39 protein-coding genes and 2 pseudogenes are annotated in these 49348 nt (G+C 58.9%); 22 read left to right on the plus strand and 19 right to left on the minus strand.

Annotation, left to right across the window (positions count from 1 at the left end; genetic code table 11):
• Window positions 1-110 precede the first annotated feature (110 nt).
• From NHU87_RS26300 to NHU87_RS26345, 10 genes are all read left to right on the plus strand, one after another.
• Window positions 111-989, plus strand: coding sequence for an amino acid ABC transporter permease (locus tag NHU87_RS26300; RefSeq protein ID WP_253553874.1), 879 nt, complete (start codon window positions 111-113; stop codon window positions 987-989).
• A 10-nt stretch (window positions 990-999) separates the two neighbouring features.
• Window positions 1000-1764, plus strand: coding sequence for an amino acid ABC transporter ATP-binding protein (locus tag NHU87_RS26305; protein ID WP_052966337.1), 765 nt, complete (start codon window positions 1000-1002; stop codon window positions 1762-1764).
• Between the two features lie 53 nt (window positions 1765-1817).
• Window positions 1818-2642 (plus strand): ABC transporter substrate-binding protein, encoded by an 825-nt coding sequence (locus NHU87_RS26310; protein ID WP_253553876.1) that lies wholly within the window; start codon window positions 1818-1820, stop codon window positions 2640-2642.
• Between the two features lie 138 nt (window positions 2643-2780).
• Window positions 2781-3629, plus strand: coding sequence for a polysaccharide deacetylase family protein (locus NHU87_RS26315; protein WP_253553878.1), 849 nt, complete (start codon window positions 2781-2783; stop codon window positions 3627-3629).
• Window positions 3622-4509, plus strand: coding sequence for a polysaccharide deacetylase family protein (locus tag NHU87_RS26320; protein WP_253553880.1), 888 nt, complete (start codon window positions 3622-3624; stop codon window positions 4507-4509). The genes NHU87_RS26315 and NHU87_RS26320 overlap by 8 nt, the downstream gene beginning before the upstream one ends.
• On the plus strand, window positions 4506-5897 hold the full coding sequence (locus NHU87_RS26325) for an MmgE/PrpD family protein (protein ID WP_253553883.1): 1392 nt from the start codon (window positions 4506-4508) through the stop codon (window positions 5895-5897). The genes NHU87_RS26320 and NHU87_RS26325 overlap by 4 nt, the downstream gene beginning before the upstream one ends.
• A gap of 175 nt (window positions 5898-6072) precedes the next feature.
• Window positions 6073-7251, plus strand: coding sequence for an MFS transporter (locus NHU87_RS26330; RefSeq protein ID WP_253553886.1), 1179 nt, complete (start codon window positions 6073-6075; stop codon window positions 7249-7251).
• Window positions 7252-7409: 158 nt separating this feature from the next.
• Window positions 7410-8105 carry an HPP family protein gene (locus NHU87_RS26335; protein ID WP_253553889.1) on the plus strand — a complete coding sequence of 232 codons (696 nt, stop codon included), beginning with the start codon at window positions 7410-7412 and terminating at the stop codon, window positions 8103-8105.
• Window positions 8106-8360: 255 nt separating this feature from the next.
• Window positions 8361-9467 carry an enoyl-CoA hydratase/isomerase family protein gene (locus NHU87_RS26340; RefSeq protein WP_253553892.1) on the plus strand — a complete coding sequence of 369 codons (1107 nt, stop codon included), beginning with the start codon at window positions 8361-8363 and terminating at the stop codon, window positions 9465-9467.
• Between the two features lie 3 nt (window positions 9468-9470).
• The gene (locus NHU87_RS26345) at window positions 9471-10622 is read left to right on the plus strand and encodes an acyl-CoA dehydrogenase family protein (protein WP_253553895.1); all 1152 of its coding nucleotides are present in this window, start codon (window positions 9471-9473) and stop codon (window positions 10620-10622) included.
• Window positions 10623-10745: 123 nt separating this feature from the next.
• Here the strand turns inward: NHU87_RS26345 and NHU87_RS26350 are convergent, their stop codons facing one another.
• The 7 genes from NHU87_RS26350 to pssA all read right to left on the minus strand — a co-directional run bounded on the left by NHU87_RS26350 (window position 10746) and on the right by pssA (window position 19351).
• The gene (locus NHU87_RS26350) at window positions 10746-11519 is read right to left on the minus strand and encodes an enoyl-CoA hydratase (RefSeq protein WP_253553897.1); all 774 of its coding nucleotides are present in this window, start codon (window positions 11517-11519) and stop codon (window positions 10746-10748) included.
• A gap of 130 nt (window positions 11520-11649) precedes the next feature.
• On the minus strand, window positions 11650-12777 hold the full coding sequence (locus NHU87_RS26355; RefSeq protein ID WP_007900180.1) for an acyl-CoA dehydrogenase: 1128 nt from the start codon (window positions 12775-12777) through the stop codon (window positions 11650-11652).
• A gap of 140 nt (window positions 12778-12917) precedes the next feature.
• Window positions 12918-14111, minus strand: a complete 1194-nt coding sequence (locus NHU87_RS26360; RefSeq protein WP_253553898.1) for an acetyl-CoA C-acyltransferase — start codon at window positions 14109-14111, stop codon at window positions 12918-12920.
• Between the two features lie 11 nt (window positions 14112-14122).
• A complete protein-coding gene (locus NHU87_RS26365) occupies window positions 14123-14884 on the minus strand; it encodes an SDR family NAD(P)-dependent oxidoreductase (RefSeq protein WP_253553901.1) in 762 nt (253 codons plus the stop codon).
• Between the two features lie 16 nt (window positions 14885-14900).
• Window positions 14901-16565, minus strand: coding sequence for an AMP-binding protein (locus NHU87_RS26370; protein ID WP_253553903.1), 1665 nt, complete (start codon window positions 16563-16565; stop codon window positions 14901-14903).
• Between the two features lie 255 nt (window positions 16566-16820).
• Window positions 16821-17837 carry an AraC family transcriptional regulator gene (locus NHU87_RS26375; protein ID WP_253553905.1) on the minus strand — a complete coding sequence of 339 codons (1017 nt, stop codon included), beginning with the start codon at window positions 17835-17837 and terminating at the stop codon, window positions 16821-16823.
• Window positions 17838-18007: 170 nt separating this feature from the next.
• On the minus strand, window positions 18008-19351 hold the full coding sequence (pssA, locus tag NHU87_RS26380) for a CDP-diacylglycerol--serine O-phosphatidyltransferase (RefSeq protein ID WP_253553908.1): 1344 nt from the start codon (window positions 19349-19351) through the stop codon (window positions 18008-18010).
• Between the two features lie 240 nt (window positions 19352-19591).
• Here pssA and NHU87_RS26385 point away from each other — a divergent pair, with 240 nt between their 5' ends.
• The 3 genes from NHU87_RS26385 (at window position 19592) to NHU87_RS26395 (ending at window position 21713) form a co-directional block, all read left to right on the plus strand.
• Window positions 19592-20155, plus strand: coding sequence for a TetR/AcrR family transcriptional regulator (locus tag NHU87_RS26385; RefSeq protein ID WP_253553910.1), 564 nt, complete (start codon window positions 19592-19594; stop codon window positions 20153-20155).
• Between the two features lie 56 nt (window positions 20156-20211).
• On the plus strand, window positions 20212-20688 hold the full coding sequence (locus NHU87_RS26390) for a DUF1348 family protein (protein ID WP_253553912.1): 477 nt from the start codon (window positions 20212-20214) through the stop codon (window positions 20686-20688).
• Between the two features lie 245 nt (window positions 20689-20933).
• Entirely contained in the window at window positions 20934-21713 is a 780-nt protein-coding gene (locus NHU87_RS26395; RefSeq protein WP_253553914.1) for a TSUP family transporter, read from the plus strand.
• Here NHU87_RS26395 and nudC read toward each other — a convergent pair.
• Together nudC and NHU87_RS26405 are read right to left on the minus strand one after the other, a co-directional pair.
• On the minus strand, window positions 21681-22511 hold the full coding sequence (gene nudC, locus NHU87_RS26400) for an NAD(+) diphosphatase (protein WP_253553917.1): 831 nt from the start codon (window positions 22509-22511) through the stop codon (window positions 21681-21683). The two genes, NHU87_RS26395 and nudC, sit on opposite strands and share 33 nt — an antisense overlap.
• A 6-nt stretch (window positions 22512-22517) precedes the next feature.
• Window positions 22518-23330 (minus strand): crotonase/enoyl-CoA hydratase family protein, encoded by an 813-nt coding sequence (locus tag NHU87_RS26405; protein ID WP_253553919.1) that lies wholly within the window; start codon window positions 23328-23330, stop codon window positions 22518-22520.
• 330 nt (window positions 23331-23660) lie between these two features.
• Here NHU87_RS26405 and pncA point away from each other — a divergent pair, with 330 nt between their 5' ends.
• The gene (pncA, locus tag NHU87_RS26410) at window positions 23661-24290 is read left to right on the plus strand and encodes a bifunctional nicotinamidase/pyrazinamidase (RefSeq protein WP_253553921.1); all 630 of its coding nucleotides are present in this window, start codon (window positions 23661-23663) and stop codon (window positions 24288-24290) included.
• 205 nt (window positions 24291-24495) lie between these two features.
• Here the strand turns inward: pncA and NHU87_RS26415 are convergent, their stop codons facing one another.
• Entirely contained in the window at window positions 24496-25797 is a 1302-nt protein-coding gene (locus NHU87_RS26415; RefSeq protein ID WP_253553923.1) for an ATP-binding protein, read from the minus strand.
• A gap of 4 nt (window positions 25798-25801) precedes the next feature.
• Window positions 25802-26503 (minus strand): response regulator transcription factor, encoded by a 702-nt coding sequence (locus NHU87_RS26420; RefSeq protein ID WP_253553925.1) that lies wholly within the window; start codon window positions 26501-26503, stop codon window positions 25802-25804.
• Window positions 26504-26772: 269 nt separating this feature from the next.
• Between NHU87_RS26420 and NHU87_RS26425 the strand changes: the two genes are divergently transcribed.
• The 4 genes and pseudogenes from NHU87_RS26425 (at window position 26773) to NHU87_RS26440 (ending at window position 32105) form a co-directional block, all read left to right on the plus strand.
• Window positions 26773-27930 carry an efflux RND transporter periplasmic adaptor subunit gene (locus NHU87_RS26425; RefSeq protein ID WP_253553927.1) on the plus strand — a complete coding sequence of 386 codons (1158 nt, stop codon included), beginning with the start codon at window positions 26773-26775 and terminating at the stop codon, window positions 27928-27930.
• Window positions 27931-27944: 14 nt separating this feature from the next.
• Window positions 27945-31043 (plus strand): efflux RND transporter permease subunit, encoded by a 3099-nt coding sequence (locus tag NHU87_RS26430; RefSeq protein WP_253553929.1) that lies wholly within the window; start codon window positions 27945-27947, stop codon window positions 31041-31043.
• 185 nt (window positions 31044-31228) lie between these two features.
• Window positions 31229-31324: pseudogene (locus NHU87_RS26435) on the plus strand (DUF1345 domain-containing protein); the annotation flags it as partial.
• A 358-nt stretch (window positions 31325-31682) separates the two neighbouring features.
• Window positions 31683-32105, plus strand: a complete 423-nt coding sequence (locus NHU87_RS26440) for a hypothetical protein (RefSeq protein WP_253553931.1) — start codon at window positions 31683-31685, stop codon at window positions 32103-32105.
• A 69-nt stretch (window positions 32106-32174) separates the two neighbouring features.
• Here the strand turns inward: NHU87_RS26440 and NHU87_RS26445 are convergent, their stop codons facing one another.
• The 3 genes from NHU87_RS26445 to NHU87_RS26455 form a co-directional block, all read right to left on the minus strand.
• A complete protein-coding gene (locus NHU87_RS26445) occupies window positions 32175-34601 on the minus strand; it encodes an autotransporter outer membrane beta-barrel domain-containing protein (RefSeq protein ID WP_253553933.1) in 2427 nt (808 codons plus the stop codon).
• 250 nt (window positions 34602-34851) lie between these two features.
• Window positions 34852-36909, minus strand: coding sequence for a hypothetical protein (locus NHU87_RS26450; protein WP_253553935.1), 2058 nt, complete (start codon window positions 36907-36909; stop codon window positions 34852-34854).
• Window positions 36910-37133: 224 nt separating this feature from the next.
• Window positions 37134-37955: a hypothetical protein gene (locus NHU87_RS26455; protein WP_253553937.1), complete on the minus strand. Its 822-nt coding sequence runs from the start codon at window positions 37953-37955 to the stop codon at window positions 37134-37136.
• Between the two features lie 158 nt (window positions 37956-38113).
• Between NHU87_RS26455 and NHU87_RS26460 the strand changes: the two are divergent.
• Window positions 38114-38548 (plus strand): annotated as a pseudogene (locus NHU87_RS26460) (LacI family DNA-binding transcriptional regulator); the annotation flags it as partial.
• Between the two features lie 280 nt (window positions 38549-38828).
• On the opposite strand, the gene NHU87_RS26465 reads toward NHU87_RS26460, so the two are convergent.
• The 4 genes from NHU87_RS26465 to NHU87_RS26480 form a co-directional block, all read right to left on the minus strand.
• A complete protein-coding gene (locus NHU87_RS26465; RefSeq protein ID WP_253553939.1) occupies window positions 38829-40016 on the minus strand; it encodes a pyridoxal phosphate-dependent aminotransferase in 1188 nt (395 codons plus the stop codon).
• Between the two features lie 40 nt (window positions 40017-40056).
• Window positions 40057-41682 carry a methyl-accepting chemotaxis protein gene (locus NHU87_RS26470; protein WP_253553941.1) on the minus strand — a complete coding sequence of 542 codons (1626 nt, stop codon included), beginning with the start codon at window positions 41680-41682 and terminating at the stop codon, window positions 40057-40059.
• A gap of 333 nt (window positions 41683-42015) precedes the next feature.
• Window positions 42016-43164, minus strand: a complete 1149-nt coding sequence (locus NHU87_RS26475; protein WP_253553943.1) for a glycerate kinase — start codon at window positions 43162-43164, stop codon at window positions 42016-42018.
• Between the two features lie 298 nt (window positions 43165-43462).
• Window positions 43463-44593: a sugar diacid recognition domain-containing protein gene (locus NHU87_RS26480; protein ID WP_253553945.1), complete on the minus strand. Its 1131-nt coding sequence runs from the start codon at window positions 44591-44593 to the stop codon at window positions 43463-43465.
• Window positions 44594-44762: 169 nt separating this feature from the next.
• On the opposite strand from NHU87_RS26480, the gene NHU87_RS26485 reads away from it, so the two are divergent.
• Complete coding sequence (locus NHU87_RS26485) at window positions 44763-46073, plus strand: MFS transporter (RefSeq protein ID WP_253553946.1); 1311 nt, start codon at window positions 44763-44765, stop codon at window positions 46071-46073.
• Window positions 46074-46260: 187 nt separating this feature from the next.
• Here the strand turns inward: NHU87_RS26485 and NHU87_RS26490 are convergent, their stop codons facing one another.
• Window positions 46261-46611, minus strand: coding sequence for a DUF6124 family protein (locus tag NHU87_RS26490; protein ID WP_253553950.1), 351 nt, complete (start codon window positions 46609-46611; stop codon window positions 46261-46263).
• Between the two features lie 452 nt (window positions 46612-47063).
• Here NHU87_RS26490 and NHU87_RS26495 point away from each other — a divergent pair, with 452 nt between their 5' ends.
• Entirely contained in the window at window positions 47064-48077 is a 1014-nt protein-coding gene (locus tag NHU87_RS26495; RefSeq protein WP_253553972.1) for an aldo/keto reductase, read from the plus strand.
• Window positions 48078-48283: 206 nt separating this feature from the next.
• Window positions 48284-49171, plus strand: coding sequence for an EamA family transporter RarD (gene rarD, locus NHU87_RS26500; protein WP_253553974.1), 888 nt, complete (start codon window positions 48284-48286; stop codon window positions 49169-49171).
• Window positions 49172-49348: the final 177 nt, after the last annotated feature.

Raw genomic sequence — 49348 nt, forward strand, 5'->3', positions numbered from 1 at the left:
AGCTTGCTCGCGAAGGCGGTGGGTCAGTCAACACTGATTACAACTGCCCCACCGCCTTCGCGAGCAAGCTTCGCTCCTACAGGGATTAATACAGCGTACGGAGAAACAACATGAGCCAGACTCAGGCAGAACGACTCCAGGCGGAGCGCAAACTGGCGGAAAACCAGTTCGATATCACCCAGTACCAGCATGTGCCACGGCGTTACTACGGGCGGATTTTCTTCGCCACGGTGATCGTGATTGCGATTGTCGGTCTGGTGCGGGCCTTCGCCGAAGGCAAGATCGAATGGTCGTACATCGGCCAGTTCCTTACCTCCCAAGCAATCATGTGGGGCTTGCTCAACACCATCGTCATGGCGGTGCTGGCGATGGCGCTGGGCATTGTCTTCGGGGTGATCACGGCGATCATGCGCATGTCGGCCAATCCGATCCTGCGCTATGTGGCACTGATCTACACCTGGCTGTTTCGCGGTACGCCGCTGATTTTGCAGCTGCTGCTGTGGTTCAACCTGGCGCTGATTTTCCCCACCATCGGCATCCCCGGCCTATTTGAAATGGACACGGTGAGCCTGATGACGCCCTTCGTGGCCGCCCTCCTCGGCTTGAGCATCAACCAGGGCGCCTACACCGCCGAAGTGGTGCGTGCTGGCCTGCTTTCGGTGGACACCGGGCAGTACGAAGCCGCCAAGTCGATCGGCATGCCGCGCCTGCAAGCCCTGCGCCGGATCATCCTGCCCCAGGCCATGCGGATCATCATTCCGCCGGTGGGTAACGAGTTCATCGGCATGGTGAAAATGACTTCCCTGGCGAGTGTCATCCAGTACTCGGAACTGCTCTACAACGCCCAGAACATCTACTACGCCAACGCCCGCGTGATGGAGCTGCTGATCGTCGCCGGCATCTGGTACCTGGCCACCGTCACTGTTCTGTCCTTTGGCCAAAGCCGTCTGGAGCGTCGTTTCGCTCGCGGCGCCGGCAAGCGTTCTTGAGGAGTTCAACATGAGAAGCATCGTCAAGGCCGTGAGCCTGAACAAGTACTACGACCATTTCCACGCGCTCAAGGACATCAACATCGAGGTCGAGCAAGGCGAAGTGCTGTGCATCATCGGCCCGTCCGGCTCCGGCAAAAGCACTCTGCTGCGCTGCGTGAATCAGCTGGAAAAAATCGACAAGGGCGGCCTGTGGGTCGACGGTGAACTGGTGGGTTACCGCATCGCCGGCAACAAACTGCACGAACTCAACGAGTCGCAGATCGCCCGTCAGCGTCTGGCCACCGGCATGGTCTTCCAGCGCTTCAACCTGTTCCCGCACATGACTGTGCTGCAAAACATCATCGAAGGGCCCTGCCAGGTGCTCAAGCGTTCGCCCAAAGAAGCGCACGAAGAAGCCTTGGAATTGCTCGCTCGCGTCGGCCTGTCCGACAAGCGCAACAGCTACCCGATCGAACTGTCGGGCGGTCAGCAACAACGGGTGGCGATTGCCCGTGCGTTGGCCATGCGACCCAAGCTGATGCTGTTCGATGAACCCACTTCGGCACTTGACCCGGAACTGGTCGGTGAGGTGCTGTCGGTGATGCGCGATCTGGCGCAGACCGGCATGACCATGATCGTCGTCACCCATGAACTGGGCTTCGCTCGCGAGGTTTCCAACCGCATGGTGTTCATGGACGAGGGACAGATCGTGGAGGCTGGAAGCCCCGAAGAAATACTAATAAGTCCACAAAACCCACGCACCCAAAGCTTCATTTCTGCCGTTCGAACCTAAGCGCCAGCCTCGGAAACCAAGAGCTGCGTAACAACACTCATAAGAGAACGACCATGAAGAACTTCGTCATTCCAGCAGTACTCACTTCCGTTATGTCTTGCGGTTTCACTGTGGCCGCCGAATTGCCGGCCAGCATCAAGGACAAGGGCGAGGTCGTTGTAGCGATCATGCCAAACTACCCGCCGATGGATTTCAAGGACCCGGCCACCAACACCCTCACCGGTCTCGACGTTGACCTGGGCAACGCTCTGGCCGAACGTCTGGGCGTGAAGATCAAATGGCAGGAAACCGGTTTCGAGCAAATGATCAACGCGCTGACCACCGACCGCGTCGACATGGTGATGTCGGGCATGACCGACACCGCCGAGCGCCAGGCCAGTGTGACCTTCGTCGACTACTTCACCAGTGGTCCGCAGTTCTACACCTTGCAGAAAAACAAGGACACCAACGAGATCATTGATCTGTGCGGCAAGAAAGTTGGTACCAGCCGACGTACGACCTTCCCGGCGGAAATCGCCGAGTGGAGCAAGGCCAACTGTGAAGCTGCCGGTAAACCGGCCATCGTGGTGATCGGCACCGAAGGCTCGGCCGACGCCCGCGCGCAACTGCGCCAAAGCCGTATCGACGCGGCCATGCAGGGCAGCGAAACCCTGCCGTACCTCAAGACCCAGGAAAAGGACATGTACAAAACCGTGGGCCTGCCGATTTCCAAGCAGTTCACCGGGCTGGGCGTGAGCAAGAAAAAGCCTGAGCTGAGTGAAGCGGTGAACGTGGCGATGCAGAGCATGGTCGATGACGGCAGCTACCAGACCATCCTGAAGAAATGGGACCTGGAACTGGGCGCGATCAAGACCGTGACCATCAACGCCGGCAAGTAATGCTTGCCCCGTAGGAGCGAAGCTTGCTCGCGAAGAGGCCCTGCCAGCCAACACAGATGTTGAATGTGCCGGCCTCTTCGCGAGCACGCTTTGCTCCTACAGGGGCTGTGTTTTACCTATAAATAGCTGGAGCACCAAATGTCCTCCTCACCACAACCCACCTGGCCTGATCAGCACACAGCCTGCCTCGCCCTGGCCTTCGACCTCGATGGCCCGACCGGCGATGCGATGCTCAACGGTTCGATCTGGCGCAAGCCCGAGTATTTCGGTTTTGGTGGTTATGGCCCCTATCGGGCGCTGCCGCGGATTCTCGACGTGCTGGATGAGTTCCGGATCCCGACGACATTCTTCGTCCCGGCCTGGGTCGTGGAGAATTGGCCCAGACAGTGCCAGGCAATTGTCGAGCGCGGGCATGAGGTGGCGTACCACGGCTACAAACACGAATCCTTTTACGCCCTGACGCTCGATCAGCAAAAGGACGTGATGCACAAATCCCGTGAGGTGTTCTGGAAGCATCTACACATCCGCGCCGAAGGTTTTCGCACGCCATCCGGCGACTGGCGAGCCGAAACGCCGGCCATGCTGGTGGAAGCCGGCGTGACTTACTCCAGCAGCATGCGCGGTGATGACCGGCCGTATCTGGTCAACGTGCCGGGCTTCGATACGCCTCTGGTGGAAATCCCCGGTCGCTGGGAAATGGATGACTACGCCTCCCTCGCTTACACCCGCGCGCCGGACTTCCCCTCGGGACTCGACCGCACCGCCAGTTACGCGCTGACCCTCGACAACTGGTGCCGCGAGTTCGACGGTGCCATGGATGAAGGGCTGTGCCTGACCACCCTGTTCCATCCCAAGATCACCGGCAAACCGGGGCGCATCCTGTTGCTGGAAAAACTCTTCGAACACATGCGCCAACGCGACGATGTCTGGTTCGCCACCTGCCGCGACGTCGCCCACTGGTGGCTGAAGGAGCATCACCATGGCTGATTCCACTGTATGGCCCAACGGCTACCGCTGTGCCGTGGTGCTGACTGTCGATTACAACGACATTCACGGCATCCTCACCCAAGCGCCAGAAGTCGCCGGGCGCGACAAGACCTTGTCTGTGTGGCGCTATGGCACTCAGCGCGGTGTCGAACGTTTGCTCGGGTTGTTCGAAGAACTGGGCGTTTCCAGCAGTTGGTTCATTCCCGGCATCGTCGCCGAGGAAAACCCGCAGCACATCCGAGCAATCCAGGCCGGCGGGCATGAAATTGCCTGCGCCGGGTATCGCCATCAGAACTACGACAACCTGACGCTGGCCGAGCAAAGCGCCGAAGCCGCCAAAGGTTGCGCGGCCTTGAGCGCGCTGACCGGTCAGCGTCCAACAGGTTTTCGTATCCCGGCCGGTAACGGTGCGCCGGGTTTCATCGAGGCGTTAAGAGAGCATGGCATCCGCTGGGACTCGTCATGGCGCGGCGATGATTTGCCCTTCGCTCACCCGACCGCGCCCGAAGTGATCGAGCTGCCGTTGCACTACGAACTGGAAGACGAACCCTACTTCGCCTTCAACCTCAGCCCGGCGGTGCCACCGGCGCAATCGCGCATCGCCTCTTACAGCCACACGCTTGGCAACCTGCAAATGGACTTCGCCGGATTTCACCGATTCGGGCTGTGTTACGTGCTGCGGCTGCACCCGGAAATCATCGCCACGCCCGGACGGATCGGCCTGTTGCGCGAATTGCTGCAAAGCATTCAACAGCATGACGACGTGTGGATCGCCACCGGTGCCCAGGTCGCTCAGTGGTGGGCCGAATCGGCAACGCCCGTGACCGAGGATCACCCGGCGGCGGTGTACGAACGTCATTACCGGGATTACGGCGTATGAAAGATCAAGAGATCGCAGCCTTCGGCAGCGCCTACGATGGAGTGATACGGATGGAGCGATTGGCGCAGTTCTGCGTCGATACTCGCTTCGAAGATTTACCCCCCGCATTGGTGGCGCAAACCAAGCGGCACATCCTCGACACCTTCGGCGTGAGCCTGGCCGGGGCTGGCAGCGATGTGGCCAGACAGGCGCGTCAGGTTTTCGAGGGTGAAGCCGGCAGCACGTTGGTCTGGGGCACTGATCAGCGAGTCGGCGCAGCGCAGGCCGCCATGCTCAACGGCATTGCCGCGCATGCCCTGGAGCTGGACGACACTGGCGGGTGTGACCATTCCGGTGCGGTGGTGCTGCCGGCGGTGATGGCCGCAGTATCGATGTCTGAAAGACCGATAAGTGGCCGCGAGTTGATCACCACTGTAGTGATCGGCTACGAAATCGGCCGTCGGGTGCTCGAAGCCTGCGGCAGTTACTCGGCCCACAACGGCGCCGGTTGGCACTCCACCGCGACGTGCGGGGTGTTTGGTGCGGCAGCGGCCAGTGCGCGAATTCTCGGTCTGGATGCACAACAAACCCTCGCGGCGCTGGGCATTGCCGGGAGCTTCAGCGGTGGTCTTTGGGCCTTCATTCATGACGGCTCGCAAAGCAAAAAACTCCACAGCGGTCGGGCCGCCGAAGGTGGTTTGTTGGCGGCGCGGTTTGCTCAACAAGGCATCACCGGGCCGACAAAATTGTTCGATGATGTCTGGGGCGGTTTTCTCAAGACCCTCGCGGCGGATACCGCCGTGCCCGAGGCGCTGGATGCCGAACTGGGCCATGTGTGGAAACTCGCCCGCTGCTCGATCAAACCCTACGCGGCATGCCGGGGGACGCATTCGGCGATCGATGCCTTGGGCCTGTTGCTGGACCAATTGCAGGTCAGTGCGGATCAGGTCGAGAGCGTTCAGGTTTCGTTGTGCGGATTCCTTCAGGACATGTGTGGCGGTCAGGACTTCAGCACTTTGTCGGCGGCGCAGATGAGCTTGCGTTATGCCCTCGCCGCCCGACTGGTTCATGGGCATTGCCGGTTGGAAGCTTACGACGATGAACAGCGCCAACACCCGCGGATTGCTCACTGGATGTCGCGCATTCGCCTTGAAGTCGACCCGCTACTGTCGGAGGATGGCGAGCCTGTCGTCAGCGTGCAGACCGTGGATGGTCGGCAAGCGAGTTTGTGCGTCGAGGTGCCATTGGGTGCGCCGGGAAATCCGTTGAGTGATGGGGCGCTGGAGGAGAAGTTTTTCAGTCTGGCGGGGCGGGTTATGCCGCGGCAGCGGGCGGAAGGATTGATTGAGCAGTTGTGGATGCTTGAAGAACTGGAATCGGTTTGGGTACTTGAGCGGTGGCTGGCTTGAATATGGCGTTGCCTGATCCGGCCTCTTCGCGGGCAAGCCTCGCTCCTACAAGGTTCGCGTCGAGCCACAATTAAATGATCGGCACCAAACCTGTGGGAGCGGGCTTGCCCGCGATTGGCAGCAACTCGGTATCACGTCGATATCATAGAATCTGAATAAGGACATTTGCCCCACCGTGGCCACTTACACCCTCGTTATCCGCCGCTTGATGATCGTGTCGCTGACCATCGTCGTCAGCCGCGCCATTACCAGTCCGTTGCTCACCCTGTTTCTGAGCAACAAACTCGGCCTCGACCAACAGGACGTCGGCCTGTTGCTGGGCATCGCGGTGTTTATCGCCACCCTGCTCGCGCTTTATGGCGGCTACATCATCGACCGCCTCGAAAAACGTCGGTTGCTGATTCTGACCATGCTTTCCAGCGCCATCGGTTTCGTGTTGCTGACCTTCGCCGAAAACCTTTACCTGACCACCGCCACCCTGGTGATCACCGAAACCGCCTCGGCATTGTTCCTGATCGGGTCCAAGGCGATCCTCAGCGAAAACCTGCCCGTGGGCCAGCGCGCCAAAGCCTTTTCGCTGCGCTACACACTGACCAACATCGGCTACGCCACCGGCCCCATGCTCGGGGTGGTGATCGCCGGGGTGCAGCCAACAGCGCCGTTCCTGATCGCCGGCGGTATCGCGTTTTTCAGTATTTTCCTGATGAGCGGAATCCCCAAAGACCCAGCCCAGACACCCGCCATCGGCCAGCCCCAGAGTTTCCTCAAAACCCTGATCACCCTGAAGAACGATCGCACGCTGATCATGTTCACCTGCGGATGTCTGCTCAGCACCGTGGTACACGGTCGTTTCACCCTGTACCTGTCGCAATACCTGCTGGTCACCCAAGACACCAAACGCGCCCTGGAAACCATGGCTGCCCTGCTCGCCTGCAACGCCATCAGTGTGATCCTGCTGCAATACCAGATCGGCCGGTTCCTCAAGCGCGAACAACTGCGCTACTGGATTGCTGGCGGCACCAGCCTGTTCATCCTCGGGTTGATCGGTTTCAGCCTGGCGGACAGCCTTGTGAGCTGGTGCGTGGCGATGTTCATTTTCACCCTCGGCGAAATGATCATTTACCCGGCCGAATTCCTCTTCGTCGACACCCTGGCCCCGGAAGAACTGCGCGGTAGCTATTACGGCGCGCAGAATCTCGCGGCCCTCGGCGGCGCGCTGAGTCCGGTGATTTGTGGCTATCTGCTGTTGCACACACCCGCACCCACCATGTTCTATGCCCTGAGTGCGTTGACGGCGATGGGCGGTTTGCTGTGCTACATGAGCGGTCGGCGGGTGGCAATACTGCAAAAATAATGCACTGAAACTGCATTAATATGAATTTGTCAGCATCTGGAATGATCGGCACACTGTGCGCCGTTCCTCCCCCAATAGTTGGAACTCCTTCAAGGGCTTTCTGGGTATTCCAGCTAAGCCTTTTTTTTGCCTCGAATTCTCTACGGACCGTTTGTCTCATGCTCGCTCGCTGGTTACCTGCCGCCATCAATACCCGCCCTTCAGAATGGAGCCGCGCCGCCATCGGCATGGCCCTGGGGACGATGTTCAGCGTCTGGCTCTGCGGCCAAGTATTCGGCATCGACGTGGCGTTGCATCTGATCGGCCCGCTGGGCGCCTCGGCGGTGCTGTTGTTCGCCGTGTCCTCGGGCGCGCTTGCCCAGCCTTGGTCGATTCTTGGCGGTTACCTCTGCGCGGGGGTGGTCTCGCTGCTGGTCGCCCATGTGCTCGGACGCACGCTCGGCAGCGCCTGCCTCGCGGCGGGCATGGCGCTGATTCTGATGTGCTGGTTGCGTTGCCTGCACCCACCGGCCGGTGCCTTGGCGTTGCTTATGGTGGTGGCAGACCCGGCGACAATTGCCATGGAGTGGAAAGCTCTTGGCCCGGTGATGCTCAGCGCCTCGACGATGCTGCTCAGCGCACTGACGTACAACAATCTGACGCGCATTCGTTACCCAAAACGTCCCGCTGAGCCGGTGCCGATGATGCCCGTCCCCGACAGCCAGGCGATCACTGCCGCGGATCTGAAACTGGCCCTCGCCGACATGGAGGCCTTCTATGACATCACCCCCGAAGACCTCGAACAATTGATTCATGCCAGTGAGCTGCATGCCAAGCGGCGTAGCATCGGGGATGTATTTTCCAGCAAGGGTTGAAGATTAGAAGAAAGATCAAAAGATCGCAGCCTGCGGCAGCTCCTACGTTGACCGCGTCCACCGCGATTTTTCGGTATGAACACCAATCCCGTAGGAGCTGCCGAAGGCTGCGATCTTTTGATCTTGCTTCAAGGTAAAAACGCAAACTAACCCTGCACATATGCCGGTTGTACATCACAAATTTGCACTGATACGATCCAGCATCGCTCGCGCGCGAGCTTCTCTATAAAGAACAATAAAAGCAGGGAGTTAGTGATGACTGCTCAGGTTTCATCCCCGACAACACAGCCCATGGATGCCACGCAAAACGAAGTGTTGGCCGAGGTTCGCAATCACATCGGTCACCTGACCCTCAATCGCCCCGCCGGCCTCAACGCCATTACCCTGGAGATGGTTCGCAGCCTGCAACAGCAGCTCGATGCCTGGGCACAGGATTCGCAAGTACATGCGGTGGTGTTGCGCGGTGCTGGGGAGAAAGCGTTCTGTGCCGGCGGCGATATCCGCTCGCTGTACGACAGTTTTAAAAGCGGCGATACCCTGCACGAAGAGTTCTTCGTCGAGGAATACGCCCTCGACCTCGCCATCCATCACTATCGCAAACCGGTCCTGGCCTTGATGGACGGCTTTGTGCTGGGCGGTGGCATGGGGCTGGTGCAAGGCGCCGATTTGCGGGTGGTCACCGAGCGCAGCCGTCTGGCGATGCCGGAAGTGGCCATCGGTTATTTCCCGGACGTTGGCGGCAGCCACTTCCTGCCGCGCATCCCCGGTGAGCTGGGCATTTATCTCGGCGTCACTGGCGTGCAGATTCGCGCCGCCGATGCACTCTATTGCGGCCTGGCCGACTGGTATCTGGACAGCGCCAGCCTGGGCACGCTGGATGAGCAACTCGATCACCTCGAATGGCACGACACGCCGCTCAAGGACCTGCAAGGCATGCTGGCGAAACTCGCCGTGCAGCAACTGCCGGTTGCGCCCCTGGCGGCGTTGCGGCCGGCCATCGATCACTTCTTCGCCCTGCCCGATGTGCCGAGTATGGTGGAACAACTGCGTGAAGTGACCGTCGCCGACAGCCATGAGTGGGCCATGGCCACCGCCGACTTGCTGGAAAGCCGTTCACCGCTGGCCATGGGCGTGACCCTGGAAATGCTGCGGCGCGGTCGGCACCTGAGCCTGGAACAGTGCTTCGCCCTCGAACTGCACCTGGATCGCCAGTGGTTCGAACGCGGCGACCTGATCGAAGGCGTGCGCGCCTTGCTGATCGACAAAGACAAGAACCCACGCTGGAACCCGCCGACTCTGCAGGCGCTGGACGCCGAGCATGTGGCGAGCTTTTTCACCGGGTTCGAGCCAAGCTGGAGCTGAGTCATGCACGATATCGAATTGAGCGAAGAGCAAGTGATGATCCGCGACATGGCCCGGGATTTTGCCCGCGGCGAAATCGCGCCCCACGCACAAGCCTGGGAAAAGGCCGGCTGGATCGATGACGGTCTGGTGGCGAAGATGGGCGAACTGGGTCTGCTGGGCATGGTGGTGCCCGAGGAATGGGGCGGCACTTATGTCGACTACGTTGCCTACGCCTTGGCGGTGGAAGAGATTTCCGCCGGTGACGGCGCCACTGGTGCGCTGATGAGCATCCACAACTCCGTGGGTTGCGGGCCGGTGCTCAACTACGGCACCGAAGAGCAGAAACAGCAATGGCTACCGGACCTCGCCAGCGGCCAGGCCATCGGCTGCTTCGCCCTCACCGAACCCCAGGCCGGCTCCGAGGCCCACAACCTGCGCACCCGCGCCGAACTGCGCGACGGCCAGTGGGTGATCAACGGCGCCAAGCAATTCGTCAGCAACGGCAAACGGGCGAAGCTGGCGATTGTGTTCGCCGTGACCGATCCGGAACTGGGCAAGCGTGGCATCTCGGCGTTTCTGGTGCCGACCGAAACCGCGGGTTTCATCGTCGACCGCAGTGAACACAAGATGGGCATCCGTGCTTCCGATACCTGCGCCGTCACCCTGAACAATTGCACCGTTCCCGAGGCCAATCTGCTGGGCGAACGCGGTAAAGGCCTGGCCATCGCCCTCTCCAATCTCGAAGGCGGCCGCATCGGCATCGCCGCGCAAGCCTTGGGCATCGCCCGTGCCGCATTCGAAGCGGCGCTAGCCTACGCGCGGGATCGGGTGCAGTTCGACAAGCCGATCATCGAGCACCAAAGTATCGCCAACATGTTGGCCGACATGCACACCCGGTTGAACGCCGCGCGCTTGTTGATCCTGCATGCCGCTCGGTTGCGCAGCGCAGGCAAGCCGTGTCTGTCGGAGGCTTCACAGGCCAAGCTGTTTGCCTCGGAAATGGCCGAGAAGGTCTGCTCGTCGGCAATACAGATTCATGGCGGGTATGGGTATCTGGAAGACTATCCGGTGGAGCGCTACTACCGCGATGCGCGAATCACGCAGATTTATGAAGGGTCGAGCGAGATACAGCGGATGGTGATTGCCCGGGAGTTGAAAAATTATTTGGTGTGACCTTTAAAAGCATCGCGGGCAAGCCCGCTCCCACAGGTTTCTCGAGCGTATACAAAATTTGTGAACGCCGAAAACCACTGTGGGAGCGGGCTTGCCCGCGATGACGTCCGCGAGGACGCCGCATTACTTGCCGACGAACTCCGCCTCACGCTTGGCAATAAACGCCGCCATCCCTTCCTTCTGATCCTGCGTCGCAAACGCCGCATGGAACACCCGACGTTCAAATCGCACACCTTCCGACAGGCTGACTTCAAAGGCGCGGTTGACGCTTTCCTTGACCATCATCGCAATCGGCAGCGACTTCTTGGCAATCAGCGCCGCGACTTTCAATGCTTCTTCCAGTAGCTCATCCGCCGGCACGATGCGCGCCACAATGCCGCAACGCTCCGCTTCCACCGCATCGATCAAACGCCCGCTCAGGCACATTTCCATGGCCTTGGCCTTGCCCACTGCGCGAGTCAGGCGCTGGGTGCCGCCCATACCTGGCAGCACGCCGAGGTTGATTTCCGGCTGACCGAATTTGGCGTTGTCGCCCGCCAGAATGAAGTCGCACATCAGCGCCAGTTCACAACCACCGCCCAAGGCGAAACCGTTGACCGCGGCGATGATCGGCTTGCGGCGGTTGGCCACGCGATCGCTGTCGCTGAACAGGTCATCGAGGTAGATCTGCGGATAAGTCAGCTCGGCCATTTCCTTGATGTCGGCACCGGCGGCGAAGGCTTTTTTCGAGCCGGTCAGCACGATGCAACCGATGTTCGAATCGGCTTCAAGGCCGTCGAGGGCGTGGTTCAGTTCGCTGACAATTTGCGCATTCAACGCGTTCAAGGCTTGCGGCCGGTTGAGGGTGATCAGGCCGACGCGGTCCTTGATCTCCAATAAAATCGTTTCGTAGCTCATATATGACTCCTGATAAACACTCGATCCCCGGTAGGAGCTGCCGCAGGCTGCGATCTTTTGATTTTGCTCTTTAAAAACAACATCAAAAGATCGCAGCCTCGTTTCACTCGACAGCTCCTACAGGTTCCTTTTAAAGATTGCGCGAAATGACCATGCGCTGAATGTCGCTGGTGCCTTCGTAGATCTGGCACACCCGCACGTCGCGGTAGATCCGCTCCAGCGGGAAGTCGTTCAGGTAACCGTAACCGCCAAGGGTTTGCAACGCCGAGGAGCAGACCTTCTCGGCCATTTCCGAAGCGAACAACTTGGCCATGGAGGCTTCCACCAGCGCCGGTTTGCCGCTGTCGCGCAACGCCGCTGCGTAATGCACCATCTGCCGGGCGACGGCGATCTGGGTTGCCATGTCTGCCAAGCGAAACGCTACCGCCTGGTGTTCGATGATCGGCTTGCCGAAGCTCTCGCGTTCACGAGCATAGTCGCGGGCCGCTTCGAACGCGGCGCGGGCCATGCCCACCGATTGCGAGGCGATGCCGACACGGCCGCCTTCGAGGTTGGCCAAGGCGATCTTGTAGCCTTCGCCCTCCTCACCCAGTCGATTGGCCACCGGGACTTTCACATCCTCGAAGAGGATCTGGCAGGTATCGGACGCATGCTGACCGAGCTTGTCTTCGACCCGCGCGACTTTATAGCCCGGCGAATCGGTCGGCACGATCAGCGCTGTGATCCCGCGCTTGCCGGCACTCGGGTCGGTCACCGCAAACACAATCACCACCCCGGCGTTTTGCCCGGAGGTGATGAACTGCTTGCAGCCGTTGAGCACGTAGTGATCGCCGTCCAGCCGGGCACGGGTTTTCAGGCTGCTTGCGTCGGAGCCGGCTTGCGGTTCGGTCAGGGCAAACGCACCGAGCATCGCGCCACTGGCGAGTGGCTTGAGGAAGCGTTCTTTCTGATCGTCGTTGCCGAACTTGAGGATCGGCACGCAACCCACCGAGTTGTGCACGCTCATGATGGTCGAGCAGGCGCCATCGCCGGCAGCGATTTCTTCCAGCGCCATGGCGTAGGCCAGGTAACCAGTGTCACAACCGCCCCACTGCTCCGGCACCAGCATGCCAAAGAAACCCAGGTCGGCCATCTCGCCGATGGCTTCCTTGGGGAAGCGATGTTCACGGTCCCATTCGGCGGCGAACGGTTTCAGCCGTTCCTGGGCAAACTGCCGGGCCGCGTCGCTGATCTGAAGTTGTTCGTCATTGGGGATCATGCCAAGTCCTTAAAATGTATGGCCCGTAGGAGCTGTCGAGTGAAACGAGGCTGCGATCTTTTGATCTTGATCTTAAAAAACAAGATCAAAAGATCGCAGCCTCGTTTCACTCGACAGCTCCTACAGAAACTATGCGGGCCTTAGTACAGGCATTCCACGGCCATGGCCGTCGCTTCGCCGCCACCAATGCAGATCGCTGCAACACCGCGTTTCAGGCCTTTCTGGCGCAGGGCCGAGAGCAAAGTCACGAGGATCCGCGCGCCGGACGCACCAATCGGGTGGCCCAAGGCGCAGGCACCGCCGTGGATGTTGATCTTCTCGTGGGGGATTTCCAGTTTGGTCATGGTCACCAGACTGACCACCGCAAAGGCTTCGTTGACTTCGAACAACTCGACTTCGTCCAGCGACCAGCCGGTTTTCTTCATCAGCTTTTTGATAGCGCCCACCGGTGCCACCGGGAACAACCCTGGCGTGTCGGCAAATGCAGCATGACCATGAATCACCGCCAGCGGTTTCAAGCCTTGTTTCTCTGCTTCGGAGCGGCGCATCAGCACCAATGCCGCCGCGCCGTCGGAGATCGAACTGGAGTTCGCCGCCGTCACGGTGCCGCCATCGCGGAACGCTGGTTTCAGCGAGGCGATCTTGTCCAGTTTGGCTTTCGGTGGCTGTTCGTCATGGCTGATCAGCACCTGCTCTTTGCCGACGATCACGGTGAGCGGCACGATCTCGGCGTTGAAACTGCCGTCCTTGATCGCCTGTTGGGCGCGGGTGGTCGAAGCAATGGCAAACGCATCCTGAGCTTCACGGGTAAAGCCGTTGGTTTCAGCGCAATCCTCGGCAAAGGTGCCCATCAGGCGGCCCTTATCGTAAGCGTCTTCGAGACCGTCGAGGAACATGTGATCGAGCACCCGGCCATGGCCCATGCGGTAACCGCTACGGGCTCGGTCCAGAAGATACGGCGCGTTGGACATGCTTTCCATGCCCCCCGCGACGACCACATCGGCACTGCCGGCGATCAGCATGTCGTGGGCCAGAATCGTGGCTTCCATGCCCGAGCCGCACATCTTGTTCAGTGTCGTGCAGCGGGTCGATTTATCCAGCCCGGCGCCCAGTGCCGCTTGCCGCGCCGGGGCCTGGCCGAGGCCGGCGGAGAGCACGCAACCGAACAACACTTCTTCGACGGATTCAGGGGCGACACCGGCGCGTTCGACGGCAGCACGAATTGCCGCGGCGCCCAGCTGCGGCGCGGTCAGGCTTTTCAGTTCGCCCTGGAAACCGCCCATCGGGGTGCGGACGGCGCTGACAATAACAATCGGATCGTTGGAAAGTGTCATGTCTTATCCTCCTATTTGGCGGCCATGCGCAAGGCGCCGTCGAGACGGATCACCTCACCGTTGAGCATGCTGTTTTCTATGATATGCCTGACCAGCGCGGCGTACTCGCTCGGCTTGCCCAAGCGCGGTGGAAACGGCACGCCAGCGGCCAACGACTCGCGCACTTCCGGGGTCATGCCGGCCATCATCGGGGTTTCGAAAATGCCCGGGGCGATGGTCATCACGCGGATGCCGAAGCGCGCCAGTTCGCGGGCGGCGGGCAAGGTCAGGCTGACGATCGCGCCTTTCGAAGCTGAATACGCGGCCTGACCGATCTGGCCGTCGAAGGCTGCGGCCGACGCGGTATTGATGATCACGCCACGCTCGCCATCTTCGTCGGCTTCGGTTTCGGCTATTGCCGCCGCTGCCAGGCGCAGCATGTTGAAGCTGCCGATCAGATTGACGTTGATCACCTGGCTGAAACTGTCCAGTGCATGAGGGCCGTTCTTGCCGAGGATCTTCTCGCCACGCACGATGCCAGCGCAGTTGACCAGACCATTGAGGCCGCCAAACGCTTTGACCGTCGCCTGCACCGCCGCTTGTGCAGCCGCTTCATTGCTGATGTCGGCCACCACGCTTTGCGCGCCAAGACGTGCAGCCTGCGCCGCGACGGCTTCAGCGTTCATGTCCACCAGCATCACCTTGGCGCCAGCAGCCATCAGCATTTCAGCGGTGGCGGCACCGAGGCCGGATGCACCGCCGGTGACGAGAAAAACCTTGTTTTCGATCTGCATCATTGTTTCCTTGGATTCAAGCTGAAACGTTCTTCGCGGTGGCCTCTTGAGCCTTGGCGATTTCCTGGTTGCGCAAGATAAAGCGCTGCAATTTGCCGCTTGGGGTTTTCGGCAATTCGCTGACAAATTCAATTTCACGGGGGTACGAATGCGCCGCCAGACGCTTGCGCACGTGTTGGCGCAGTTCTTCGGCGAGCGCAGGTTCGGCACGGTATTGCGGGCTGAGCACGACGAAGGCTTTCACCAGCTCGGTGCGCTCCGGATCGGGCTTGCCGATCACCGCCGCTTCGACCACTGCCGGGTGTTCGATCAATGCGCTTTCCACGTCGAACGGGCCAACGCGATAGCCTGAGGTAGTGATCACGTCGTCGCTGCGGCCGACGAAGCTGATGCTGCCGTCCGGGTTCCACTCGACGGTGTCGCCGCTCAGGTAATAGTTGCCGACGAAGGCCTTGGTCGGTGCGCCTTCATAACCGCCGAACCAGCACATTGGCGACTGGCTACGGTCGATGGCCAGAATGCCTGGCTGGCCGACGCCCAGTTCGTTGTATTCGTCGTCGAGCACCACGATGCGGTGGCCCGGCGAGGCGAAACCGGCAGCGCCGACGTGTACCGGATGATCGAGGCCGTGGTGATTGCACAAAACCATGCCCAGCTCGGTCTGGCCGTAATGGTCGTGGATCACTACGCCGAGGTTATCGGCGAACCAGCGAATCACTTCCGGGTTCAGCGGCTCGCCGGCGCTGCTGACGATGCGCAACTTGCCCTTGATCGAACGGGCAAACTCGTCGCCACCGGCAATCAGCAAGCGGTAGGCGGTCGGCGAACCGGTGAGGTTGGTGATGCCGTATTTGTTGATCACCCGGCAGGTGCTTTCGAGGGTGAACGGGCCATCGTAAAAGGTGATCGGGTGCCCCATCGCCATCGGCCCGGTGACGCCGAAATAGATGCCATAGGCCCAGCCCGGATCGGCGACGTTCCAGAAGGCGTCTTCAGGGCGCAGGTCCACCGCGTCACGGGTGTAGCTCTGAAACGCGACGATCGCCTTGAGCGGCACCGACAGCGCTTTCGACGGGCCGGTGGTGCCCGAGGTGAACATCAGCAGGAACGGGTCTTCACCGGTCAACAATACCGGTTCGCAGACATTGGAGTAGTTGGCCAGTTCGGCCCAAAAACTGAAATCACCCTGAACAATACCTTGGCCTTTCGGGCCGCCGACGGTGACGATGGTCGGGCAGTCGTCCACTTCAGCGAGTTTCGGGCGATTGACCGCATCGGTGACTACGACTGCTGCACCGGAGCTGTTGAGGCGATGTTCGATGGCTTTCGGGCCGAAGGCCGTAAAGAGCGGCTGATAGACCGCGCCGATGCGCCAGGTGGCGAGCACGGTGATCAATAATTCGATGTTGCGTGGCAAGAGGCCGGCGACTTTATCGCCCTTCTTCACGCCCTGGGCCAGCAGGAAATTGGCAAACCGCGCGGCTTTGTCCTGCAAGTCGCTGAAGGTGTAGGTCGCGCTGACGCCGTCGCGACCTTCCCAGAACAGCGCGATGCGCCCCGGCAAGGCATGCCGGTCGCAACACTCGACGCAGGCGTTGAGCGCGCTCAACGACCCTGTGAGCGCGGCATCGACGGTGTGCTGATAATTGAACTGTGATGTGGCAGACAAGTAATCGCGCATTGCCAGAATCCCTCTGTATTTTTATTAGGTTGGGGGAACCGTAATTAACAGGGAAATACTCGCTCTGCGCGGGGAACGGGACAATGGTCAAAGCTATCAAGTTGTGTGACTGGTTTGGCCAAGGTTCAAGGGGTGCGTCGCCTGGACGAACGCCTTCGCGGGCAAGCCTCGCTCCTACAGGTCCGGATCACCATCGTCCCTGTAGGAGCGAGGCTTGCCCGCGAAAGCGCCAGACCAATCAACACAAGTTCCGGATCAGCTGGCCTCGTTAAGAATCAAACTCCGATAATGCCCCGGATTTGACCCCGACCACTTGCGAAACGCCTTGTAGAACGAACTCGCATCGGCAAACCCCAAACGGGTGGCGATTTCGGCGAAGCTGATGGCCGGTTCGGCCAGCCAGACGATGGCCAGTTCCTTGCGCACGCTGTCCTTGAGCCCCTGATACGTCTGCCCCTCTTCAGCCAAGCGGCGGCGCAGGGTCGAGGCCGACATGCACAACTGCTGCGCCAGCGCCTCGGTTTCCGGCCAATGCTCGGCGGGCAGTTGCCGAAGATCGTGTTTAATCCGACTGGCCAGGCTCTCGGGATCGCGGTACTTGACCAAAATGTTCGCTGGCGCATGGGCGAGGAATCGCTTGAGCTCTTCAGCGCTGCGCTTGATCGGCAAATCCAGGCAATCGGCCGAGAAAATCATCCGCGTGCGCGGCCGGTCGAACCGCAGGTTCTCGGAGAACATCACCCGATAATCATCGCAAAAATCCGGCGCCGGGCAACGGAGTTCAATGGCCAGGATCGGTATCCGCCGCCCCGCCAGCCAGCAGGCCACGCCGTGCACGATCATCCAGTAAGTGAAGTAGGTGAAGGCGCGGCGCGGGTCTTCGTCATCTTCCAGCAGAACGATTTCCGCCAGGCTTTGCTGGCGAACCAGTTGCGCGGACATGCGCTCCAGCATCAACGACAGAAAGCTCAGCCCCGAGGTCAGCCCGGCGGCCAGGTTCGACTGAACCATAGAGCAACGACACAGGAACTCCAGGCTGCCGGACTTGAGCTTGCGCTGGTCCATGCCAAAAAACTCATCGTCCCCGCGCCGGGCCAACAAGCGCCACAGCCTTGCATAAGCAGTGGCCGGAACACGCGCGTCGGCTGTATCCAGCAATGCCGGATCGATGCCGACCTTGTTCAACACCTCTTCGGTGGCAGCGCCCGGGGCGCAACTTTGCAACAGCGCTTCACGCACCAGTTGGATGGAGATGGTGTCTTTTTCCGACATGGACCGGGGTGAGCCTTGTTCTTGTTTGAGTGGTGAGCATATTAGCGCAGCCACCAGCCCGGCGCAGAGCCCTGTGGGAAGCCTGAATCCTGCGCATACAGTCAACATTGATGTCGCCTGACACACCGCTTTCGCGAGCAGGCACCACACCTGCCCCACCGTGCTAATCCCTACAAAATCCGATACAACAACCGCTCGATCCGTACCCGACTCACACGCTTGAGAAACTTGGCCACTCCCGCCGGGTAATCCGTCAGCGTTTCCAGATCCTGATACCGCTCGATGCGGCTGGTGTGCCGGAAAATCTCCGCCAACTCATCACCACGCGGCCCCAGCAACTCCCCTTTTGGATCATCAATAAGCAATGCGTTTTCCAGGTCGAGACGGAACGCCCGTGGGTTGAGGTTGTTGCCGGTCAGCAAGGTGTAGCGCTGATCGATCCACATGCCCTTCAGGTGATAGGTATTGTCGCCATCCTTCCACAAATGCAGGTTCAGCTTACCACTGTCGATGCTGCGCTGATGACGCTTGGCGAAGCGTCGCAGGCTGATTTCGTAAAGGTATGGCAGCGCCGCGATCACCTTGAACGGCTCGCTGGGCGGAATGTAAAAGTCGTTGGCGGTTTTGTCGCCGACGATGATGTCGATCTTCACGCCGCGGGCCAGGGCTCGATTGATTTCCCGGGTCACTGCCAGTGGCAGGTTGAAGTACGGCGTGCAGATGGTCAGCTGATGGCGGGCGCTGGCGATCAGCTCACAGATCACCCGACTCAACGGGTTGTTCTTGCCCACACCGAGCAATGGACTGACGGATAAACCGCCCTTCGCCATGCTGCCCGCCGTGGTGTCGTACGCCGCGTGCTTGAGGCGGCTGCGCAAGTCACCGATGTCGTTGCGCAGGCTGCGGGTGGTCGGCAGGTTCGGTAGGTCGAGACGATGCACCGCTTTGGAGGCAATCAGACCGTGCTGAATCAAGTGCTGCATCGAATCAGCCAGCGTGTGGTTCTGCAGCAGGTGATAACGGTCGAAGCGGTACTTGTCGAATTTATGCAGATAAACGTTGTTCAGGCTCGCGCCGCTGTAGAGCACGCAATCGTCGATCACGAAGCCCTTCAAATGCAGCACGCCGAACAGCTCGCGAGTCTGCACCGGCACACCGTACACCGGCACCACGCTTTCGTGGGTGCGGGTCGTTTCCTGATACCAGGCCGAGTTGCCCGGCTGCTTGCCGGCACCGATCAAACCGCGCTGAGCGCGCAACCAATCCACAACCACCACCACATCCAGTTCCGGGCGCGCCAGTTTGGCGGCGTGCAGGGCATCGAGGATTTCCTGCCCGGCCTCATCCTGTTGCAGGTACAGCGCGACGATATAGATGCGCTGGGTTGCCTGGGCGATTTGTTCCAGCAGGCAACGACGGAACTCGGCGGCGCCAGAGAGGATGGTGACGGCATCGGCGGTCAGCGGAAAACTGCGCAGTTTAGGCAGCAGAGAGCGTTTGAAAAGCGACGGCATAGGGCTCGCAAAGGGTCGAATCCGAAGAACCCGAGAGCTTACACCATGGATCTGTTCGGGTCTTGTTACTGTCTGTAAGGGCCTCTTCGCGGGCAAGCCTCGCTCCTACGGTTTTTCATCGTTTGGGATAATTGCGACTATACAAATCCTGTAGGAGCGAGGCTTGCCCGCGAAGGCAATCTAACAGCCACTACAAATAACCACTTGACCAAGAAGAACGATCATTCTACTGTTAGCCCCATGAACGAAATCACTAGCAACGCCACACGCGACATCATTCTGGATGTCACCGAAAAGTTGATCTACAAAAGTGGCATCGCTGCCACCGGCATGGATCTTCTGGTGAAAACCGCCGGCGTCTCCAGAAAAAGTATTTACCGCTACTTCGCCAACAAGGAGGAGCTCACCGTCGCGGCCCTGCAACGTCGCGATGTGCGCTGGATGAATTGGTATCGAAGCGAAGTCGGCCAGGCACAAACCCCGGCCGAGCGGCTGCTCAACCTGTTTACCGTGCTCAAGACCTGGTTCGCCTCCGAAGGCTTTCGCGGTTGCGCATTCATCAACACCAGCGGCGAAACCGGCGATGCGCAAGACCCGGTTCGCCTGGTCGCCAAAGACCACAAACAGAAGCTGCTCGACTACGTGCGCGAGCTCTGTACCGAACATGGCGCAACAGACCCGGAGACGCTGGCCAAACAGCTGCTGATCCTGATCGACGGTGCCATTACCGTAGCGCTTGTGATGGGTGATCACAGTGCCGCCGATAATGCGCAATGCATGGCGCGAAAGTTATTGGACCTGTAACACTTTTAATAAGCCCGACAACTTGCTTGAACGTTAATTTGATAGGGAGACTTGATATGTCTACTGCCGAAGTTCGTCCGCCATTGCCGCCGTTCACCCGTGAATCGGCCATCGAAAAAGTTCGCCTGGCCGAAGACGGCTGGAACTCCCGCGACCCGGAACGGGTGTCGCTGGCCTACACCCTGGACACCCAGTGGCGTAACCGCGCCGAGTTCGCCCACAACCGCGAAGAAGCCAAAAGTTTTCTGACCCGTAAATGGGCCAAGGAACTGGACTATCGGCTGATCAAGGAACTCTGGGCCCATGGCGACAACCGTATCGCTGTGCGTTACGCCTACGAATGGCATGACGACTCAGGCAACTGGTTCCGCTCCTACGGCAACGAGAACTGGGAGTTCGACGAGAACGGCTTGATGTTCAACCGTTACGCCTGCATCAACGACATGCCGATCAAGGAAAGCGACCGCAAGTTCCACTGGCCGCTGGGCCGTCGGCCGGATGATCATCCGGGTTTGTCCGAGCTGGGTCTGTAAACACAATCCCCTGTAGACGCTGCCGAAGGTAATAGGCCGCAGCACAAATAATGTGTCGTCTGGGCTGATGTCTTCGCGGGCAAGTCGGATCGCCGCACCGCTCGCTCCTACGGGGATACGCGTGCCCCTGTAGGAGCGAGGCTTGCCCGCGAAAGGGCCAGATGGGTCGCCGCAGAAGTTGGATGTGGGTAAGATACCGGCCTTTCGTGCAGCCCTTTCTGCACCCTGCCAAATAAGCCGATTCCATGCCTTTCGAACTCAGCGTTGACCTCACTACCCTGGCTGTTCTGGCCCTTGTCGCTTTCATTGCCGGTTTCATCGACGCCATCGCCGGCGGTGGTGGTCTGTTGACCACTCCGGCGCTGCTGACTGCCGGCCTGCCGCCGCACCTGGTGCTGGGCACCAACAAGCTCAGTTCGACCTTCGGTTCGGCCGTTGCCAGTTTCACCTTCTACCGGCGCAAGCTGTTCCATCCGCGGCAATGGGTGCACGCCATCGTCGGTACCCTGGTGGGCGCACTCACCGGCGCCGTGGTCGCTCATTACTTGCCGGCGGAATGGCTGAACAAGATGCTACCGGTGATCGTTTTCGCCTGCGGCCTGTACCTGTTGTTCGGCGGCACACCGAAAGCGCCGCTGGACAGCGATGCACCGATCAAGAAAAAGTGGCAATCGCCCCAAGGCTTCAGCCTCGGTTTCTACGACGGCGTGGCCGGCCCGGGAACGGGGGCGTTCTGGACCGTCAGCAGCCTGATGCTCTACCCCATCGACCTGGTCAAGGCCAGCGGCGTGGCGCGCAGCATGAACTTCGTCAGCAACATCGCGGCGCTGTCGGTGTTCATATTTTCCGGGCAGGTGGACTGGATCATCGGCCTGAGCATGGGCCTGTCGGTGATGGTCGGCGCGTTCTTCGGCGCGCGCACCGCCATCAGCGGCGGTGCGAAATTCATTCGTCCGGTGTTCATCACCGTGGTGCTCGGCTTGACCGTCCGGTTAGCCTGGCAGCACTGGTTCAGCGTGGCCTAAGCGTCGCGCCACATAGACGTCGATCAGGTAACGGGCAATCGAGCGAGACGCCGGCAACGGCGGCAGCTCGTGCACGTTGAACCACTGGGCGTCTTCGATCTCGTCTTCCTGACAGACAATCTCGCCGCCGGCGTATTCGGCGTGAAAACCGAGCATCATTGAATGCGGGAACGGCCAGCACTGACTGCCCATGTACTGGATATTCTTGACCTCGATCTGCACCTCTTCGCGGACCTCGCGAATCAGGCAGTCCTCAGCCGATTCACCCGGTTCGGCAAACCCCGCCAACGTGCTGTAGACCCCGGTGACAAATCGCGGCGAGCGGGCCAACAGAACCTCGTCGCCACGGGTCACCAGCACAATCATGCTCGGTGAAATGCGCGGATAGTGGCGTATATCACACGGTTCACAGTACATCGCCCGCTCACGCGGCACCTGAAGCATCACCTGCCCGCAATTGCCGCAAAAACGGTGTTCACGAGCCCAGGTCCCGATTTGTGCGGCGTAGCCGAGAACCTTGTAGACGGTGTGATCGCCCTCGAGCATGAACGCTCGCAGGCCTTTCCAGTTGCAGCCCGGCACTTCGCTGTGACTGCGCAACTCCAGCAGGTAGACCGGTTCGCCATCCAGGTGACCGATGCCATGCTCGGCGAGAATCGACAGGTCCTGACGCTTGAGCCATTCGCGTGGAAACAGCGCGCCATTGTCATCGAACAGAAAGCCCTCGGGGCTGCGTGCCACGGCCCAACCGCCGGGTTGATCGGTGTCCAGTACTGCGGTGGTCCAGCGTGAAATCATGGTTAATCAATCCAGAAATTCGGGTTTCTGTTTGCTCATATGGGCGGCCATGGCCACGCGCAGATCGGTGGATTGCAGCATGGCGGCGTTCCAGGTGGCGACGTATTCGAGACCGTCGTCGATGCGATGGTCGCGCATGTAGCTGATCATCTCTTTGGTGCCGGTGATAGCGATCGGCGACTTGCTGGCGATCTCGCGAGCAATGCTCATCACACCTTCAAGCAGGCTGGCGGTATCGCTGTAGACGCGATTGACCAGGCCGATGGTGCGCGCTTCATCGGCGCCAAAGGTGCGACCAGTGTAAGCCAGTTCACGCAGCATGCCGTCACCGATTATCCGTGGCAAGCGTTGCAAAGTGCCTACATCGGCGGCCATGCCGATGTCGATTTCCTTGATGGAAAATTGCGCGTCTTCGGCCGCGTAACGCATGTCACAGGCCGAGATCAGGTCGATGGCGCCGCCCAGGCAATAACCCTGAATCGCCGCCAGCACCGGTTTGCGGCAATTGTCGACGGCATTGAACGAGGCTTGCAGCGTGAGGATCTTGCGCCGCAGCAGGCGCGCATTGCGGCCGACATCCTTGCCCAGCTCATTGGCCACACCGGCCAGCATCATCAGGTCGATGCCGGAAGAAAAATGCTTGCCGGCGCCACTGAGTACCACTGCCCGGACTTCGTCGGTGTCATCGATCCAGTGGAAAATCTCGATGATCTCGCTCCAGAACGCGGCGTTCATCGAATTGATCTTTTCCGGGCGGTTGATCTGCACATGAGCGATGTTATCGGCCAGTTCGACGCTGAAGGCGGTGTATTGAGACATGGCAGTGATCCTTTACCGGACAGAATATGAGGCCCGAACTATAACAAGGCATCAGTGCCGGCAGTAAGGCAGCGGTTCGGCCAAATGCGGGACTGCTGCGGGTTTTGTGGTGTCTGGACAGGCCTCTTCGCGGGCAAGCCTCGCTCCTACAGGGGAATGAACGCGCGACCGACACATAACCTGTAGGAGCGAGGCTTGCCCGCGAAGGCCACACCGCCGATCCAACTGCCCTGCACTGTCACAAACGCAGCCATTTAATAAATCCGACTTAGCGCACGAGCAAAGTTATCACTATGCTTGCCCCTGACTTTCCAAGGAGGAACCCTACCCATGCCAATCTCTTCACGTGCAGCCTTGCTAGTTATCGACGTACAGAACGACTTCATCCCCGGCGGTCAATTACCGGTGCCGGAGGGTGACCTGATCGTGCCCTTGATCAACCGCCTCGGTCGCCAGTTCAAGCAGGTCATCATTGCCCAGGACTGGCACCCGCCCGGCCATGCCTCGTTCGCTTCCAGCCACCCCGGTCGCAAGCCTTACGACGTGATTCAGTTGCCTTACGGCGAGCAGACACTTTGGCCAGAGCACTGTGTGCGAGCCACACCCGGTGCCGAGTTCCACGCGGAACTGGACCTGCCCCATGCCCAACTGATCATCCGCAAGGGCTGCAACCCGGACATCGACAGTTATTCGGCGTTTCTGGAAGCGGATCGAACCACCACCACAGGCTTGGCCGGCTACCTTAAAGAACGCGGCATCGACACGGTGTACATGGTCGGTCTGGCACTGGATTTCTGCGTGATGTTCTCTGCGCTGGACGCGAGAGCGGCGGGGTTCAATGCGTTTGTGGTGATGGATGCGTGTCGGGCGATTGATCTGGATGGATCGCTGGCGGCAGCAATTGACCGGATGCAGGTGGCGGGGGTCGGGTTGATTCCATCAACCGAATTACTCGGCTGAACGCTCAATAATCTGTGACTGGTGATCCCCTTGTAGCAGCTGCCGAGCCTGCGAGGCTGCGTTCGAGGACGAAGTCCTCGCAATCCCGGCGAACACTGTCTTCCTGAAAGAATCGGTTGCCTCACTTTACGACTGCTTCGCAGCCGAACGCAGCCTCGCAGGCTCGGCAGCTGCTACGGTCGGATTTCGGCTTGGTTGACCAGCATTAGACTGGGGTTGGCAACCACAACCGAAACCGTGCGCCCCCCAGCGGCGATGCTTGCGCGGTGAGTGTGCCGCTCTGTGCTTCCAGCGCCCGGCGGCTGATCGCCAGGCCCAACCCAAACCCGCCAGTAGCACGATCCCGACTACGATCCAGCCGATAAAACGGCTCGAAAATCCGCTCCCGCTCTTCCTCAGGAATGCCGATGCCATCGTCATCCACCCAGATCTCGCACCCCTTGGGGCACACCTGCACGCCGATCTGAATGCGTTTTTCGCAATAGCGCATGGCGTTGCGCAGCAGGTTCTGGATTGCCCGGGCGGTGAGTCGCGGGTCCAGCGAGAAGCGTTCGAGCTGGCCGTTAAGCAGCACATCAATGACGATTTCCGGGGATTCCAATTCTTCATCGACACTGCCGAGGATGCTGTCGATGAATTCATCCAGCGACACATCGACCTGTTCCGGCAGCCGCGCCGGGTTTTGCAATCGGCTGTAGGACAGCAATTCCAGCACCAATTCATCCAGTTCGCGAATGTGCGCGACCAAACCTTGCAGACGCTCGCGGCTGGTGGCTGGCAAGTCGTCGGACAGCGCCAGGGCCAGGCCGAAATCCAGCCGCGTCAGTGGCGTGCGCAGTTCGTGGGACACAGCGTTGAGCAAATCGCGTTGCTGGTTGAGCAGGTTTTCGATGTCGCCCGCCATGGTGTCGAACACGTGGGCCAGACTGCCGATGTTGGAGCTGGGGGAAATCTGCGTGCGCTCGCTCAGGTGGCCCTTGCCGAAGCGTTCGGCGGTGCCTTTGAGCCGTTCCAGATCGCGCCAGTGCGGGCGCAACCACAGCAACAGACAGGCGAGCATGGTCGCGCCGATCAGCACGTTGATGCTCCAGTACAACCAACTGACGTCCGTCGGGTCCGGCGGCACGACCATTTTCACCACCATCTGCTCGTTCAACGGCGCCACCGCCAAAGTGCGCCAGCCCCAGTCGCCAATACGCACGACATTCTCGCCGCGCTGCAAGCGTTGCCGCTCATCCTGGGTGAATTCAGCGTCGTCATTGCGGGTCAGCACGATGTGCAACGGCTGGAATTCCTTGTCCATCTCGGCCGCCAGTGCCGGCCACTGCCCTGAAGGCACGGCGCGAAACTGCTTGGCGATCAGCGTTTGCAATCCTCGGGAGTAATCGAGGTTGTAGGTCACGAAGCGCTCATGAAAAACCTGGATCACCAGGTCCGGCACCAGATAAATCGCAGCGCTGAACGAGACGATAGTCACCAGATAAAGGCGAAACAGGATTCTGAACATCGACTCAGCATTCCCACTCGGAGCGGCTGAACAGGTAGCCCTTGCCCCACACGGTTTTGATCTTGCGCGCCTCACCGGCGTGGTCGTCGAACTTGCGTCGCAGTTTGGAGATGGCCACGTCCACCGAACGGTCGGTGCCGTTGAATTCGATACCGCGCAAGCGTTGCAGAATCTGGTCGCGACTCAGCACTTCGCCGGCATGCCGGGCCAGCACCACCAGCAAGTTGTATTCACCGCTGGACAGCTCGACCAGTTGCTCGCGCCAGGTCACGGTGCGCTCAGACAGGTCGATGCACAGATTGCCCATGAGAATGCGGTCGTTGGCGGTCATCGGTTCGCTGAGGCTGCTGCGGCGCAGCAAGGTCCGCACCCGGGCCAGCAACACCCGCGGCTCACAAGGTTTGGTGACGTAGTCATCGGCGCCCATCTCCAGGCCCAGCACTTGATCGTGACTGTCGTCGCGGGCGGTGAGCATCAGGATCGGCAACGTCGCCGAATCGGCCCGCAACAAGCGGCAGACCTGCAACCCGTCGAGCCCCGGCAGCATCAAATCGAGAATCACCAGATCCGGAGGATTGACCCGCGCCCGTTCGCGCACAAGGTCGCCACGGCTGATCACGCTGACGCAATAGCCGTTGCGTTCCAGGTAGCTGGCAATCAGTTCGGAGAGCGCGGTGTCGTCTTCGACCAGGAGGATATTGGGCATGGGGTGTTTCCAGAAAGTGCAGTGGTGACCTTGAGGGCCTCTTCGCGGGCAAGCTTCGCTCCTACAGCGGTTCGCGATACCTCTGTAGGAGCGAGGCTTGCCCGCGAAGGCGGCATAACAGGCGCAAAGGATTCAAGCCGCCAAGGATATACGCCCTCACACGCCCAGGAGCAAAACCCTTACACAATTTCACACAGCGCCTACAAAGCTTCACCGCTACCCTCATCGGCTCCCCGTAGGATACGGGAGGTCATTATTGGGGTATTTACATGTCAAAGAATCTGCTTGCCCGGCTCAGCCTGATTGCACTGGCGTTGACGCTGAGCGCTTGCGACCAGTCCTCGACCGCCGAAGAACAGGCTCCGCTGGCCACGGTGCGCATCGAGACCATCGAAGCCCGGCCGTTGTCGATCAGCAGCGAGCTGAGCGGGCGGATTGCCGCACCACGCATCGCCGAAGTGCGCGCCCGTGTGGCCGGCGTGGTGTTGCAGCGGGCCTTCCGTGAAGGCAGTGACGTAAAAAAAGGCGACGTTCTATTCCGTATCGACCCGGCGCCATTCAAGGCCGACCTGGACAGCGCCGAAGCCGCATTGCGCAAGGCCGAGGCCAATGCGTTCCAGGCCAGACTGCAAGAGCAGCGTTACGCCCAGTTGATCGAAGGCAACGCCATCAGCGGCCAGGATTACGACAATGCCCGCGCCAACGCCCGACAGACCGCCGCCGATGTCGCTGCCAACAAAGCCGCCGTGGAGCGGGCGAAACTGAACCTGGGTTATGCCACTGTCACGGCGCCGATTTCCGGACGCATCGGCCGAGCGCTGGTGACCGAAGGCGCGCTGGTAGGGCAAAACGAAACCACGCCGCTGGCACTGATTCAGCAGTTGAATCCGATCCATGCCGATCTGACGCAATCGACCCGTGAACTCAACGACCTGCGTCGCGCGTTCCGTTCCGGCCAGTTAAAGGAAGTGGGCCAAGGTCAGGCCAAGGCCACGTTGATTCAGGATGACGGCAGCCTCTACCCGCTGCCGGGCAAGTTACTGTTCACCGACATCACCGTCGACCCGGGCACCGGTCAGATCATTCTGCGCAGCGAGTTCCCCAACCCCGACCTCGACTTGCTGCCGGGCAGCTTCGTTCGCGTGCGTCTGGAGCAAGCGTTCAATCAGCAAGGTATCAGCGTGCCACAACGGGCCATCCAGCGTGACAGCGCCGGCGTTGCCCAAGTGCTGCTGCTCGACGCCGAGCAGCGGATTGGCCAGCAGCCGGTCGAACTGGGCCCGGTGCAGAACGATCGCTGGATCGTCACCCACGGCCTCAAGCCCGGCGACCGCATCGTCACTGAAGGCCTGCAACATGCGCGCCCAGGCGAAAAAGTCCAGATAGATGACACCCCTCTTCCACTTGCCCAGGTTTCTGGTCAGTAAGCAGGACGCTTTTTATGCCGCAGTTCTTTATCGACCGCCCGGTGTTCGCCTGGGTGATCGCCTTGTTCATCCTGCTCGCCGGTGCGCTGGCCATTGTGCAGTTGCCGGTGGCGCAATACCCGAACGTTGCGCCGCCGAAAGTCGAAATCTATGCCACCTACCCGGGCGCTTCGGCGCAGACCGTGGACGAAAGCGTGGTCAGCCTGATCGAGGAAGAGCTCAACGGCGCCGACCATTTGCTGTATTTCGAATCCCAGAGCAGCCTCGGCAGCGCTACTATCACCGCCACGTTCCAGCCGGGCACTGACCCGGAAATGGCGCAGGTCGATGTGCAAAACCGCCTGAAAGTGGTGGAGTCACGTTTACCGCAAGCGGTGACTCAGCAGGGTTTGCAGGTGGAGAAAGTCTCCGCCGGTTTCCTGCTGCTGATCACCCTCACCTCCAGTGACGGCAAGCTCAACGACGTAGCGCTCAGCGATTACCTCGCGCGCAACGTGATGAATGAGATCAAGCGTCTGGACGGCGTCGGCAAGGCCCAGCTGTACGGCGCGGAGCGGGCGATGCGGATCTGGATCGACCCGCAGAAGCTGATCGGCTTCAACCTGACCCCGGCCGATGTCAACGCCGCCATCGTTGCGCAGAATGCTCAGGTTTCCGCAGGCAGCATCGGCGACTTGCCGACCCGCACCACGCAGGAAATCACCGCGACCATTCTGGTCAAGGGCCAGCTGTCGACGCCTGAAGAATTCTCCGACATCGTCCTCAAAGCAAATCCTGACGGCTCCACCGTACGCATCAGCGATGTGGCGCGGGTAGAAATTGGCAGTCAGGAATATCAGTTTTCCACGCGGCTGAACGGCAAACCGTCGACCGCCGTCAGCGTGCAACTGTCGCCGGGCGCCAATGCCCTGAGCACCGCGACGCTGGTGCGGGCGAAGATGGATGAGCTGGCGCGCTACTTCCCGGCCGGTGTCGAATACAAGATTCCGTACGACACCTCGCCCTTCGTCAAAGTCTCGATCACTAAAGTGGTCTACACCCTCGTCGAGGCGATGGTGCTGGTGTTTGCGGTGATGTTCCTGTTCCTGCAGAACATCCGCTACACGCTGATTCCGACACTGGTGGTGCCGGTGGCGCTGATGGGCACTTTCGCGACCATGCTCTTGCTGGGTTTCTCGATCAACGTGCTGACCATGTTCGGCATGGTGCTGGCCATCGGCATTCTGGTGGACGACGCGATTGTGGTGGTGGAGAACGTCGAGCGAATCATGGCTACCGAGGGCCTGTCGCCCAAGGACGCGACGCGCAAGGCGATGAAGCAGATCACCGGCGCAATCATCGGCATCACCCTGGTGCTGGTGGCGGTGTTCATTCCGATGGCGTTCATGCAGGGCTCGGTCGGGGTGATTTACCGACAGTTCTCACTGTCGATGGCCACGTCGATTCTGTTCTCGGCGTTCCTCGCCCTGACCTTGACCCCGGCGCTATGCGCGACACTGCTCAAGCCGATTGCCGATGGCGAACATCACGCCAAGGGCGGTTTCTTCGGCTGGTTCAACCGGCGCTTCGAACAACTCACCGAGCGCTATCAGGGCTGGGTTGCCTACGCGCTGAAACGCACCGGGCGTTACCTGTTGATCTACGGCGTGCTGCTGATCGGTCTGGGGCTGTGCTTCAGTCGTCTGCCCTCCTCGTTCCTGCCGGTGGAAGACCAGGGTTACACCATCACCGACATTCAACTGCCACCGGGCGCGAGCAAGAATCGCACGGTGCAGGTGGTCGAGCAGATCGAAGCGCACAACGCCACGGAGCCGGGCGTCGGCGACAGCACGGTGATTCTCGGTTTCAGTTTTTCCGGTAGCGGGCAGAACGCCGCACTGGCGTTCACTACGCTCAAGGATTGGTCGGATCGGGGCGGCGATGACTCGGCGAGTTCGATTGCCGACCGCGCCAACATCGCGCTCAGTCAGATCCAGGATGCCATGGCCTTTGCGGTGTTGCCGCCGCCGGTCGATGGCCTCGGCACATCCAGTGGTTTCGAATTCCGCCTGCAAGACCGTGGCGGTCTCGGCCATGCCACGCTGATGCAGGCGCGCAGCCAATTGCTGGCCGCCGCCGAGAAGAGCCCGGTCCTGATGAACGTGCGCGAAAGCGCCCTCGCCGAAGCGCCGCAGGTGCAACTTGAAGTCGACCGCAAGCAAGCCAATGCCTTGGGCATTTCGTTTGCCGACATTGGCAATGTATTGTCCACGGCGGTTGGGTCGGCCTACATCAACGACTTCCCCAACCAGGGACGGATGCAACGGGTGGTGGTCCAGGCTGAAGGTGATCGACGCAGTCAGGTCGACGACTTGCTGAAGATTCACGTGCGCAACGACGCCGAGAAAATGGTGCCATTATCGGCCTTCGTCCGGGCGAACTGGACCCAGGGTCCGGCGCAGTTGACTCGTTACAACGGCTACCCGGCCATCAGCATTTCCGGCGAACCGGCAGCGGGTTACAGCACCGGCGAAGCCATGGCGGAAATCGAACGGCTGGTGGCGCAAGGCCCGGCCGGGTTGGGTCAGGAATGGACCGGGTTGTCGTTGCAGGAACGCTTGTCCGGCAGCCAGGCACCGATTCTGCTCGGGCTGTCGCTGTTGATTGTGTTCCTGTGCCTGGCGGCACTGTACGAGAGCTGGTCGATTCCGACGTCGGTGTTGCTGGTGGTGCCGCTCGGTGTACTCGGAGCGGTTCTTGCCGTGACGTTGCGCGGGATGCCCAACGACGTGTTCTTCAAGGTCGGCCTGATTACCATCATCGGTCTGTCGGCGAAGAACGCGATCCTGATCATCGAATTCGCCAAGAGCCTGTACGACGAAGGCCATGACCTGATCGACGCCACCCTGCAAGCCGCCCGCCTGCGACTTCGCCCCATCGTGATGACTTCGCTGGCATTCATTCTTGGCGTGGTGCCGCTGGCGATTGCCACCGGCGCCAGCTCGGCGAGCCAGCAAGCCATCGGCACCGGCGTGATCGGCGGAATGATCACCGCGACCCTGGCGGTGGTGTTCGTACCGGTGTTTTTTGTGGTGGTGATGAAGCTGGTGCGCAAGCGCCACAAGAACATCTGACCAACAACACAAATCCGCTGTAGGAGCGAGGCTTGCCCGCGAAGGCGGCATATCAGTCAACACCAGCGTTGAATGTTACGGCCCATTCGCGGGCAAGCCTCGCTCCTACAAGGGATGGGTCGTTGTGGTCACAACGGACAACGCTGGGCTAAGGTGTTTGCACACCCTGGCCACATCGAGTTCTCATGTCCCTGCTCGCCCGCCCCCATCCTCGCCTGTCCGCCGCTGCCACACTCGGCATCGCGGTCGGCATTCTGGCTCCGGCCGAGATTCTGATAAACGGCGAGTTCAGTATTAAAGACAATGTCCCCAAATCCTGATGCCCCATCGCATCAATAAACCGTCAGCCCCAGGGTGATGCTTTTTGCCCTTCCCCGTACAAAACCTTCCAGACACTCCCCCTGCCATACACTAATCTGGCCCTTAGCCATGGGCCGGTGCGCTATATGAAACCAGGCCGATCAACTGTTTATCTTTAATACATCCAAAGAGCGGAAAAGAATCACATTTTTACGCAACTGTAAACTGTCAGGTATGGCAGTTTACAGCCGCGATGTGATGCGCTTTGATAGCGTATCCATAAGTAGGACCCCGAGTCAGGGTTCTTGGATACATCACTCATGCATAGAGGATTATATAATGATCACAAATGCTAAACTAATACCCGTGGCACCGTACTTTGTCAGCAATATTGATGGCGAATATTTTGTAGCCAATCAAAGGGAAGTAAAGGACGCCAATCTCCCGCCGTTTGATAAACATCTTATTTTTTTGGCCACTCAGCGTGAAATCAATTTAAATTACAGGGAAATCCGGATAATTCTGCCGAAAACCCTGGAATTCAAGACTTATTTATTGAGCGACCTCGATCCTTCGGTGCACTTTGAGTACATCGAGGATGTCGGCGTCATCCGTGTCTATAAAGGGATTGAAGGCTCCATCACACTCTTCGAATCAAACACCCCCAATTCCCTGGCTGCTACGTTCAAGGTTACAGTCGAGGATGACAACCACAATACAAAACTGGAGGTTAATGGCGACTTCGACATGTTGCTTTCATGACTCTGCGACACATAAAAAATACCCCGACTTCAATCGGGGTATTTAAGTTTCGGTCGCTGAAAGTTACGATTAAAAATCGTAGCTTACGCCCACACTACCGCTCCAGTTCTGATCGATAGTTTTACCTTGACTCCCCCCCAATTCGCCATAGATCTGCCAGTTCTTCTGCGCCGGCACCCAGTTCATTCCCAGTGTATATTCAAGGCTGGTACTGGAAGGGTCACTGTTAAAGTCATCATTATTGACCTGCACGTCGTTACTTTTTACAAATTCGTGCCCTACTGCCATTCGTACTCTAGGTTGCAGCTTGCTGCCGCTATCCAGCGCGATCTCGCGACCAACGGTCATCCCCACTTTACTTATCAGTGAGCGCGCCGCATCAGTATCAACCTCCAGGCCATTGTCCATCCTGTATTGTTTGCCCTCGACTGCAGCAAGGCCAATTTGAGCAAACGGTTCAATAAAATTACTTTTACCAAAACGAATGTGCTTGCCAACTTCCACCGTTGCACTTACACCTAAATTTTTATAGTTGCCTTTGCTGCGGGTGCCGTCACTCATCGTGACTTTGGCCTTGTTGTCAAACTGGTTGACCTTGCCCACCACATCCACATACACACCACTGGCTACGTCGAGTATCGTGCCATAGACACCCGCGTTGAGACTGTCCACCGTCGCCGTGGAACCGTTCTTGAGATCCAGATCGGTGCGCCCGGCCCCCACAAATGCCCCGATTAACCATTCCTGGCCACCGAGTTGCGCCTGAGTATCAGCGCCCAGCGCGAAACCTCGTTGGTTCTGGGTATAACCACCACCGTAAGCGTTCGAAACGTTGTATTGATTGCCATAGGTACGCATCCAAACACTGTTGCTCAGTTTTTTCACTGAGGCATCGTTTCGTGCCATGGTCGATGTATCTTCATCACCACTGCCAAGACGACGATCACCCAGACGGCTGTTGAGTGTGGTCATTTCCCCATAGAGGATGCTTGGCGCGCTACCGGCAATCGCCAGCACCGCATTGGTGGAGGTACTGACAGTCTGATTGGGTTGAAGGAAGAGCCCCTCACCCTCCCTCAACAAGCCATAAGTGCGTGAACCTGCATCAACCAGACCATTCAAGGCGAAGCTCGCATCTCCGCCAGCAATGTTGCCGATCTTCACCACATCGGAACTCGCTGGATTGGTGCCGCTCGCCGTCACCTGAAGTATGTGCTCCCCACTGGCATTCTTCGTGACATTCAGGAAATCGGTACGGTCGGTATCCAGCTCGGCATGCATGATGAAAGTACCTTTGCCCAACAGATTCTCCACATCCAATTGGTGGAAGGAGTCGTTATCACCCAGGCGAACAACACCCTTTCCAAGCGCCAGGTTTTGCACCGCGCTATTAGCTGTGGTCACCCATTGGCCAGCATTACTAATTTGGACAACCGCTGAATTATCAATTCGGCCGGTCAGCATGGACCCATTGTCGATCGTTACTACAGCGCCGCTGCCGGCCTGTGCAAAGATATCTCCGATCATGGTGCTTTGAGTATCGAACGTCACCTGAGTGACGTTTTGCAGATTACCGGTCAGTGAGGCGCCATTTTGAAAACGGGTCCGGGCAGTGCTGCCGGGGTCGACCAGCACATTACCTACAAGTGAACTGCTATCAACGGTGAGCCCGACCGTTGCCCCATTTTTAACCTCAAGCACATTGCCGTTACCCGCTACCAATGTGGAACCGTTGAGCACATGAATATCGGCTTTTGCTCCTTGCAAATTCAGTAAGCTGGTAGAGATCGCAGGACCGGTTCGACCTTCAATTCGTGAATTATCCAGGACTACCGTTGAAACTTCCCCGCGACCTGGTTCGGTCCCGATGCGCAAACCGACGTCGCCACCGCTGATAGCGCTATTTTTAGCCGAGAGTGATCCATTCAGGAGCCTGATACCGTCCGATGTCGCGTTAGTTGCGCTGACAGTACTTTTAATCAAATCGAGTACACCAAGGCCGTTGACCTGCGCACCCAGGCTGGAAGCCGTCACAGTGCTGTTGGTCAACTTCACGCTGGAGCCAGATTGATCCTGAATGTTCCGTGTCAATAGCAGGCCTGTAGCGTTACTCGTCACGGTGCTGTCGGTGAGTTCTGCACGGCTGCTGGCAAGGCGGATCGCTGCACCGGAACCTGACGTATTTTCTACCGTCCCCCCAGTCATTTCCATGACCGACAGGCGCTCAAGGCCAATCTGTTGGTTACTTCCCCCATTGACCACGAGCGTCGCACCTACTGCTCCGATATCTCGGGTATGTGCACCATTGGCAGTCAGTTCGGAGCCCGGGTTCAGTGTCCAGGATTCAAAAGGGGTGGTGCTATCAATCGTCTGGCTTTGTCCTGGATTCAAAACGCCGGCGTGAGAGGTCGAGACAGACAACATCAGCAGCGTAAAGGTAGGGACTCCCAAACCATTACTAAAGATGCCAAATTTTAAAGGCGGTGTGATATGCATGTGAGTAGCCCTTAGTAATACCCTCCGCTAAAAAAAACGTTCAGACCCAGCGCAGGACAATAGATATGGAAAGCGCGCCGAAGACTACAGGCGTAACTCATGCTTTTCTGTAGGACTAATCTCTACATCTCGACAGATAAGTCTTCAGCGCACTTATCTCTGGTGGTCTTTATCGCAAGGGTTTGTCAGTAAAATCACACCCAACCAACATAACTTCGTCAGTCATATTGATCGGGTGCCTATTCACTAATTAACCGTCACTGCCTACCCCCAAGTCATCACAGTACTCAAGACTGCTATTACGCACCCTGACAGGATGCATCTCTTTAGGCGACCCGAACGTTTGTCCTCCCAGCACTACCTCATACCAAATCTGTGCGTAATAAAAGGTGACCGGATTCGTTGGCGGTGTCTCCAGTTGAATCTTCTTGAAAAGGTCGTACTCCATTTCGAAGACTAGATCAGCTCCACCTACCGGCATCTTCTCAGTTTTGGTAAAAGTCACGTCGGTGATCGGCGTGGTAGCTGCTTCCTCTTTCCAGCCTTCCATTCTCATGGTGACTTCCCTCCCTACCGGAAGATCGCGATGGCCCCCTTTTGCCGATAGCTTGAGCGGTGGTACGGTAGTAACCTCGCCGTCTACGGTTCGAGGCACCATTGTTTTACAGGTGATATACCGCTTACCACCCAGCACAATAAATGGACCTATATGAGGTTCCAAGTCGATCTGGAATGTTTCGACCAGTACCACCGTTCTGGGTAACTGCCGCATGATATTGGGATTGCCGGGGTACTCAATGGTGTAATGAGCTTCAATATCTCCCAATCCGGCTGGTTCAATCAATGAATAATCAACATCTGCAAATACTGTGCTATCAGTATTCTTCATTGTTGCCGTGCCTACTGACTTGTTATTCCAGTAGAACGTGATTACCGCATCCTCTAGTAGATCTGGAGTGCCTGTCCACCTTGTAGCGGTGAAACGCACTGCCTCTCCAATGTCCGCCGTGGTCAAGTGGTTCTTGTCGCCAGCGCCCTCACGCCCGTTAACTTCGACCGGAAGCAGATTATCGTTGTCCAGCTCCGGCAATGTGTCAGGAGGTATCCCCGGGAATACAAAGTTAACGAATATGGTCGTTGCCGGATGAGAGATTGGAGCATCCGCGCCGCGTTTCAACGTGTAAGCGATTTCTACGGTCTTCTCCCCCGTAGCACCAGTCGTCACTACATCCAGAATGTCATAGGTCAGTTTCAGGCTGAACGGACCGGGACGAGCGCCCAAATCTCCACTGCCCAGCACTACCTCTTTGTCACCTTTGACTGTCACGGTTATTAGGTCTTTCGCGTCTCCGTTATCCGGATAGTCGATCAAGACAAAAATCTCTGTGTCAGAAGGCAAAAAGGTGCCGAGGCTGATGGTATCCGTATGATTAGGGCCGGCCGCCGGCACTCTGAGTGGTTTGAGCTGCGGGGGCGGCAGAAATTCGATCGGTAACGCAGGTGCGCCTGCGATAACCGAGTCCTGCGATGCGTTTCGCGGTGCGTCATGCAACATATAGCGATGGAACAAGCCTCCGTTTGGAAGCTTCCTCAGCTCAACGAGAGGGATCGTGAACTCTCCAAAACCCGCTGTCGTTGAGTCTGTAAGCGGACCTCGGTAAAAGACCGGCATGGTTGTGGTTGTGCCCTGTCTATTATCGATACAGAAAGTAATTTCATCACTGGCTACACGGTTGAGGTAGCTTGTTGCGACGCGAACAACTAGTCCCCCAGGGTTGGCAGTGGCCCAGCTTTCGTTAATCTTCTCCCCTCCAGCCACATCCAGATTGACAAAAATCGCGAAAGGCGGGGGTGTCCGACTGAAGGGTTTCTTTACATAATAGGGTGCATTCTTGTCGACAAAAAATGTAACAGGGGCCGAGCTATCTTCAATGCCAAGCCCATCGATGATAAGGAAGCGGCAGTAATATTCCGTTGGACCTGGAATGTCGGGATCATCCGGGATAAGGCTGTTCAGCACCGGAATATTTACAGGAAAGAAACCTGTAAAGTCCTCTGGTATATCGATCTCTCCGAGTTTTGTTTCAGCCTGGCCAGCCCTGCTCCCCATTACCATTGCTTTGCCGCCACCAACCAATCCGTCTTTGAGTTCCATTAATCTCATTTGGATAGCGGGCTTATTTAGCTCTGCCAACAGGATTCTGCCATCGCCTGGAATCTGACCGATGATTTCCGGCGGATCGGCAAAAATCCCAACCCGAGTTTTTTTGAGTGCTTCATCATTATCTGCATTTTCTTTGACAGTCATTTTAATGTTCTCCTTCCGTGCATTAAGCCAAATGGCTTGACCTGCTCTATCAGCCTGACAGCTATACACTCGCTTTCTTGATGAAAGCAAAGTTAAAAATACAGACCGAACCAGCAAACATAAGACCCCGTTCTTTGCTTATCGCCTTTGTTAGTCAGCAACACACTTACGCACTACTATTCAGCACCGCATTTACATCAAGCACACTAAAAAGCAAAGCACCCTCACACGTAACAGGACGCACCACCGGGAATAACTCTATCTATTTTTGCCAAGGCAGGATAAGACGTCCCAATTCGTCGACCGCCTCGGGTAATGGTATAAATCGCGACAATCGAGTCGTTATCAATTAATGGCTCTATGCAGGGCTTAAAAGGGACATGCTGAGAAAAACCGTCTGCAATTTCTTGATCATCCAAGTTTCTGACAAATGTATCTACCGCCTCTGACACTATATCTTCTCCATCTTGCCCAGGAGATCCATTAAGTGATCGATAACCTTGTAAGTGGAGGGAGAATTTATCGTTTGGACGCGCCAGTGGTTGCGTCGGAATCTCTATAACGATGCCAGATGTCAATTCAGGACGCGTTGCGCAATTGTAGTACCCATATGGCGTCAGATTGATAAAAATGGCCTTAGCAAGTTCCTCTCCAGGTCCTTGGGTGTGATCGATAATCAAGGGCTTGCGCGGCGATCGATCCGGCATACCAAACGCAGTCACGATGTAATAAAGCAATGCAGAACCATCAATGGCCATTCGTGACGCCGAGATCGGTACTTCAATCTCCAGTGGGACGATTCCCGTCGGATATTGCTCATCAAAGAGGAGATCCTCCTTGCCGTCCTGAAACCAAAACACTTCAAGATGGTCATCAAACGACGTTTCAGCCCAACGTTGTATTCGGGCCAAGGTACCGCTAATCAGAATCGGCAAGGGGATGAGGCCGTCAGGATCTATAACGCCATCCACAGTGATCTCGGCCGCCAACGTTTCGTCTACCGTGGACGAAAATTTATCTTCAATCGGTTGAGTGCCCACAGACATCGGCAAATCCTCGGCGGATGACACAAGTTGACAATGTTCACGCTCTCGAAACACATCGTTCTTTGGTATCGATTAGGCGCCGAAGGTGTTCTTATTGACTACTGTCAGATCTGACAGGTACTGATACCGCTCGTCGGATTTCGGTGATAATTCCAGACTTGAACGACTTCTCCGCCGCCCAACACAACCGCGTCACCCTGCTCGACGTCGCCGAACATCCGGGCGTCTCCAAGGCCAGCGTCTCGCGATTCATTGGCGATGACCGCGCCCTGCTCTCCGATGCCATTGCGTTGCGCATCGAGCAGGCCATCAGCGAGTTGGGCTATCGTCCGAACCAGATGGCTCGCGGCCTGAAACGTGGGCGCACGCGCCTGATCGGCATGCTGGTGGCCGATATCCGTAACCCTTATTCGATTGCCGTGATGCACGGGGTGACAACCGCTTGCCGTCAGGACGGTTAGAGTCTGGTGGTGTGCAATACCGATCGCGATGACGAGCAGGCGCCAGCACTTGGCGTTGCGCTGCGCGAGTTGCATCAGGAAATGCCCATGGTGCTGGTGGATCGCAAGGTCGATCAGCTCGATAGCGATCTCCGTTGGTGGGCAGCGGGATTACCGCCCGCGCCCAACCGACGGAGAGATTGGCACGAGTGCGTTTGAGTATTTGCTCAAGCGATAGCGTGGGGCTGACGGGCCGGTGCGGAACCTTCCGGCGCGATTGATTATGCGGGGGTCACAACCCTTGGGCATTTTCGGTGACTGTTCTGGCCTCATCGCGAGCAAGCTCGCTCCCACATTGTGATCTGTAGCGTTCACAAAACCCTGTGGGAGCGAGCCTGCTCGCGATGGGGCCAGCCCAAACAAAACAAATCCATCAGGCCCGCCGCACCTGCAGCAAATCCGCCGCACACGACGCAATCCGCTGGCACGCATCCGCCAGCTTCACCTGATCCACCACCAACCCGATCCGAATATGCCCCGCCGCGCTCGGTCCGAAGGCTTCGCCGGCCAGCACCGACACGCCATACACTTCAAGCAGCCGCTCGGCAAAATCTTGAGCGGCGAGCCCGGTCTGGCGCACGTCGACCATCACGAACATCCCGCCATCGGGTTTGATCGGCCGGATGCCCGGGCAAGCGCTCAACCTTGCACAGACCAGATCGCGACGCTGACGATATTCCTCGCGCATCAGCGCCACTTCTGGCAAGTCTTTATCGAGCGCCACTTGCGCGGCTTTCTGAACGAAGTCCGGAATCCCGAACAACATGCACAACGACAGATGCATCACGTGTTCAGCCAGCGGTTTGGGGCCGATCATCCAGCCGACTCGCCAGCCGGTCATGGCATGGGATTTGGACACACTGTTGAGGGTCGCGGTGCGCTCGGCCATGCCCGGCAGACTGGCCGGGCTGATGTGCTCGCCCTCATACAACAGGTCGCTATAGACCTCGTCGCTGATCAGCCAGAGGTCATGTCGCACGCACAGCGCTGCCAGCGCCTGCCAGCTCTTCAACGACAGGCTGGCACCGGATGGATTGTTCGGGCTGTTGAGCAGAATGGCCCGGGTTTTAACGGTGATCAGCGCCGCGAGATCCGCCGCCTCTACCCGAAAGCCGTTCTCCGGACGCACCGCCACCGGCACCACGCTGGCGCCGCAGGCACCGAACACGCCTTCATAGGTCACGTACATCGGTTCGGCAACGATCACTTCGTCACCCGGATCGAGCAGGCATTGGGCAACCGAATACACCGCGCACTGCGCACCGGGCAACACGATCACATGGTCGGCGTCGACCTCCTGGCCGCTGCGCCGCTGATGACGGCTGGCGATGCTGCTGCGCAGTGTGCGGGTGCCGCGTACATCCGAGTAATGGGTGTCACCGGCCAACAGGCTATCGATGGCGGCGTGGACGATGGGCAGCGGTGTGTCGAAATCCGGATCGCCGACCGACAGCAGCAGCACGTCGACGCCCTGCTCGCGCAATTCCAGCGCTCGATCGTGAATCTTCCAGGCTGCCGCTCCGTCACCGGCGATTCGTTGGGTCAAGGCTGAATAGCGCATGTACTTCTCCTAACGCGCGAGGTCCAGTTTCAACCCTATCTCAAATCACGAAACGCGCCACCATCGCATTCAAATCAACTGCCAATCTCGACAGTTCGTGGGTGGCGGCGCTGGTCTGGTTGGCACCGGCGGCGGACTGAGTGGCCAGGTCGCGAATGTTCACCAGATTGCGGTCTACTTCACGGGACACTTGAGCCTGTTCTTCCGAGGCACTGGCGATCACTAGGTTACGTTCGTTGATCAGCTGGATCGATTGGGTGATCTGCTCCAGGGCGATCCCGGCAGCACGGGCCATTTCCAGAGTGCTTTGAGTGCGCTGATTGCTTTGTTGCATCGACGAGACCGCTTCACCGGTGCCGTTCTGAATGCCGGCGACCATTTTCTCGATCTCCTGAGTCGACTGCGCGGTGCGATGGGCCAGCGCCCGAACCTCGTCCGCCACCACCGCAAAGCCTCGTCCGGCTTCACCGGCACGGGCGGCTTCGATCGCAGCGTTGAGAGCCAGCAGGTTGGTCTGCTCGGCAATGGCGCGGATCACGTCCAGCACTTTGCCGATGTCGCGGCCCTGAGCGGCCAGACCTTCGATCATCAGCGAAGTGTTTTGCACGTCGTGGGTCATGGTCTGGATTGCGTCGACGGTTTCCACCACCCGATCACGACCTTCGCGGGCCGCCTGGGTCGACTGGTTCGAGGCCTCGGACGTCGACACCGCGTTGCGCGCCACTTCTTCCACGGCGGCGGTCATTTCGTTGACGGCGGTGGCGGCCTGTTCGATCTCGTTGTTTTGCTGTTGCAGGCCACGGGACGCTTCTTGCGTCACGGTGCTGAGTTGTTCGGTGGCGGCGCCCAGTTGCGTCGCGGAGCCGGCGATCTGTTCGATGGTTTTGCGCAGGTTGGCCTGCATGGCGGACAAAGCCCCGAGCAAACGCGCCGGTTCGTCGTTGCCGTCGACTTCAATGACCTTGCTCAGGTTGCCGCCGGCAATGGTTTCGGCCGCGAGCACCGCACGGTTCAACGGCGTGAGGATGCTGCGGGTCAGCAGCCAGGCGAACAGCACGGTCAGCAGCGAGGCGATCACCGCCACGACCACAATGCCGATAAAAGCTTCGCTGTAATGCTCACCCGCTTTGGCCGACGCGGCTTTGGCGTCGGCGGCGTTGAGCGCTACCAGTTTGTTCAGTTGCTCGCCCATCTGATCGGTGCCCTCCTTGATCCGCGTGTTGATCAGGGTGCGCATCTCATCCAGTTTGTTCTGCCGCGACAGGTCCAGCATCTGGTTCTGGGCTTGCAGGTAATTGTCGAGGGTGGTCGCGAAGGTTCTGTACAGCGCCGCTTCTTCAGGGCTGGCCGGCAAGGCGGCATAGCTTGTTTGGGCAGTGCGCACCTTGTCGACGAGCACGCCGATGCGGGTCTGGGCTTCCTGCAACGCCGCCGGATCACGGTTGACCAGTACGCGGAACGAGAGAATCCGCAGGCGCAGGACGTTTTCCGTCATGTTGCCCAGAAACCCGATGCTGGGTAACTGCGTCGCTTCCATGTCGACAGAGGCCTGACGGATGATCGTCATGCGGTTCACGGCAAACACCCCTAGCACGATCACCAGCAAGGCAATGAAGGCGAAACCGAGGAAAGCTCGAGGCGCGATGTTCAGATTACGCAGTGACATAGGATGATCTCGGTAATTGAGGCGGCGAGCATCCTTGCGGGGATCACTGTTCGGGCGGGCGATGGCGCGCACCTTTCAGTTTGGCGCCACTGTTGTAGTTGGTTTGTGTGCGCCTATACGTTGTATCGGCCGGGGTTGAGGTTTGTTGCAGGGGTTGGGGAAATATTTTTCAGGGCTGTAGCAGCTGTCGAGCCTGCGAGGCTGCGTTCGGCGGCGAAGCCGTCGTGAAATCATGCTGCTCGGTGTGTCAGGGAACCTTTACTGGCAGGATCTACGACGGCTTCGCCGCCGAACGCAGCCTCGCAGGCTCGGCAGCTGCTACGGGGAATTGTGTCAGACCCGGATTTTGCGGGCGGCCACCCGCCACACCCGCGCAATATCGCGGGCGCGCTCACGCAACAAATGCGGCGCCTCGGCGCAGGCCTGTTCCAATGTCATCGGTCCGCTGGCCAAAGCAAAAGCCGCGTCGATGCCGTACTCATACAGCGCCTGATACCCCTCGCCCAAGGTCCCGGCGATGACGATGACCGGCACGCCGTGTTGGCGTGCAATGCGCGCCACGCCAAACGGGGTTTTGCCGCGCAAGGTCTGGGCATCGAAACGGCCTTCACCCGTGATCACCAGGTCCGCGCCTTTGACCGCCTCGGCCAGCCCGACCAGTTCAGCCACCACTTCCACCCCGGCCTGGAACTGAGCGCCGAGAAACGCCTTCGCGGCAAACCCGAGTCCACCAGCGGCCCCGCTGCCCGGTTCGTCACGCACATCCTTGTCCAGAGCTTGCGCGCAGAGTTCGGCAAAGTGCCCGAGGGCGTGGTCCAGTTGCTCGACATGTTCGGGCGACGCACCTTTCTGCGGGCCGAAAATCGCGGAGGCACCCTGAGGGCCGCACAGCGGATTATTGACGTCGGCGGCAATGTCGAAGCGCACCTCGGCCAGACGCGGATCGATGTCGCTCAGATCGAGACGGGCCAGTTGCGCCAAGGCCAGACCGCCGGGCACCAAGGTTTGGTCCTGAGCATCCAGCAGTTTCACACCCAAGGCCTGCATCGCTCCAGCGCCGCCGTCGTTGGTGGCGCTGCCGCCAATCGCCAGGATCACCCGTTGCGCGCCGGCATCCAGCGCGGCGCGGATCAATTCACCGGTGCCGTAGGTGCTGCTGGTGCACGCATCGCGCAGGTTCGACGGGACCAATTGCAGGCCACTGGCCTCGGCCATTTCGATGATTGCAGTGTGGTTCTGCGGCAACCAGCCCCAGGCGGCATTAACCGTAGCCCCCAACGGCCCCCGAACATGGGTGCGACGCAGTTCGCCGTCGCACGCGGCCAGAATCGATTCGACCGTGCCTTCCCCGCCGTCAGCCATCGGGCACTTGAGCAATTGTGCATCCGGCCAGACTTCCGCCAACCCCAACGCAATGGCGTCGGCCACACCTTGGGCACTCAAACTGTCCTTGAACGAATCGGGGGCGATGACGATTTTCATGCGAATTCTCCAGTTGCAATGCGTCCATGCTGCCAGCCGCCATGAACAATAACGCCGGTCCGCTGCACAAGTAGGTATGAGGATTATTGTTCATTTCCACAAAACCCTTGGCCGCACCCTTCGTTGTAGCAGCTGCCGAGCCTGCGAGGCTGCGTTCGACGGCGAAGCCATCGTAAATCCTGCAAGCACGATTTACCTGACACACCGCGGTGCATGATTTCACGACGGCTTCGCCGCCGAACGCAGCCTCGCAGGCTCGACAGCTGCTACGACGTTACGACGCTACGGTGCTGCGGTGCTACGGGGTGGCGGTCGGTAGGTCGGTTTGGGGCAGGAGCTGGACCCCGAGGTAGAGCGCGAGCATTCCATCCAGCTTAAGCGGATCGACGCCGCTGAGTTCGGCGATCCGTTCCATGCGATAACGCAGACTGTTGCGATGGATGCCCAGCGCATCGGCGCAGGCCTGGCTCTGGCCGTCGTGTTCGCACCAACTGCGCAGGGTCGCCAGCAGTTGACCGTTGCCATCCTTGGCGATGACTTTGCGCAGCGGCTGCAGCAGTTCATCCAGCGCATCGTCATTGCGGTGGCGCCAGAGCATTACCGGCAACCGATAACCGTTCAATGTGAGCAAGCGTGAATGCGGCAATACATCACGCCCGTAGGCCAGCAAATCACCGACCCGCCGATAGCAACGGCGCAACCCCGACAATCCATCAGCCTGCCCGCCCACGGCAATGCGCAAGATATTCCAGCCGAGGCCATCGAGTTTCTCCAGCAGCCGCTCGTTCTCGATCCCAGGCGTTGCCGGTCGGCACCAGAGCAACGAAGAATTGGCCGAGCTCACGCACCAACTGTCCGGATAGCGTGACATCAACCAGGCGCTGAGCGCTTCGACGGTCTGGCCCGGGCCGTGCTCCATGCCCAACTCGAACAGATACGGCACTCGCGTCAACTGCGGTTTGAGCCCCAGTTGCTGCGCTTCGTCCAGCAACCGCGGCGAATCCCCCGCCTCACTGAGCAGCAGCGCCAACAAATCATCGCAACGCTGACGCCGCCATTGCTGCTCGGCTTGCTGATTGCGCTGGCCCACCAGCATCTCGGCAGTCATGCGCACCAGTTCGGCGTAAGTGCGCAATTGTTCAGGCTCGCCGGTGATGCCCAGCACACCAATCAAACGCTGATCGAGCATCAGCGGCAGGTTGATCCCCGGTTGCACGCCTTTTAAATGAATCGCGGTTTGCGCGTCGATCTCCACCACGCGGCCGTTGGCCAACACCAGTTGCGCGCCTTCATGGCGAGTGTTGATGCGCTCCGGTTCGCCGCTGCCGAGGATCAGCCCCTGACTGTCCATGACATTGACGTTGTACGGCAGGATGGCCATCGCCCGGTCGACGATGTCCTGGGCCAGGTCGTGATCGAGTTCGAACATAGCGCGGTTCCTTTAAAACGTGATGGAACGGGTTGTTCACCCGCACAGGCCTTGGTCGCAAACCCTGTGCTCAGGCACAAAGACAACCACCCAAGGGGTGGCCGAGACTCACTGGGCGATCAACGTTACCCTTGCGTCGCAAAAAATCATAATAAAGAGAGAGCCCGCCATGTCACAGAGCGCCGCAGCTACCCTGGCCACCACTGACGACAAAAATGCCGTCTACAAACGCATTACCCTGCGTTTGATCCCCTTCATCTTCATCTGCTATCTGTTCAACTACCTCGACCGGGTAAACGTCGGGTTTGCCAAACTGCAGATGCTCGACGCACTGAAATTCAGCGAAACCGTGTACGGCCTCGGCGCCGGGATCTTCTTCATCGGCTATGTACTCTGCGGCGTGCCGAGCAACCTGGCCCTGACCAAGTTCGGCCCGCGACGCTGGATCGCGCTGATGATGATCACCTGGGGCACGCTGTCGACTTGCCTGCTGTTCGTCACCACACCGACCGAGTTCTACACCCTGCGCCTGTTTACCGGTGCCGCCGAAGCGGGGTTCTTCCCCGGTGTAGTGCTATACCTCTCGCAGTGGTTCCCGACGTTCCGCCGTGGTCGCATCATGGCGCTGTTCATGTCGGCGATCCCGGTGTCTGGTTTGCTCGGCAGCCCGTTTTCCGGGTGGATTCTCACTCACTTTGCCGCAGGCCAAGGCGGTCTCGCTGGCTGGCAGTGGATGTTCCTGCTGCAAGGCATTCCGACCGTTATTCTCGGCGCGCTCGCCTACTTCCTGCTCAGCGACAGCTACGCCAACGCCAAGTGGCTGACCCCTTACGAGCGCTCGGTGCTTGAAGCCGATCACGCTGAAGACCTGACCAGCAAACCGAGAACCACCACCGATTCCCTGCGGGCAGTGTTCAAGAACCCGGCGATCTGGGCCTTCGGCCTGATTTATTTCTGCATCCAGAGCGGTGTCTACGCGATCAACTTCTGGCTGCCGTCGATCATCAAGAACCTGGGTTTCAGCGATAACCTGGTGATTGGTTGGCTCAGTGCGATTCCGTATTTGCTGGCAGCGGTGTTCATGTTGATGGTCGGTCGTTCGGCGGACCTGCGCAAAGAACGTCGCTGGCACTTGGTGGTGCCAATGCTGATGGGCGCGGTGGGCTTGCTGATCGCGGTGAACTTCGCCACCAACCCGGCCATCGCCATTCTCGGCCTGACCATCGCCACCATGGGCGCCCTCACCGGCCTGCCGATGTTCTGGCCGGTGCCGACGGCGATGCTTAGCGCGGGTGCAGCTGCCGGTGGGTTGGCATTGATCAACTCCATGGGGCAGATGGCGGGTTTCCTTAGTCCCTATCTGGTGGGCTGGGTCAAGGACAGCACCGGGTCGACCGATGCGGCGCTGTATCTGCTGGCGGGTGTGATTGTGTGCGGGAGTCTGCTGGCGTTGCGCATGACGCGGACGTTGCGGGTGTAACTCGAAATCAAAAGATCGCAGGCTGCGCCAGCTCCTACAGGTGAACGCGTACGAATGAACGCATGGGATCTACCGTAGGAGCTGCCGAAGGCTGCGATCTTTTGATCTTGATCTTCAGTGGTTGAGAAAAGATCACAATCAAAAGATCGCAGCCTCCGGCAGCTCCTACGGGGTCGGTTTGTCAGGATTACTGCGGATCGAGATTATCCAGCACTCGATTGACCGCCAGCTCACCGTTCATCACGACCTGTTGAATCCCGAGCATCGTGCTGCGATAGGGTTCGCCCACCAATGCGGCGAAATCACTGAGCATCATGCTTGCTGATTTCATGGATTCGCAGGCGTGGGCCAGCAAACTTTCCGAATCGACATCGGGCGCAACGATGAACATCTTGCTGGGTTTGCGAGCAGGTTCTTTGGGGGGCTTGAGGTAATGATCGAGGGCGCGGTCTGCGGCCTCGTTAAGTTTTTTTGAATCGAGGGATTCGTAGGGGGATGTCGGATCTGATTCCGGCGGGTTTGGTGTTGGTTTGAACATAGATGAAACTCCTCGCACTATAAAAGAAGGAGCCATCACCCTCGCTACCAAACGAAGGGTGGCGGCCATACGCAGGTTGGTAGACCGGGTGCAAGGAGACCGGCGCGTCCGAAGACGCCCTGTGCATGACCACCATAAAGCAGAGACGAAAAACGCCCCGAATGATGGTGCAATGCACCTTACACAAAACCGGGCTACCAAACCCGATCGCTGTTTTTCAGCGACACGGAAACGATACAACCCGGGCACAAGGCGCACTAGCCGGCGGATTCTGGCGTAGTCGTAGGCAACGGCGCAAGGATGTGTAGCCTCTGAGAGCATCCATCGATGCCATTTAAACATTGCTGTTTATTGCCACCGACTCAATGTGGGAGCGCGCTGATATTCAGATTGCTTCCAACAACAGTTCTGGTATTTGATTAGGGCTTTCTGACCGGTAAAAGGATTTCGTCATGAGCTATCGCACGCTGGGTCATTCGGGTTTACAGGTGTCGACCCTTACATTGGGCACCATGATGTTCGGCGAACAGACCAGCACCGAAGATTCCCTGCGAATCATCGACAAGGCCTGGGACCAGGGCATCAACTTCATCGACACTGCGGACGTGTACACCAACGGCCGCTCCGAAGAGATCGTCGGCGAAGCGATTGCCAGTCGACGTCAGGAATGGGTGCTGGCGACCAAGGTCGGTTTCGGCCCAGTGGACGGTGTGCCGAACCGCAGTGGCCTGAGCCGCAAGCACCTGTTCAACGGCATCGACGCCAGCCTGACGCGGCTGGGCACCGATTATCTGGACATCTATTACCTGCACCGCGAAGACCACAACACGCCACTGGAAGTCACGGTGTCGGCCATCGGCGATTTGATCCGCCAGGGCAAAATCCGCTACTGGGGCCTGTCGAACTACCGTGGCTGGCGCATCGCCGAAGTGATTCGTGTGGCCGACAAACTCGGTGTCGACAGGCCGGTCATCAGCCAGCCGCTGTACAACATCGTCAATCGTCAGGCGGAAACCGAGCAGATCACCGCCGCGCAAAACTATGGCCTCGGCGTGGTGCCTTACAGTCCGTTGGCGCGCGGTGTGCTCAGCGGCAAGTACGCGCCGGACGTGACACCCGACGCCAACAGCCGCGCTGGCCGTCAGGACAAACGTATTCTGGAAACTGAATGGCGGGTTGAGTCGCTGCGCATTGCACAACAGATCCGGGAATACACTCAGGGCCGTGGCGTGGGCATCGTCGAGTTCGCGATTGCCTGGGTGCTGAACAATGGCGCCGTTACTTCGGCCATCGTCGGCCCGCGCACCGAAGAACAGTGGGACGCGTACACCAAGGCGCAGGCGGTGAAGATCACAGCTGAGGATGAAGCCTTTATCGATTCGCTGGTGACACCGGGGCATGCGTCGACACCGGGATTCAATGATGTGAGCCATTTTGTGTCCGGGCGAAAACCGCGTACGGCGTGAGATTTATCGCGGGCAAGCCCGCTCCCACAGGTTTTGTGTCGACCTGCTGACTGTGCTTTGGCTCAGATCCTGTGGGAGCTGGCTTGCCTGCGATAGCGATGCAACATTCAACCACGATGTTGGAAATATTGATCACGTGCCCAATATTCAGCACAAAAACCACGTATCCTGCGCGCCTCGATTGACCGTCAACCCGCGAGGGCAGTTTGTCTAAAGGTATCGCTCTATCGGTCACAGCCTCGGTGCTGTTTGCCGTCATGTATTACTACACCTCGTTGCTCACCCCTTTGAGCGGTGTGGAAATCTTTGGCTGGCGGATGCTGCTGACCGTACCGTGCATGACGGTGTTCATGCTGGTGTCCGGTGAATGGCGGCGAGTGGTCGAACTGGTTCGCCGGTTCGCGGGCCAGCCGAAGTTGATCGGTGGGCTGCTCGTTTCGTCGGTACTGCTCGGCGTGCAGCTCTGGCTGTTTATGTGGGCGCCGCTCAACGGCTACAGCCTCGACGTGTCGCTGGGCTATTTCCTGCTGCCGCTGGCCATGGTGCTGACCGGTCGCATCGCCTATGGCGAACAGCTGTCGTACCTGCAAAAGATTGCGGTGTTCTTTGCCAGTCTCGGTGTGCTCAATGAGCTGTACCACGTGGGCGGATTTTCTTGGGCGACCCTGCTGGTGGTGGTCGGCTATCCGCTGTACTTCGTGCTGCGCAAATGGCTGAAAGCGGACAACCTCGGCGGCCTGTGGCTGGACATGACGCTGATGCTGCCGGTGGCGTTCTGGTTCGTGCAAAGCGGTGAGCAAGGTTTTGGTGTGTTCGATCAGTACCCGGCGTTGTCCTGGCTGATTCCGCTGCTCGGCGTAATCAGCGCTTCGGCGCTGGTGGTCTACATCATTGCCAGTCGGCTGCTGCCGTTCAGCCTGTTCGGGTTGCTGAGTTACGTCGAGCCGGTGCTGTTGCTCGGCGTGGCGTTACTGTTGGGCGAAAGCATCAAGGCCAGTGAATGGCTGACTTATATTCCGATCTGGTTGGCGGTGCTGGTGCTGGTGTTTGAAGGGTTCAAGCATCTGGTGCGGCAACGACGCCGGCCGATGTAATGGCCTGTGTAATGTAGGAGCGAGGCTTGCCCGCGAAGCTTTTAGCGCCTTCAAGGGCCCCTTCGCGGGCAAGCCTCGCTCATACAAGGATTTTGCATGATGTCTAGTCCTGAAATAGGTTTACACCTGTTTCACCCTAACGCCCGATGCACCGCATCGGGTGTTTTGTATTTCAGG

Origin of the sequence: Pseudomonas mandelii, from assembly GCF_024138395.1 — a bacterium.
GTDB classification, from domain to species: Bacteria; Pseudomonadota; Gammaproteobacteria; order Pseudomonadales; family Pseudomonadaceae; genus Aquipseudomonas; species Aquipseudomonas mandelii_E.

Bases quoted from the DNA above. Each gene is read 5' to 3' on its own strand.
- NHU87_RS26315 (WP_253553878.1), top strand. From the start codon at position 2,781: ATGTCCTCCTCACCACAACCCACCTGGCCTGATCAGCACACAGCCTGC.
- NHU87_RS26470 (WP_253553941.1), bottom strand. From the start codon at position 41,682: ATGTCACTGCGTAATCTGAACATCGCGCCTCGAGCTTTCCTCGGTTTC.
- NHU87_RS26430 (WP_253553929.1), top strand. From the start codon at position 27,945: ATGCCGCAGTTCTTTATCGACCGCCCGGTGTTCGCCTGGGTGATCGCC.
- NHU87_RS26320 (WP_253553880.1), top strand. From the start codon at position 3,622: ATGGCTGATTCCACTGTATGGCCCAACGGCTACCGCTGTGCCGTGGTG.
- NHU87_RS26450 (WP_253553935.1), bottom strand. From the start codon at position 36,909: ATGACTGTCAAAGAAAATGCAGATAATGATGAAGCACTCAAAAAAACT.
- NHU87_RS26310 (WP_253553876.1), top strand. From the start codon at position 1,818: ATGAAGAACTTCGTCATTCCAGCAGTACTCACTTCCGTTATGTCTTGC.
- NHU87_RS26345 (WP_253553895.1), top strand. From the start codon at position 9,471: ATGCACGATATCGAATTGAGCGAAGAGCAAGTGATGATCCGCGACATG.
- NHU87_RS26495 (WP_253553972.1), top strand. From the start codon at position 47,064: ATGAGCTATCGCACGCTGGGTCATTCGGGTTTACAGGTGTCGACCCTT.
- NHU87_RS26395 (WP_253553914.1), top strand. From the start codon at position 20,934: ATGCCTTTCGAACTCAGCGTTGACCTCACTACCCTGGCTGTTCTGGCC.
- NHU87_RS26305 (WP_052966337.1), top strand. From the start codon at position 1,000: ATGAGAAGCATCGTCAAGGCCGTGAGCCTGAACAAGTACTACGACCAT.
- NHU87_RS26365 (WP_253553901.1), bottom strand. From the start codon at position 14,884: ATGCAGATCGAAAACAAGGTTTTTCTCGTCACCGGCGGTGCATCCGGC.
- NHU87_RS26420 (WP_253553925.1), bottom strand. From the start codon at position 26,503: ATGCCCAATATCCTCCTGGTCGAAGACGACACCGCGCTCTCCGAACTG.
- NHU87_RS26490 (WP_253553950.1), bottom strand. From the start codon at position 46,611: ATGTTCAAACCAACACCAAACCCGCCGGAATCAGATCCGACATCCCCC.
- NHU87_RS26355 (WP_007900180.1), bottom strand. From the start codon at position 12,777: ATGATCCCCAATGACGAACAACTTCAGATCAGCGACGCGGCCCGGCAG.
- NHU87_RS26385 (WP_253553910.1), top strand. From the start codon at position 19,592: ATGAACGAAATCACTAGCAACGCCACACGCGACATCATTCTGGATGTC.
- NHU87_RS26485 (WP_253553946.1), top strand. From the start codon at position 44,763: ATGTCACAGAGCGCCGCAGCTACCCTGGCCACCACTGACGACAAAAAT.
- NHU87_RS26425 (WP_253553927.1), top strand. From the start codon at position 26,773: ATGTCAAAGAATCTGCTTGCCCGGCTCAGCCTGATTGCACTGGCGTTG.
- NHU87_RS26440 (WP_253553931.1), top strand. From the start codon at position 31,683: ATGATCACAAATGCTAAACTAATACCCGTGGCACCGTACTTTGTCAGC.
- NHU87_RS26445 (WP_253553933.1), bottom strand. From the start codon at position 34,601: ATGCATATCACACCGCCTTTAAAATTTGGCATCTTTAGTAATGGTTTG.
- NHU87_RS26360 (WP_253553898.1), bottom strand. From the start codon at position 14,111: ATGACACTTTCCAACGATCCGATTGTTATTGTCAGCGCCGTCCGCACC.
- NHU87_RS26405 (WP_253553919.1), bottom strand. From the start codon at position 23,330: ATGTCTCAATACACCGCCTTCAGCGTCGAACTGGCCGATAACATCGCT.
- NHU87_RS26465 (WP_253553939.1), bottom strand. From the start codon at position 40,016: ATGCGCTATTCAGCCTTGACCCAACGAATCGCCGGTGACGGAGCGGCA.
- NHU87_RS26340 (WP_253553892.1), top strand. From the start codon at position 8,361: ATGACTGCTCAGGTTTCATCCCCGACAACACAGCCCATGGATGCCACG.
- nudC (WP_253553917.1), bottom strand. From the start codon at position 22,511: ATGATTTCACGCTGGACCACCGCAGTACTGGACACCGATCAACCCGGC.
- pssA (WP_253553908.1), bottom strand. From the start codon at position 19,351: ATGCCGTCGCTTTTCAAACGCTCTCTGCTGCCTAAACTGCGCAGTTTT.
- NHU87_RS26375 (WP_253553905.1), bottom strand. From the start codon at position 17,837: ATGTCGGAAAAAGACACCATCTCCATCCAACTGGTGCGTGAAGCGCTG.
- NHU87_RS26350 (WP_253553897.1), bottom strand. From the start codon at position 11,519: ATGAGCTACGAAACGATTTTATTGGAGATCAAGGACCGCGTCGGCCTG.
- NHU87_RS26300 (WP_253553874.1), top strand. From the start codon at position 111: ATGAGCCAGACTCAGGCAGAACGACTCCAGGCGGAGCGCAAACTGGCG.
- NHU87_RS26455 (WP_253553937.1), bottom strand. From the start codon at position 37,955: ATGTCTGTGGGCACTCAACCGATTGAAGATAAATTTTCGTCCACGGTA.
- NHU87_RS26475 (WP_253553943.1), bottom strand. From the start codon at position 43,164: ATGAAAATCGTCATCGCCCCCGATTCGTTCAAGGACAGTTTGAGTGCC.
- NHU87_RS26480 (WP_253553945.1), bottom strand. From the start codon at position 44,593: ATGTTCGAACTCGATCACGACCTGGCCCAGGACATCGTCGACCGGGCG.
- NHU87_RS26335 (WP_253553889.1), top strand. From the start codon at position 7,410: ATGCTCGCTCGCTGGTTACCTGCCGCCATCAATACCCGCCCTTCAGAA.
- NHU87_RS26390 (WP_253553912.1), top strand. From the start codon at position 20,212: ATGTCTACTGCCGAAGTTCGTCCGCCATTGCCGCCGTTCACCCGTGAA.
- NHU87_RS26370 (WP_253553903.1), bottom strand. From the start codon at position 16,565: ATGCGCGATTACTTGTCTGCCACATCACAGTTCAATTATCAGCACACC.
- NHU87_RS26325 (WP_253553883.1), top strand. From the start codon at position 4,506: ATGAAAGATCAAGAGATCGCAGCCTTCGGCAGCGCCTACGATGGAGTG.
- NHU87_RS26415 (WP_253553923.1), bottom strand. From the start codon at position 25,797: ATGTTCAGAATCCTGTTTCGCCTTTATCTGGTGACTATCGTCTCGTTC.
- pncA (WP_253553921.1), top strand. From the start codon at position 23,661: ATGCCAATCTCTTCACGTGCAGCCTTGCTAGTTATCGACGTACAGAAC.